Consider the following 55,668-nt stretch of genomic DNA (forward strand, 5'->3'; position numbering starts at 1 on the left):
CGCCTGAGCCAGCTTTTCCTGCGCTTCCTTTGTGGCTGTGATGTCTGTCGAGATGGATGCAAACCGCAGGCCGGTTGCCGCAGTCGCCTCAAGCGGCGAAATCCCAAGGCTGATCCAGTAAGGCCGCCCGTCTCTGTGGTAGTTGACGAGTTCGGTCTGTACCGGTTGTCTGTTCTGAATGGCTCTCCGCACCTGTGCAACGGCCTGAGGGTCCGTTTCAGGCCCGTGCAGAAACTGCCCCGGCTTCATGCCAACCACTTCTTCGCGCGCATATCCCGATATTTTGCTGAAAGCATTATTGGCCCAGATGATTTTTTGATCACCGTCGGTGACAAAAATGCTCTCATTTGCCATTTCCGCGATCTGGGCCAGCTCTCCCAGTTCCCGCTGTTTCTGCGCCAGTACCTCACGGGACTTTTCCAGTTCTTCGTGGGGACGAACGATCGCTCTCATGCCCGAGGCTGCCATCATGCTGAAAGGCAGAACCAGCGCCAGCATCGCCACCCCGATTGCTGTGACAACAAGGTTCATGCCAAGGCTTGCCAGCGTTTTCTGATCAGTATCCACAATCAGATGGAAATCCCCGCTGGGCATACGCGTTGACACAATCGAGCCGCCACGCCCGAACCAGTCCGCCCAGCGCTCCATCTGAAACGTGGTCACAATGACCGTTGCAGGCTGACCGTCAGTGGCGGTCAGAATATGCTCCAGATCGACAGTTTTTTCAAAAACAAGAAGACCTTCGACGAGACCAAGCGAGCTGACCGGAACAGAAATCAGAAAATGCGCCATGTGCTGACCACGTCCTGGGCGATACGATATCCGCGGCTGTGCCGGAGACCGTCCGCTGACCAGATCTGCAATCCCTTCCACGGCCTCAACCGGGAGAAAAGGTGAATTGTTCTGCTGATCCAGAACCGACAGTGTCACCCGCCCGCGGAAATCAATCAGACGGACATTCTGCGCATTCTGAAGCGTCAGCATCACGCTCCTGGCTTTGGCGGAACCTGTTTCGTGCCCGGTCAGAAAGTCGACAATATCCGGGGACCGGGCAAGGAATTCACCTTCGTCCACCATACTGTCCAGAATGGATGCGATGACGTTTGCTTTGGTTTCGAGGTGCGCACGTTTTGCCTCAAGCTGCATCTGTTTCAAGGTCGGTGCCGAGGCAAACCATACCGCTCCTGCCATGCAGACGATCGACAGAATATATCCAAAGAGCGTCAGCTTGAGAAAGCGGCTCATAAAGTTGATGCGCTGCATGGATGCTATCCCTGCGCAGACACTGACGGGCACACAAAAGGGCATGCCCGGCCGGTCGCCGGAACCCGGTGAGAGAGATCCGGGCAAAGTCTGACAATGGCCTGTCGCTCTCGCGCAAACTCAGGGTTCGTCAAAAAGAAACACCGGCCCACGCCAGACATCCACATCTCCTCTGCCCGTGCGAAGATGTCTCTGAAGGTTTGAGGAACAGTTTAAACCGGGCGGCACTCCCCGGTTCCGAAAGGGAATTTCGTTTAAAATACAGATAAAAGCCCACCATTTCCGGCCATAAACCGGGCAGATATCAGAAGCTTTCCTTCTGATCAGACAGCGCGCGCAGGAACCAGCGCTGGAAGATGATGACAAGCAGCAGTGGTGGCAGAATGGTGAGCACGACCAGCGCCATGCCCGGGCCGCTTTCCTGACCGATCAGGCGGATGCCGCGCACAAGCGTGTAATGGCTTTCGTCGGTACTGATCAGCAGTGGCCACAGATACTGGTTCCAGCCGATCATGAATGAGACAACAAAAATCGCGCCGCCCCTTTCGCGTGACAGTGGAAGGATGAAGTCGGAAAAGAAACGCCAGGGGCCGGCACCGTCCAGACGCGCAGCTTCCAGGTATTCACCTGGAAAGCTCAGAAACAGCTGCCGGAAGAAAAGTGTGCCCACAGCAACCATGACCGCCGGCAGAATCATACCGGTATACGTATTGATCAGACCCAGCGCCGAGGTCACCTGAAACGTCGTGATGAACCGGCTCTCCAGTGGCAGCAGAAGAGTCGCCAGTGTGATCCAGAGAAATGCACCAGCCAGCCGCAACCGAAACCAGACAAGTCCGTAAGCTGCCAGCAGCGACAGAAGCGTTGTGGCCCCGGCAATTCCCGATGCAACAATCAGCGAATTGCGCAGCATGTCCGCAGCGGTGATCTGATCCGTGAACCCCGCCTGCAGGGTCAGAACAGTTCTGAAATTCTCAGGACCGTGACGGCCGGGCCAGAATTTCAGTCCCTCGGTTACCAGGTCTGAGGTGGGTTGGGTTGATGACGACATCATCAGCAACACCGGCCCAACAAGAAAGACGATCCCGGCCAGGAGGATCGCATGCGTGCAGACACGGCGTAAGGCGGGCCGGGTCACAGGTCTGATGGTTGAGCTGCCGGACGCCTGCAGAACTTCACAGCCTGCGGGGCCACGCTCATTTCAGGCGCTCACCCGTATCCGCACGGAATACAAAGCTTTCATCGGGATTAAACCCGAGCGTCAGCCGGTCATCCATATCGGGCAGCAGCTCCTGCCCCGCTTTCAGACAGATTTCCTGCGACTCGCCGGTATCGGAATGTGCACCCGCGAGAGATCCGTAGATCAGGTTCTCGCCGCCGTGTTGTTCCACCAGATCCACACTGACGGGAAACTGCCCGTCGTCCCGCAGCGACAGGACATCCGGACGCACCCCCAGCACAAGCGGTGCATCCGTCGGTAACCGACTGTATCCGGCAAGCTTTATATCGCCATTTACAAGATGCGTGCCGTCAAATGTCACCGGGATCAGGTTGATCTGGGGCGCGCCGATAAACGACGCAACAAAGAGTGTGCGCGGATTGGAATAAAGCTCCATCGGCGCACCCATCTGCTCCACCTGGCCCTCGTTGATCACCGCCAGACGGTCGGCAAGTGTCATGGCCTCTGTCTGGTCGTGGGTCACATAGATAGAGGTCACATTCATGCTTCGCTGGAGCTTTTTGATCTCGATCCGCATCTGCACGCGCAGCTTTGCGTCAAGATTGGACAGCGGCTCATCAAACAGGAAAACCTGCGGGTTGCGGACAATCGCGCGCCCCATGGCCACACGCTGGCGCTGACCACCCGACAGCTGGTTGGGCTGGCGGTCCAGAAACTGGTCGATCTTCAGCATTTTGGCCGCATCAACAATGCGCCGCTCGATCTCGTCAGCAGGCATTTTGCGGTTTTTCAGTCCGTAGGACATGTTCCCCCGCACAGTCATATGCGGGTAAAGCGCGTAGTTCTGGAACACCATCGCAACGTCACGCTGGGACGGCGACACATCATTGATCACCCTGTCCCCGATGGAAATCTCGCCCGACGTGACCGATTCAAGCCCGGCGACCATCCGCAGCAACGTAGATTTGCCACAGCCTGACGGCCCCACGAATACGATCAGTTCTCCGTCCGCGATCTGCATGTCCACGCCAAAGATAGCCTCGGCACCGTTAGGGTACGTTTTGCGGACCTGTCTGAGTTCAACCTGAGCCATTACTTCTCACTCTCCACGAGGCCCTTCACGAACCATTTCTGAAATATCAGCACGACCAGAACCGGCGGCAGGGTCGCCAGAATGGTCAGCGCAAAAGCTTTCTGGAACTGGGGCAGTTCGCCGCCTTCGTTCAGCACCTGATAGATCTGCTTGATGCCGATCACCAAGGTGTAATTGTCTTCCTGTGTCGTCATGATCAGGGGCCACAGATACTGGTTCCAGCCGACGACGAACATGATGATCAGGATCGCCGCGATCATCGTTTTGCTGATCGGTACAAGGATGTCTTTGAAGAACCCCCAGGCCGAGGCGCCGTCGAGGCGGGCGGCCTCCAGCAATTCATCCGGCACGGATTTGAAAAACTGCCGGAAAAAGAATGTGCCCGTTGCCGAGGCAATCAGCGGCACAATCAGTCCGGTGTGCGTATCCAGCAGCCCCATGTTGGCCACCACCTCATAAGACGGAATGATCCGCACCTCGAGCGGCAGCAGAAGGGTCATGAAGATGATCCAGAAAAGCGGCACGCCCAGCCGGAACCGGAAATAAACGATCGCATAGGCGGCCAGCATCGAGATGACAACCTTGCCGATGGCAAAGCCAATTCCGAGGATCATCGAGTTCTTGAGCATGGTCACAGCAGTGACCTTCTTCATCACGCCGCCTTCGACAAAAAGCACCTCGTTGTAGGTCTCGAAGAAATGGCCACCGGGCCAGAACTGCAGACCCTCGCGCAGGATCGTCTCGGGCGCGTGGGTCGAGGTGGCAAAGGCGACCCAGACCGGCAGCGTCATGAAGATCGCACCGATGATCAGGATGATATGTGTAGAGATCGAAGGCCGTTCCATCAGTAATGCACCTTCTTCTCAATGAAGCGGAACTGGATGACCGTCAGCAGCAGAACCATGATCATGAGAACCACCGACTGCGCCGATGAACCGCCGATATCTGCACCGCGGAAACCGTCCTGAAACACCTTGAACACCAGCGTCGTGGTGGCACCACCCGGAGCACCCTGCGTGGTGGTATCGATGATCCCGAAGGTCTCAAAAAAGGCGTAGGTGATGTTAATCACCATCAGGAAGAATGTGGTGGGCGCAAGAAGCGGAAACGTTATGGTCCAGAAGCGCCGGAAGGAGCTGTCACAATCCATGGTTGCAGCCTCCTGAACGGATTTCGGGATGCCCTGCAGTCCGGACAGGAAGAAAATGAAGTTCACACTGACCTGTTTCCAGACAGAGATCAGGATGACAACAAAGCTCGCGTCAACCGGATCCAGTTTGTGGTCGAAATCGAAACCGATGGCATTCATGCCCTGGTACAGATCCCCGATCAGCGGATTAAACATCAGGTTGCCCATGAGCCCCGCCACCGGCGGCGCGATTGCATAGGCCCACATCAGCAGCGTTTTGTAGGTGCTCGCACCGTGGATAACCTCATTGGCTTTGACCGCCAGCAGCAGCGCGATTGACAGTGACAGGAAGGTCACCAGTGACGAGAAAATGATGGTGAACCACGCGGCCTGCAGCCACGAAGGGTTGAAAATTGTGTCTGAGTAGTTGCGGAACCAGACAAACTGCGAGGACAGCCCAAAGGCGTCTTCAAGCAGGAAAGACTGGTAAATCGCCTGGGCTGCGGGCCACAGAAAAAAAATCACGATGATGATGATCTGTGGTGCAATGAACAGGTACGGAACAGCGCTGTGCTCGAACTGGACGCGCTTCATGTATTGTGACCCCCCCGGCCGGTCGAAAAGGAGCCGGCGGAGATCTTCCCCCGCCGGCCATTCTTTTAGTTGTACGTTGCGTTGAAACGCTCAAGCAGATCATTTGCTTCGGATTCGATCGCCGCAAAGGCCTCATCGACCGTCGCTTCACCCGAGAAGATGTCCTCGTAGTGCTTGTACATCACATCGCGGATCTGCACGTAGAAACCGAGCCGATAGCCCTTGGTCCACTCACCGCCGGGCTGCGTCAGCTGAAGAATGCCCACTTCGGCATCCGGTGTGGATTCGTAGTAACCATCCGCCTTGGCAACGTCATACGCCGCATTTGTGATCGGCACATAGCCGGTTTCTTTGTGCCAGAAGTACTGCACATCCGGGCTGGACAGGAAGCTCAGGAAATCTGCGGTTGCAGCGTTCTGCTCGGCACTCTTGCCGGCCATCGCAAAGAGAGCGGCGCCACCAATAAAGGTACCCTTGGGTTCTTCGATGATGGACTCCCAGTATGGCAGATATGCCGTGCCGAATTCGAAGTCAGCGCTGGCTTTCAGACCACCGAATGATCCAGAAGACCCAAGCCACATGGCCGTTTTCTTCTGAACAAAGGCGTCCTGGTTGTCGCCCCAGCCGCGGCCATAAAAGCCGTAATAGCCTGCGTCCAGCCATTCTTTGACTTTTGTCCAGTGCATCTTCATTTCCGGGTTGTTGTACAGAATTTTCACATCTGTGCTGTCATACCCGTTGTTGCCCGTCGCCATCTGAAGGTTGTGACGGCTGTGGAAGTTCTCCGAGAAAATCCAGGGGCTGTGGCTCTGTGCAAGCGCCTGATAGCCGGCTTCTTTCAGCTTGGGCGCCATCGCTTCGAACTCTTCCCAGGTGCTGGGCGGCGCGTCGATGCCCACTTCGGCAAAGATGTCTTTGTTGTAATACAGCAGCGGCGTGGAGGAATTGAACGGCATGCCGATCATCTTGCCATCGCTGTCAGCATAGAAATAGCGCACGCCCTCGATGAAATCACCGCTGTCAAAACCGCCCGCGTGTTCAGCCATGAGGTCAGCCACCGGAACAGTCGCGCCTTTTGCGTTGATGATGGTCGCCGCGCCGGCGTCAAAAATCTGGATCAGATCAGGCTGCTGCTTGGCACGGAACGCAGCGATACCTGCCGTCATCGTGTCCTCGTAGCCGCCCTTGTATGTCGGAACCAGGACATAGTCGCTCTGGCTGGCATTGTACTTCTCGGCAATTTCTTCAACCACTTCACCAAGCCGTCCACCCATTGCATGCCAGAACTGAATTTCAGTCTGCGCAATTGCGGATGTGGCAAAAGTAGCAAAGCCTGCCGCGAGCAGGGTTGTAAGTTTCATTGGGATCTCCCTTTCAATGGAACAGCTTATTTGCGTTTTTGTTTTTACGGGAAGGTCAGTGACAACTGCATGACAACTCAGCAGTTTATCTCCCCCCTGGCTATACCATCAGTTCTTCAACTCTCGGTGTCAAGTTTCGCGATGGCACCCTTTGAGGTTTCAGTCGGACGACTTACCAAGCCGGAAGCGGCATATATCCTTCCAGGCGGATGCAGGCACCGATACCGAAGATCGGGAAACGACGACTGCGCCGATCGATATCGTCCGGTCGAGGTAAAGCTCGCTCAGACGGCGCTGTTCTGCAGTTTTTCCGGCCCCGTTGGGCATACCATAAGCGACACTGATATGGGGCTGCCATGGCCTTGTTCCGGGCACTGCCAGCTTTCTGATCAGCTTTTCGCGGGCGGCCAGGACGCTGTCGGGAACCGAAAGGCAAAGAAAAAGAGACATGAAGTATGAAGGGCCGGTTGCGACTGCAGAGACTTTTGCCGGGAAAGGCTCCTGATTGCTGAAAATCTCCTGGCACAGCGCAGCGGTGCATAACGGCGCACCCTTCAGGTCACCGGCAACCGTGACATGAGGGCTGAAGGGCGGCTGACCGGCGGCGCGCGCCAGCGCCGCGGTTTCTGTTGCGAGCTCTGCCTGCATTTCCCCATCTGGCATGAGCCAGACAGAATGTTCGTAATGTTGCTCACCCGTCATGCGGATGAAATACCGGATAAGCCGAGCTGCGCCAAACAAAACCGGGAAGTCGGGCAGCGCCGTCCGGCACGCCGCCTTGGAAACGCCGCGCAGATCGGGATGAACGAGACGGCTCAAGTGTCAGGATTGCTTTCAGGCATGCAGGGCAGACAACGGGCTGGTCCGGAAACGCGTCTCAGAATTCCTCCCAGCCCGTACCGCCGTAGGTTCCATCGGCCTGCTCATCGTCAAATCCGCCGGGCGACACTTCGCGCTGTACCGGTGAGGGCGCCGCTGCAGCCGCGCGCTGAGCCGGGCGCACAGGCGACTGCCCTTCAGGGATCGTGAAACGCGCTGTGGACTGTTTCAGTTCTTTTGCCTCCTGTGCCAGCAGATGGCTGGACGCCGTTACTTCTTCAAACGCCGCTGCCTGTTTCTGGGTGTTGCCGTCAATCTGCGACACCGCCGCGTTAATCTCGTTGATACCCGAAGACTGCTCGGAGATGGCAGTCGTCACCTCGTCCACACTTTCGGAAATACTGACAACACGCGCGGAGATGTCTTCCAGCGACGTCTTCGCACTGGCAACATTTTCGACACCTTCCGAAACGGCGGCGTCACTCTGTGCAATGACCTCACCGATCTCCCGGGCGGCGTCACTCGCACGCTGGGCCAGTTGCCGTACTTCGGATGCGACCACCGAAAACCCACGTCCGGCCTCGCCTGCCCGGGCAGCTTCGACACCGGCGTTAAGCGCCAGCAGGTTGATCTGGAAAGCGATGTCGTTGATGACAGCTGTAACTCGCGCAATTTCTCTGGATCCGTCGGCGATCCGGTCCATGGACGCTGCGGCCTCACCGGCAATCTTTTCGCTGGTTTCCGCAGTGTCACGAGCCTCCCGGGCGTTTGTGCTCACTTCGGAAATGTTGCCACTCACATGTCTGATGCTCGCAGACAGCTGCTCCAGTGCGGCTGACGTCTCCTCGACCGATGCGGCATTCTGTTCCGCCTGTCGCGACAGTAGATCGGCAGTCTGCTGCAGTTCACCAGAGGATTCGGCAAGCGTACTGCCACTTGAAGAAATATCACCGATCAGCGTGTTCAGAGACGTGATCATGTCATTCACGTTAGTCTGAAGCTCAGCAAAGGAGCCTTTGAACTCGCCCTCGAGTCGCTGAGACAGATCACCTCTGGCAACTTTTTCCAGAACGCCCCCCGTCCGGCTCAGACCATCATCCACGGCTTCCATGAGCTTGTTGATGTTTTCGGCAAGCTCGATCAGGATTTCATCATCAAAGTCCGCATCCACGCGGTTTATGAAGCGCCCGTCGATCGCATCATGCACGACTTCACCAAAGGAGCTGCCCAGTTTGCGCATCATCTCTTCACGCTCCTCGGCAGCCGCCCGGTCTGCTTCCTCGCGCTCACGCATCATCTCGGCTTCGCGTTTGGCCGCGGCCTGTTTCTCTTCGTTGATACGCGCCATCTCAGCGCTTGCCGCTTTCTGTTCCTCGTTCATCTTCTCCATTTTCAGAGCATTCTGGCGGAATACCTCGGTGGCGCGGGCCAGTTCACCGATTTCATCACCGCGCTCTGTTTCAGGCACTTCAGCGTCAAGCTCTCCATTGGCAACGGCCGAAACCGATGCGGTCAGCCTCTGAACCGGACGCGACACCGTCCTTGAAAAGAATACGGACAAAACCAGTGTCATCGCAAAAATCGTAAGCGCCATGGCCGCGCCAACATACTTTGCGCGATACGCAGCGGCGTAGAGGTCGTCATAGTCCTGCTGCACCATGGAAACCAGGCGTGTGCCATTGAACTCAAACCCGCCGTAATAACCGGCCACCCGCTGACCGTCACGGCCAGTCGCCTCAAAAAGGCCCGAACCGCCTTCGAGGCCGCTGGTCACTGCATCATTGTCGACGATTGTCGTGAGCAGTTCGTTTTCTTCGGTCAGGGGGGAATCGGTTCGCATCAGGCGGTCTTCGCCCACGATGAAACCATCCGCTGTCCTGCCAAGGCCGTCCAGTTCACCGGCTGCGCGGTTCACAAGCCCGACCGGCATCTGATAGGCCAGAACGCCCAGCCGCGTGCCCTGTTCGTTAAAGACCGGACGCGCGATGAAGGCAGCCGGCGCGAATGCGCTCGGTTCATAAGGCTGAAAGTCCACGAAAACCGAGTCGGCATCTGCAGTGGCCTCCATGGCGCCACGGAACGCCTGGGCCAGCCCGGAATCCTTCCAGGCGCCGCTGTTCAGATTGGTCGCAAAATCATTTTCCTTGAAAACGCTGTAAACAAGGTTCCCCTCCGGACCGATCAGGAAGACGTCGTAATATGCCATCTCATCCTGCAGACGGTCGAACGTCGGATGGTAAATTGCGTGGATAAAGCCATAGCTGGACCCGGTATCTGCCTTGACCAGTTTGTCTTTTTCACCCGTCGGGAATTCATTTTCAGTGATGTAGACCCGCCGCAGCACCTCTTCGGGATTTTCCAGAGAGGAATACCCGTCTGTCAGTGCAATCAACGCCTGAGATGTGGTTGGCTCGAGTGTCTGAAGGCGCAGATCACGGTCAATGTCATCGAGGAGGTTCTGAATTCGTTTCTGCTTGAGAATACCAATGGACTGAAGCTTTTCAGAGGCACCAGCCCGTATGACGGACTGCGTGGACAAGACATTCGCGACCCCCATGACAATGACTGTGATGCCGACAAGCACAGTCATAAAAACAGGCAGGCGTTTTGCGATGGTGACGTCTTTCAGTATTTTCTGCACAGGAAACCCCCGGAAACTCAGTCTGAGCATCAATCCGGTGGCCGGTCTTCTGAACGATCAGAACACGGTCCGGATTGCGCAATTCTTCTCCGGGTAGCAGCCGTTTCTTATCAAAAAGTGAAACGCTTCCGCGCATTCAGTCCGAAATAACGACAATCAGAGCTAACTTCCCGCAGCCGCCGGACTCAGTTTATCGGGAACTGCGCAAGGCAGGTCTCTGCGTAGCGCTCAAAATCCCGCAGCGTCTCAAGCGTGTCACGACGGTCGCGGACCACGGCCAGAGCAGCTTTCTTCTGTGCCCATGTCCCGGTGACATGCCGTTCCAGGATCAGCACCGTGATGCCCAGCATCACGTCCTTTTCCGCTTCGCCCATCCGCCCGGTGTCCGACAGAGCAATCGCAGTCAGTGCAAGCGTGTTGGCACACCGCAGGGCCGCCGCCTCGCTTCCGCTGTACGTTTTCTGCGCCCAGCCCGGCCCGGCGACTGCGGGCAACCACAGCAGGGCCGCCAGAATACGGATGTTCAAAACACTTTGAACGTCATGGTCGTCAGGGACCGCTCAATCCCACTGATATCCAGCAGCTGATCGTTGATGTATTTGCCCACATCAGCATCAGCCGGGATATAGAGTTTCATCAGCAGGTCATAATCGCCGCTGGTAGAGTAGAGTTCCGAATGGATCTCGCGCAGCGCAATCTCTTCGGCCACCGTATAGGTCGTGCCCGGTTTGCAGCGGATCTGGATAAACACACAGGTGGACATAAACACTCTCCAAAGCGGATGCTGACCGCCTCAGGCTGACACATAGGGCACGCCCGCCGCAATCCCCAAGTTAACACCTTGGCGCAGAACGGCAGCCTGTTATAAGGGCGCGGAATTCAGTCCCTCCGGAGCCCGGACATGCGCAGCCAGACCATTACCCGCACAACGGCAGAAACCGATATTCAGGTCACCGTCGATCTGGACGGTACAGGCGTTTATGACAATCAGACAGGCGTTGGCTTTTTTGACCACATGCTCGACCAGTTGTCGCGTCACGCGCTGATCGACATGACGGTCCGCGCCACCGGCGACCTGCACATCGATGACCACCACACGGTCGAGGATACCGGTATCGCGCTGGGACAGGCGCTGGCGGCGGCATTGGGCGACAAGCGCGGCATCGTCCGCTATGGCGCCTGTCTGCTGCCGATGGATGACGCACTGGTGCGCGCGGCACTTGATCTGTCGGCCCGGCCGTTTCTGGTGTGGAATGTCGATTTCCCGACGGCAAAGATCGGCAGTTTCGACACCGAACTGGTGCGCGAGTTTTTCCAGGCCTTTGCCACCCACGGCGGCATCACCCTGCACGTCGACATGCTGCACGGGCTGAACAGTCACCACATCGCCGAGGCCGCCTTCAAAGCGGTTGCGCGTGCGCTTCGTGACGCGCTGGAAACCGATCCGCGCAAGGCAGACGCAATCCCCTCAACCAAGGGCGCGCTCTGAAGTGCTGACGGCCATTATCGACTATGAGAGCGGCAATCTGCATTCGGCGCTGAAGGCGTTCGAACGGATGGCAGGTGAAACCGGTGCGGGCGAGGTTGTCGTGACGGGTGACGCCGATGTTGTGGCCCGCGCCGACCGCGTTGTGCTGCCCGGTGACGGGGCGTTCCCGGCCTGCATGCAGGCGCTGAGCGGCCATTCGGGCCTGTGCGGGGCCATGAAAGAGGCCGTTGTTGTCCATGGGCGCCCGTTCATGGGCATCTGTGTTGGCATGCAGCTTATGGCCACGCGTGGGCTGGAATATCGCGAAACGCCCGGTCTGGGCTGGATCGGCGGTGATGTGACCCGGATCAGACCGGATCAGACGGGGCTGAAGGTGCCGCATATGGGCTGGAACGACCTGGTGCTGGACGCGCGCCATCCGGTGTTCGATGGCATCACCACGGGGGATCACGCCTATTTCGTGCACAGCTATCACATGCAGGTCACCGACCCTGCCCAGCGCCTCGCACATGTGGACTATGGCGGCGATGTCACCGCTGTCATCGGTCGCGACAACATGATCGGCCTGCAGTTTCACCCCGAAAAAAGCCAGGCCGCCGGTCTGCGTATGATCGCGAACTTTCTCAGCTGGCGGCCCTGATCCGGTTCGGCGGAGATTTTCGCCCGCAACCCTGAGCGCAGGCTGCCGCCTGGCTCAGGAACGAACGGTCTGCCACGCCAAAGGGTAGTTTCTCCGGTTCATCGGACAGGCTACGTGCTACCCGGAAGCCATACGGGGTCTGCACCGCGCGTCTGTTGTCTGACCTCACAAACTGGCTTAGTCAGAGTGCGGGTATAAGGACAAAGCAGATGCCGAAAAACAGCTGGAAGATTGACGTCATACCGGGCGACGGGATCGGGAAAGAGACCACACCGGAAGGCGTTCGTGTTCTGGAAGCCGCCTCAAAACGGTTCGGTCTGGGGTTTGACTTTCAGGATCACGACTTCGCCTCCGCGGACTACTATACGAGGCACGGGCAAATGCTGCCCGATGACTGGAAAAAACAGTTAAGCGGCAGTGATGCGCTGTTTTTCGGAGCCGTTGGATGGCCTGAGGTTGTGCCGGATCATGTCTCGCTCTGGGGATCGCTCATTCAGTTCCGGCGGGAATTCGATCAGTATGTCAGCCTGCGCCCTGCCCGCGCCATGCCCGGCGTTCCGCTGCCACTGGCGGGACGCGCGCCCGGCGACATCGACATGATGATCGTGCGCGAGAATACCGAAGGTGAGTATTCCTCAATCGGGGGCCGGATGTTTCCCGGCACGGATCGTGAAATTGTTCTGCAGGAAACCGTCATGAGCCGGGTCGGCGTTGACCGTATTCTGAAGTATGCCTTTGATCTGGCGGAAAAGCGCGGCAGGCATCTGACATCTGCTACCAAATCCAACGGGATCTCGATCACGATGCCCTACTGGGATGAACGCGTCGCGGAGATGGCGACAAATTATCCCGACATCAGGGTCGATAAGTACCACATCGATATTCTGACGGCGCAGTTTGTGCTGCATCCGGACTGGTTCGATGTCGTCGTGGCGTCCAACCTGTTTGGCGACATCCTGTCCGACCTTGGCCCTGCCTGCACCGGCACTATCGGCATTGCACCTTCCGGCAACATCAATCCGGAGGGGACGTTCCCGTCCCTTTTCGAGCCGGTCCATGGCTCTGCGCCTGATATCGCGGGACAGGGTATTGCCAACCCCGTTGGGCAGATCTGGGCGGCGGCAATGATGCTGGAACATCTGGGGGCACAGGAGGCCAGCAACTCGATTATCGCGGCCATTGAACGGGTTTTGTCAGAAGAGGACCTGCGCACCCCGGATCTTGGCGGCCCAGCCGACACCAGGACATGTGGCGCGGCCATTGCGGACGCGGTGCTGGAAGGCTCATAGGTGGTCGCCTCGGCTTTCCTTGAGGGCTTTGACGTCCAGAGGGTCCGTCTGCCGGATCTCACCGTCAATTACGCCATTGCGGGGACGGGAGCGCCGGTTTTACTGCTGCACGGCCATCCACAGACCCATGTGGCCTGGCGCAGGGTTGCCCCGCGCCTGGTGAACGCCGGCTATCAGGTCATAGCCCCCGATCTCAGGGGCTATGGCGACAGCGACAAGCCAGCAAGTGACCCGTCGCACTTTCCATATTCCAAAAGGGTCATGGCGGCCGACCAGATCAACCTGATGAAACATATGGGTCACGAGACGTTTTCGGTTGTCGGCCATGATCGTGGTGGACGGGTAGCGCATCGCCTTGCGCTCGATTTTCCGGATGCGGTCGACCGGCTGGTGGTCCTCGATATTGCGCCCACGCTCACTATGTACGGGCAAACCAATCAGGAATTCGCAACGCGTTACTTCTGGTGGTTTTTCCTGATCCAGCCGGATGGGCTGCCTGAGAAAATGATTGCCTCAGACCCGGAGTATTTCCTGCGCCGACATATCGCGGGCCAGGTGAAGATCGAAGGTTCAGTAGACGAAGTTACGATTGCCGAATACCTGCGCAGCTACCGCGATCCGGGCACGCTGCATGCGATTTGCGAAGACTACAGGGCGTCAGCGGGCATTGATCTGGAGCACGACCGCGAGGATCAGACCCGTCGCGTCACGGCACCCCTGCTGGCTGTTTGGGGTGAGCAGAGCGTCGTCGGCGCGCTCTATGACGTGAAGGCGACCTGGCAGGAAAAGGCAACCGACGTGTCGGGTGTCGCTCTGCCCTGTGGCCATGCAATCCCCGAAGAAGCACCGGCAGAACTGACCGGGCATATTCTTGGGTTTCTGGCGGACTGAGGCATCACCACGTCCACCACCATTCCTGTTGCGAACAGCACGGGCTCTGATGTCCTGTACAGCGGCTGTTTCACCATGGCCTGAGCGCAGACCGGCGCGGCAGATCATGCCGGGCCAGGTCGTTGCCAGCCGCCCGGAGGCAATGGTTTACTTCACCCGCGACCATGTCTGTTTGGAGCAGATCAGACCACCGGCAACGCAGCCACGCAGCTTGATGCTGTCACCGTTCAGCGCGATCTTGCCCAGATAAATCTTATCATTGCTGGGCCGCCAGACCTGCCCCTCGTATTTACCGGTTCCCGCCGGCGCCATGTCGATCACAAGGGTTTTGCCCAGGTTGGGTGATTTGTACTCTCCCCCGTCCTTGAAAGTCCGCGCGATTGTGCCGCAGAAATTTGCACCGCAGGGGGCGATGTCGATATGTGCAAAGGCACCCTCGTCCGCTTCGGTCTGCCATGTGCCTTCCAGCGGATCGGCGGCTGCCATTCCGGCCGTGGCGGCAAGAGCGGTTAGTATTGTTGTCAGTCTTTTCATGTCGGTCCTCCCAGAGCCCTGGCGCACCCTGACAAAGCGCAGGAAGCGGGCAAGCATGTCGTTACGTCGCGGATCAGGCTGACCTTACGTCGCGTTGCATTTCTCCCGCAGCTCGTGCATGTACCGGCCTGCGTACACCTGCGTGATACAGACGTCGCCGTGGCGCATTGCTGACAGGACACCGACGATGATTCTCTACCCCGCCATTGACCTCAAGGACGGCCAGGCCGTGCGTCTTGTGCACGGCGACATGGAACAGGCAACCGTCTTCAGCGACGACCCGGCAGCTCAGGCCCGGAGCTTTGTCGGGGCGGGCTGTGAATGGCTGCACCTCGTGGATCTGAACGGTGCTTTTGCGGGCACGCCCGTCAACGCCGCCCCGGTCGAGGCGATCCTGAAATCCTGCAGCGTTCCCGCACAGTTAGGCGGCGGCATCCGCGATATGGCCACCATAGAGACCTGGCTGGACAAGGGGCTCGCGCGGGTGATCCTGGGAACTGTGGCCGTGGAAAACCCGGACCTTGTGCGGCAGGCCGCGCGCGCCTTTCCGGGACAGGTCGCGGTGGGCATAGATGCGCGAAACGGCTTTGTTGCCACCAAAGGCTGGGCCAAGGAAACCGATGTGCGGGTTACGGAGCTCGCACAATCGTTTGAGGACGCTGGCGTGGCTGCGATCATCTATACCGATATTCTGCGCGACGGGGCGATGGGCGGCCCGAACATTGCCGCCACGGCCGACCTTGCGCGCGCAGTGTCGATCCCGGTAATTGCCTCCGGTGGCGTATCATCACTGGATGACCTGCTTGCATTACGCGACTGTGGAGCGCCCCTGAACGGCGCGATTTCAGGACGCGCGCTTTATGACGGCGCAATCGACCTGCGACAGGCGCTCGCAGCGCTCAGGGACTGATATTCAATGACCCACACCTCTGTTCAGAAAACCGGTCTGCCCGCACAGAGCCTTCTGCATACCCGTTTCCAAGTCGGCGACTTTCTGGATTGTTACCGGGTTGCCTCGACCCTGCCGCCGCGCGAAGCGGCAGGGATCATTGTGGATTTTCCCGGCTGGGCCCGCTGGCTTGTCGCCTTGCGCAACCTGATTACCGCGCCTTTCGGTCTGATGGCAGACGGACCTGACAGCGCGGACAAACTGGGACTGTTCCCGGTAGAGCTCGAAACCGACAGCGAAGTCATTGCGGGCTTCAACGACCGCCACCTTGATTTCCGTGTCAGTGTTCTGAGTACCGGAGGGCATGTTCACCTCGCCACCTGGGTTCACCCCAACAAAATCGGTGGCCGGCTCTATCTTGCAGCGATCATGCCTTTCCATATTATGATCGCCAGAAACGCACTGGCGCGTGTCGCGGGCCACACCGCGCCCCCGCCGGATGGCCTGGCTGAGAAGTAATCACCATGCTCAAAACCCGCATCATTCCCTGCCTTGATGTCGCCGAGGGCCGCGTCGTCAAAGGCGTCAATTTCGTCAATCTGCGTGACGCAGGAGACCCGGTTGATGCCGCCATCGCCTATGATGCGGCCGGCGCGGATGAACTGTGCTTTCTGGACATTACGGCGACCCACGAAAACCGCGGCACCATGTTTGACGTGGTCACACGCACGGCAGAACACTGCTATATTCCGCTAACAGTAGGTGGTGGCGTGCGCACCCCCGCTGATGTGCGTGCGCTGCTGCTCGCGGGCGCGGACAAAGTCTCGTTCAATTCAGCTGCTGTCGCAAACCCGGACGTCGTCGCGCAGGCCGCAGATCAGTTCGGAAGTCAGTGCATTGTCGTCGCCATTGATGCCAAAACCGTCAGCCCCGGAAAGTGGGAAATCTTCACCCATGGCGGGCGCAAACCGACAGGGATCGACGCGGTGGAATTTGCCCGCACGGTCGAGGCAAAGGGCGCGGGGGAAATCCTGCTGACCAGTATGGACCGTGACGGCACACGCGCCGGCTTCAACCTGCCGCTGACACGCGCGATATCAGATGCAGTCAGCGTGCCGGTCATTGCGTCGGGTGGTGTGGGGACACTGGACCATCTGGTTGAAGGCGTGACGGAAGGTGGCGCTTCTGCGGTGCTGGCTGCCTCCATCTTTCACTTTGGCGACTATACTATTGCTGAAGCCAAGGCGCATATGGCCGCCGCCGGCATTCCCATGAGGCTGACATGACCCTGCAGGACCTGTTTGAGACGATAGAAGCGCGCAGGTCTGCTGACCCGGAAAGCTCATGGACGGCACAGCTGCTGGCAAAGGGCCCGGAGAAATGCGCGGAGAAATTCGGAGAAGAGGCCGTTGAGGCGATCATCGAAGCGGTAAAGGGCGACAGAGACGCCCTGACCTCAGAAGCGGCGGATGTGCTCTACCACCTGATGGTGATGCTTGCGGCCCGGGATGTGACGCTGGATGCGGTTCTTGCTGAACTTGCAGCACGCCAGAAACAATCGGGGCTGGAGGAAAAAGCGACACGCGGCTGACCTCAGAGTTTTGAGGAAATCACACCAGTCGCAAAACCGCCCATGCGCAACTCGCCGAAAAGGCGCTGGTACTCGATTTTCGGGCACCTGTTCATCACCACGTCGACACCCCGTGCGCGCGCCGCAGCCGCGGCTTCTTCGTGTTCAACCCCGATCTGCATCCAGATGGTCTCGAGCGCAGGAAAAGTTTTGAGCGCCTCGTCAACAATCGGGGGAACGGCATCGGAGCGACGGAAAATATCAACCATATCGACCGGTTCGGTTATGTCAGAAAGGCTGGCAACGACCGGCTGGCCAAACAGCTGTTCGCCGGTATGCATCGGATTGACGGGCAGCACAGTGTAACCTTTGAGGCCCAGATAGCGGGCCACGTAGTAGCTCGGTCGCACGGGGTTCATCGACACACCGACAACGGCAATCCGCCGCGTGCGTTGCAGGATGTCTCTGAGATCTCGGTCTGTCCATGTCATACCGGCACCCTAGCCTGCTGCCGGCAGGATAAAAAGAGCGCCCGGAGCCAGAAGGCCACGGGCGCTGCAAGGTACGGAACGAGGGACAGTAACGCAATCGATCGGCGTTCCGGGCCAACCAATTCACAGAATACTTAGGGGCCTTTCGGCGCCTGCCCAGACCCTCTCTCAATTCTGTGAACGAAGCGTTAAATTAATCGACGGAATTCAGTCGAAAATATCCTCAACCACGTCAACAATCTCTTCCAGAGCGTAGCGCAGGAAACTTTTGCGCCGCTTGCGTGGTTTTGGCCGGCGATAGTCAGACCGGTACTCGGGCGGCGGCATCTGTTTTTTGCGTTGCGACCCGGACGAACGCTGTTCCGGGCCTGGATCTGAGGCAGAAACAGGCATCCTTTTGAGGTCGTGCAACGGCGCACCACACCCTGAACAGGTCAGCTCATGCCGGACTTTGTCCAGGCGCAGCGCCGCCCGCGCGCCGCAGTAACAACAGGTTGCGATCTTCGGGTGCATGCCCGTCTCCCTCATTCGGTCCCGCGCGGACCACGACTTGCATATAAGGCTATCGCCGCCGCATTCGACACGTTCAGCGAACCGAAACCACCTGCCGCGTCAATCCGCACCAGGTGGTCGACTGTCTCTCGTGTTTTTTCACGCAGCCCGGGCCCTTCAGCGCCGAGAACCAGCGCCACCGGTCTGTCCGTGCGCCCCGACACAGCGCTTTCAATGGTCAGCTCCGCCTCACCATCAAGACCCAGGGTCACATATCCCATGTCCTGCAGCGCACGGATCGCATCCGCGAGGTTGCGTACCCGAAGATAGGGCTGGCGTTCCAGCGCACCGCTGGCGGTTTTTGCCAGAGCACCGGTTTCGGGGGCCGAGTGATGCCGCGTTCCGATCACCGCGGACGCGCCCAGCACCTCGGCAGAGCGCAGAATTGCCCCGACGTTGTGCGGATCTGTGACACGGTCCAGCAGGATAACGCGCGGCGCCTCGTCGCCGATACAGACGTCTTCAAGACGCCCCCACTCCAGCGGTTTCACCTCAAGTGCCGCGCCCTGGTGCACAGACCCGGGATCAAGCGGTACGCTGAACCTGCGCGGCTCGACCACTTCAGGTGTCATCCCGCTTTGGGCAATTGCGTCAGCCAGTTTCAGCTCAGCATTCGGTGTCACAACCAGACGCTCGCGCACCCGCGCAGGGTTCATGAGAGCATCCCGCACGGCATGCAGTCCGAAGAGCCAGACCGTCTCGCGCGACCGGGCCCTTTTGTCCTGTTCTTTCTGAACGACCCACTTCGGTTTTTTCATTCGATGGCCCTGCCTGACTGCGGCGGCGAAAAGGTTCGCATTTCGTCTTGACGCCTGTAGGGTCCGCTTGTAATCACGCGCCACTGTCGATGCAATGCATGGGCAGAGTGGGCGACAGGCCGCAAGGTGTGGCAGGGGACTGTAACTCCCTCGCGGAGACGCACGCCTGGTTCGATTCCAGGGTCGCCCACCACTTTCAGCACATCTGAAACTGCAGTAGCCGCATCGTTCTGCCTCGGGGAAATACTGTTCAGAAAACCGAGAGGCCCGCGTTCTTGTCCAGCAGAAGCTGTGACGAGATAGGTCCGCTTGCTGCGCCGATGCCCCGCGCATTGGCCCCCACGCTGCCCGCCGCGACGACCGGAGCGATCAGCCCTCGGGTATCCTGGCTGGCAAGATAGCGGTTGACCCTTTCGACCAGTTCAAGCCGGACCGGTTCCGGGAAGGCGCCGTCTATTACGACACCCTGAAAATCGATTACGGCACACACCGACAGTGCAGCTTTTGAAAGCTCCTGAGCCGTCTGACCGAGCCATGGATCAACATATCGCGCCAGTGGAGCCCAGTCCTGCGGCTCATCCCACAGAGCGCCCTGGCGCACGCCCGCGTCGGCCAGGCGCGACTCCAGAAGATGAATAGATGCCACGTCGATCAGTTGCCGGCTTTCGCCCAGCGGGCCGGTGCTGCGCATGGCGCCCAGCGCTCCTGCATTTCCCTGACTGCCCTGAAATACGGTGTCGTTCAGAACAATACCCCCACCGACAAAGGACCCGACGAAAAAGTAAGCGTAATCCCGCAACCCTTTATCGCTGCCGTAAAGATGTTCCGCCCGGCAGGCCGCCGTCGCATCATTGCCCACATAGACCGGCAGCGGAGAGAATTCGGCTACAGATTTGCGGAAATCAACATCCTTCCAGGACCGGAAGCTTTCGGCCGGCGTTCCCGCCAGTTTATGCCACTTCCACAACTCGAAAGGGGTCGCAATACCGATGCCGCACAGCCGTTTGCGCTGATCAGGACTGAGTCTGCGCGCCAGTTTTTGCGTCCCGCTGCGCAGGAATTCGAAAATCTCCTCGGGCAGTGGATAATCATAGGTCTTTTTCAGCTGATCACGGACATTGCCGACAAAATCCAGCACCAGCAGATCAGCGCTGCGGCGTCCGATCTTGAGCCCGAAGGCAAATATGCCATCAGGGTTGAGCTGCATCGGGATCGACGGCTTGCCCACCCTGCCCCGCACCGGTTCACCACGTTGCAGCAGGCCGTCTTTTTCCAGCTTGCGCAGAATGACCGAGACCGTTTGCGGCGACAGACCAGCCCGCCTGGCCATATCACTGCCGGCCATGCCACCAGACCGCTGAAGCATCGACATAAGAAGACGTTCGTTGTGATCACGCACACCGCTCTGGTTCACGCCTCCGAGGCGTTCAGTGATCTCGCCGCCGTCCATACCTGGTCCGTAAAACCTCACTGTAGCTGCGTAAAGTAAGCGGCATCCCAATTAATAAATCAAGTTTATTTATTTATTGACACGCTGACGTGAATCGGTTTCCCTTAGCGTCAACCTGAGCGGTAAGGGCTGCCAGGTCCGGGTGGCTGTGCCACCTCTGACGATCAAAAATTTATCCCTGGGAGGAAACTATGAAAAAGCTTATTGCCGGCACTGCCATGGCTCTGGTCGCAACTGCAGGCGCCGCGTTTGCGGACGGCCACGGTGTGTCTGCCTGCCTGATCACCAAGACCGACACCAACCCGTTCTTTGTCAAGATGCGCGAAGGTGCGGCGGCGAAGGCTGAAGAACTGGGTATCAATCTCAGCTCGTTCGCAGGCAAAGTGGACGGCGACCATGAGACCCAGGTTCAGGCAATCGAAACCTGCATCGCAAATGGCGCCAAAGGCATTCTGCTGACGGCATCAGATACAGCAAGCATCGTACCAGTGGTGCAGCAGGCGCGCGACGCAGGTCTGCTCGTTATTGCGCTGGACACACCGCTTGAGCCGATTGATGCGGCTGACATGACCTTTGCGACAGACAACTTCCTCGCGGGTGAACTGATCGGCGCCTGGGCCGCAGCCACACTGGGTGATGCAGCCGCAGATGCCAAAATCGGGATGCTCGACCTCGCAATCAGCCAGCCCACTGTTGGCGTTCTGCGCGATCAGGGTTTCCTGACCGGATTTGGCATCGACGTGAAAGACCCCAACAAATGGGGTGACGAAGACGATCCGCGCATTGTCGGTAACGACGTGACTGCCGGTAACGAAGAAGGCGGTCGCCGTGCCATGGAGAACCTCCTGGCCAAAGACCCGTCCATCAATGTCGTCTACACGATCAACGAACCTGCTGCGGCGGGCGCATATGAAGCGCTCAAAGCCATCGGCCGTGAAAACGACGTGCTGATTGTTTCGGTGGACGGTGGCTGCCCCGGCGTGCAGAACGTTGCAGAGGGTGTCATCGGCGCTACGTCACAGCAGTATCCGCTGTTGATGGCGTCGCTGGGCATCGAAGCGATCGCCCAGTGGGCCAAAGACGGCACCAAGCCGGCGGCCACAGAAGGTAAGGCGTTCTTCGACACCGGCGTTGCGCTTGTCACCGACAAACCCGCTGATGGTGTGGACAGCATCTCGGTCGCAGAAGGCAAAGACCTCTGCTGGGGCTGACCTGCTGACGCCGAAAACCAGACGGAGGGCGGCGCATTACCCGCCCTCCTGCAACCACACAAAACAGGCAGCGAAGGCCAGCATCCGGCACTTCCCTGCCCTGAGGATGGGATCCCATGACCCAATCGGACAACTACGAAGCCGCTGTCTCCTCTGCTGACGCCCGCGTCGCAGAGTTTGAAGACCACCGCCGCGGGCTGGTCGGCCGTATTCAGCACACCTTGCACCAGACACCTTCTCTCGTGCCTCTCATCGTTCTGATCTTCTCTATCGCGCTTTTTGGCATTCTGCTGGGGTCGCGGTTTTTCTCGCCTTTCGCCCTGACGCTGATCCTCCAGCAGGTCCAGATCGTGGGCGTGCTTGCAGCGGCCCAGACGCTGATCATCCTGACAGCAGGGATCGACCTGAGCGTGGGCGCGATTGCGGTGCTCTGCACCGTTGTGATGGGCAAGGCAACCTTCAGCTATGGCGTCCCGCCCGCAGTATCAGTGGCCATCGGCCTGACGGTCGGCACCGCACTGGGTGCGATCTCCGGCTGGCTGGTCAGCCGCATGAAGCTGCCGCCCTTTATTGTCACACTTGGCATGTGGCAGATCGTACTGGCGGCCAATTATCTTTATTCCGCAAACGAAACCATCCGCTCACAGGACATCGAGGCGGAGGCCTCCTTCCTCCAGTTCCTCGGGACAAAAATACAATTCGGCGGCGCGACCTTTACGCTGGGCGTGCTGGGGATGATCGGGCTCTTTGTGGTCCTTGCATATGCGCTGCGCGCCACGGCATGGGGGCGTCACGTTTACGCCGTCGGAGATGACCCCGAAGCTGCAGAACTGTCAGGCGTCAATGTGCACCGGACCTATATGTCGGTCTATATGGCTGCCGGGTTTATCTGCGCACTTGCAGGCTGGGTAATGATCGGGCGCTTTGGCTCCATCTCCCCCTCTGCCACCACGGGCGTCATCGGCAATATCCAGTCAATTACTGCCGTGGTGATCGGGGGCATCTCGCTCTTCGGCGGACGCGGATCCATCGCAGGCGCGCTGTTCGGCGCTCTCATCGTCGGTGTGTTCGAACTTGGCCTGCGCATGGCGGGCGCAGACCCGCAGTGGACCTTCATGCTGATCGGCATGCTCATTATCGCAGCTGTCGCAGTGGACCAGTGGATCAGAAAGGTAGCAGCATGACCGAGCCAATTCTCAAAGCACGCAACCTGGTCAAACGATACGGCAAGGTCACCGCGCTCGACCACGCAGATTTTGACCTTATGCCGGGCGAAATCCTTGCGGTCATCGGCGACAACGGTGCGGGTAAATCCTCGATGATCAAGGCGGTATCGGGTGCTGTGGTACCCGACGAAGGCCAGGTCTGGCTTGACGGCAAGGAAGTGACCTTCCGCTCTCCGATCGAGGCACGCGCGCATGGTATCGAAACCGTATACCAGACGCTCGCCATGTCCCCCGCCCTGTCGATTGCGGACAATATGTTCATGGGGCGCGAACTCCGAAAACCGGGCATCATGGGCAAGGTGTTCCGTAAGCTCGATAAACAGGCGATGGAGAAATTCGCCCGCGACAAGCTCAGCGAACTGGGTCTTGCCACGATCCAGAACATCAACCAGGCGGTTGAGAGCCTGTCGGGTGGTCAGCGTCAGGGGGTTGCTGTGGCGCGTGCTGCGGCCTTTGGCTCCCGGGTCGTGATCCTTGATGAACCGACAGCTGCCCTGGGGGTCAAGGAAAGCCGCAAGGTTCTGGAACTCATCCAGGACGTGAAGTCACGTGGCATTCCGATCATTCTGATCAGTCACAACATGCCGCATGTCTTCGAGGTCGCCGACCGCATTCATGTCCACAGACTGGGGAAACGCCTGTGCGTCATTGACCCCAAGGACTACACAATGTCGGACGCCGTGGCCTTTATGACAGGTGCCAAGGAAGCACCGGCCCAGGCAGCATGACACCCCCCGGCGACATCGCCGCCCGGATATGTCCGCGCGTTCTTGAGGCGCCGCGCCAGGGTCGTCGCAGGCTCGTTGCGCTGGCCGGGCAGCCCGCCAGTGGTAAAACCACACTTGCCGAATGCCTGGCCCGGGCGTTGTGCGAGGCCGGCTGTGTGGCGAGCGTCGTACCGATGGACGGATTTCACCTCCACAACCAGATATTGCTGGACCGTGACAGCCTCAACCGCAAGGGCGCGCCTCATACCTTTGACGCCGCAGGATTTCTCAGCCTGGTCAGCCGGCTGCACAATGAAGAAGAAGTGTTCTATCCGCTCTTTGAGCGCGACCGGGACATTTCGGTTGCCTGCGCGGGCCGGGTAGGACCGGAATGCGATACGGTTGTGATTGAGGGCAACTATCTGCTCTTTGACGCCCCGGTCTGGCGCGAGCTTGCCCCCCACTGGGATCTTTCGATCCGGCTGGATGTGCCGCTTGCAACGCTCGAAGAGCGCCTTGTCCAGCGCTGGCTGGATCACGGGCTCTCACCCGAACAGGCCGCCGAACGCGCGGCTGGCAACGATCTGGCAAACGCCCGGGCAGTGGCCCGTCATACCCTGGAGGCCGATATTCTGCTCTCGGCGTGAGTCGCGCAATTTCCTTTTGATGCTGTCTTCTGCGGCCTATAGTGGCGCAAACTCCCATCAGAGGACGTCGGGCGCAGATGCCATCAGGGCCACGAGCGGCAATCAGAGATTTCAATATCGTCGTCGTTGGACAGCGTGGACGCATCTCTTACGAGGCGCTTTTGTTCGTAGCCTCGCTGCGGCAGGCCAGTCCGGATTTCGCGGGCCGGATATTTGTGGCAGAACCACAGCCCGGCGCCCTGTGGCGCGACGATCCGCGTATAGCCGACCAGGGCATTCGCGACCGTCTGCAGGAACTGGGAGCGGAACTGCTGCCATTCGCCTCGCGGCACTTTGGTGCCAGCTATCCCATCGGCAACAAAATCGAACTATTGCGCGAACTGCCGCGCGACACACCGTTCGTCTTTTTCGACAGTGACACTCTGATAACCGGCGAAATCACATCGGTCCCGTTTGACTTTGACCGGCCTGCGGCATCACTTGCATGCGAGGGTACGTGGCCACAGCCCCCGCTGTACGGCCCGGGATACGCCGGGATCTGGAAGTCGCTGTACGACCGTTTCCGGCTCGATTTTGAAAGCTCGCTGGATACGTCCCACCCTTCTGATTACTGGCGCCGGTACCTTTATTTTAATGCCGGCTGGTTCAGTTACAGATGCCCGCACCGCTTTGGTGAGCTCTTTGAGCGTTTCGCGCTGGATATCCGCGACACGCCCCCAACCGAGCTCAGCGCACAAAAGCTGACCCCATGGCTGGACCAGATCGCCCTGCCCCTTGTGGTGCATGCCCTCGGTGGCGGCCGCGACGGGCTGGCGCCAGGGTATCTGGATGGCGAAACCAGCTGCCACTACCGCCATTTCCCCCTGCTGTATGCGCAGGCCTCCGACGCGGTTGTAAAACATCTCGAGACCGTGGCCGCCCCCAACCGCCTCAAGAAAGTGCTCAAGGGCCATGAACCCATCAAACGGATGGTGTACCAGGGTCGCGGTGCGAAAGTCCGGGCGCTTTTCGACCGGGACCGCCTGCCCCGGCGCGAGGCGATCATCCGCAACCGCATCCGCAAGGCAGGCTTCTGGATGCGCTGACCTGCCCGCTCTTGTGGTCACCCGGGGCTTCCCATATCCATACGCGCAAACAACTTTGGGAGATTTCCAGATGCAAGACGGCCCCGACTATGGATTTGACACGCTGCAGATTCACGCAGGCGCCCGCCCGGACCCGGCCACCGGCGCCCGGCAGACACCGATTTACCAGTCCACGGCCTATGTCTTCCGGGACGCGGATCACGCCGCGGCTCTGTTCAACCTGCAGGAAGTGGGCTTCATCTATTCGCGCCTGACCAATCCCACAGTTGCAGTCCTGCAGGAACGCATTGCCACGCTCGAAGGCGGCGTAGGTGCCGTCTGCTGCTCCTCCGGCCACGCAGCCCAGATCATGGCGCTCTTTCCACTTATGGGTCCGGGCAAAAACATCGTGGCTTCGACACGCCTTTATGGCGGCACGGTCACGCAGTTTTCGCACACCATCAAACGGTTCGGGTGGGAATGCACTTTCGTTGATTTTGATGATCTCGATGCCGTCAAAGCCGCGATCAACGATGATACACGCGCTGTTTTCTGCGAGGCCATTGCAAACCCGGGCGGCTATATCACCGACCTGGATGCAATCTCTGCCATCTCTGACGATGCAGGTATCCCGCTGATCGTCGACAACACATCGGCGACACCCTACCTGTGCCGCCCGATCGAACACGGCGCCACACTGGTGGTGCACTCCACCACCAAATACCTGACCGGCAACGGCACCGTCACAGGCGGCTGCGTTGTGGACTCGGGAAAATTCGACTGGTCCGCAAATGACAAGTTTCCGTCGCTGAGCCAGCCGGAACCTGCCTATCACGGCCTGAAATTCCACGAGACGTTCGGGCCTCTTGCCTTCACGTTCCACGGTATCGCCATCGGCCTGCGTGATCTCGGCATGACCATGAACCCTCAGGCGGCGCATTATACGCTGATGGGGACAGAGACCCTGTCACTGCGCATGGACCGCCATGTCGAGAACGCCGTGACCGTGGCGTCCTGGCTGGAGAAAGACGACCGCGTCGATTATGTGACATATGCCGGTCTGAAGTCCTCACCCTACTTCAAACGCGTCAAAAAGATCTGCCCCAAAGGCGCGGGCGGTCTGTTCACTTTCGCGATCAAAGGCGGCTATGACTCCTGCGTTAAGTTTGTGAATGCGCTGGAAATTTTCAGCCATGTCGCGAACCTTGGGGACACCCGCTCGCTGGTGATCCACTCGGCATCCACCACGCACCGCCAGCTGACAGTCGAACAGCAGGAAGCAGCAGGTGCCGGCCCCGGTGTGGTGCGGATCTCCATCGGGACCGAGAATGCAGACGATCTGATCGCCGATCTCGATCAGGCACTGTCCAAAGCAACCAGCTGACACCGAAGACGACCAGGTAAAAAGGGCGCCCCGGCGCTCTTTTTCCATGCGCCGGCCTCAGGGATCAGCGATACCGAATACCATATCGACAATCACACTCACGCTGAGTTCTCCGGCAGCGACCGGGACATCCGCCACCCGGGCGGCCGACATTTCCATCATCGGCGAGGGCCGCCCCGCCCCACGCTCGCTGATTGAAATCACATCACCCAACCCCACACCGGCAGCATCAGCCAGCAGCCTTGCGCGGCGGATCGCGTCCCGAACCGCAGCCGCACGGGCGGCATCATGTATCGGGTCGGGATCCTGAAACGCGAAACGTACACCATTAAACCTGTTTGCCCCGTCCGCGACGGCCAGCTCCATCACATCGCCCAGAATGCTGAGGTTCCGGACACGCACGGACAGTGTGTTGGACGCGGTGAATCCGATCGTGCGCGGCTGGTCATCTTCTCCGGGGCCCCTGTTATTCCACACCGGCTGAAGCGATATGTTGCTAGTCGCAACATCGCGCTGCGCAATACCAAGTGCATCAAGGCCGGCCAGAACTCCGCGTACAGCATCGGATGTGCCGTCCAGCGCATCTGCGGCCTGCAACGCTTCGAGAGTGACACCAATGTTAATCACTGCCATGTCCGGTGCCTGCTCCACCGTACCTGTGCCGGAAGTTGTGATCGTCCGGTCGGTATCTGCGGCGACGGCGGATACCGCCATCAGCCACAGGGATAAAATAAGTGCTGCCGTACGCATTGGCTTCTCCATTCTGACTATGCACCTCTGCCCCTGCGCGTGGACAGGGCTCAGCACAGCGCAAACCCTTTTTCTTTCCCTCGGCAAAGACCTGCTGTATCCTCGCAGGGTGATCGCGCTGTCTGTTGATTGCAACCATCTGCTGCTAAAGAAGGCATATGACGCCGGAACTCGCTCTCTCCCTGTCCCACGAGGGAATTATCCTGTTGCGCCAGACGGCAACAGGATGGGAGCGTGTGGACAGTGCGGATCCGACAGACCCGGCGCTGGAACTCCGCCTGAATGAACTGCGCGCGCGCGCCACAGAGATAAGCCCGGATGGTCTGCACTGCAGAATCATTCTGCCGGAAAACCAGATCCGCTATCTGGATATCCCATTTCTGCCGGGAGAAGTTCCCGAACAGGACGCGGCCTGTGCGGCACTGGAAGGTCAGACCCCCTATGCCGTTGACGACCTGACGCTGGCGACAGCGATTTCCGGAGACCGGCTGTTTATCGCAGCCGTCGCCCGGGAGACGCTCGAAGAGGCTGAAACCTTTGCACGGGACCATGGCTTTGAACCTGTAGAGTTCAGCGCGTCCCCCACCGGTGATCTGTTTCCCGGCACGCCGTTTTTTGGCAGCAGAGCCACGAGCCCGGCAGAGCAGACAGCGCCGACAGGCAGTCTCGCCCGCGAAATACCGGCACCACGGCACAGCGGGTTTGCCGAAGAACCCGAGGTCTTTGTGCATCAGGCCGATCCTCCGGCCCGGGTTCAGCGTCCGCCGGCACAGGTCCGGTCACTGGAAGCCCACCAGGCCAGTAAAATCGAGGCCTTTGGGGACAAGCATCGCGGAGAACAGAAAGCCAGCCTGTTGCTGCGTCCTGCGACGCTTGGGTTTCTCACGGTTATTCTGGCTGTCGGAACCGGCATATGGGCATCAGGTCTGATCGGTACCGGCGGCGTGACGGCGTTTCTCGGCACCCTCGACCCGGATGAACCCGAAGCACAGTTTGCAGCCCCCTTGCAGCCCGAAGACCCCGCGCCGGTACGCAGCGGAACGGCCCCTCAAAGCACCGCTGAGGAATGGCAGCCCGCCGCCGCGAACGGTACGGATGCTGCAATCCGCGAGGCACTCAGTGTGCCGGTCGCGCCTGAAGTCCCTGAGACGCCACAGGAGCCCGTTGATGACCTGGCGCGCTATGCGGCTACAGGAATATGGTCATCCGCCCCGGATGTCCCGTCGCCTCCCGCGCTTGTCGACCTTGAAAACCTTTATGTCACAAGCATCGACCCCATTCAGGTTGCCTTTGACGCCGTGGCCCTGCCAGACACGGTTGCGGTTTCCGACGACATTGTTCTGCTTGCACCTGCGTCTCCGGCCCCGGCCGGAACTGCTTTTGTGCTCGACGACCGTGGATTTGTGGTCCCCACTGCCACAGGTGCGATGAACCCGGACGGTATCCTGATTTTTGCCGGAACGCCTCCTGTCAGGCCGCCCCAGGGCCGCGTTCAGGTCATCGGTGAAGCATCCGTAGCCGATCCGGTTTTGCAGGCGCTTCTGGCAGGTTTCCGCCCCAGACTGCGGCCCGGTGATCTGGTGGAACAGTCAGAACGCGCCTCCTTTTCCGGCCTTACACGCGCGGAGCTTGCCGCTTTCCGCCCCGCAGCCCGTCCACAATCGCTTCAGGAGCAGGCGGCAGCTCTGACCGCAGCGGCCAGCGCAACAGCTGCCGCACCGCGCTCAGGCACCGCCGGGTCGCTGTTTTCGGACACCGGGGCTGCTGGCGTTCCGGATAATGCGGTGGCGGTTTCACTCCGGCCTGAAACCCGCCCTTCTGACTTCAGTATAACCGTCGCCCGCACCCTGCAGAACGCTCCGGCAGCGGCGCCGCCGGCGACTGTTACTACTGCAAGCGCAGCGCCCAGAGCCGTTGCGCCGAGAATTCCGTCCAGTGCATCGGCCGCGCGCGAGGCTACGGAGAAAAACGCAATCAACCTGCGCCGGGTTAATCTGATCGGCGTCTACGGTAAACCGTCCGACAGAAGAGCCCTGATCCGCCTTGGTAACGGGCGCTACAAGAAGGTACAGGTCGGGGATCGCCTGGACGGCGGACGCGTATCGGCGATTGGTGATGCTGAACTGCGGTATCAGAAAAGTGGCCGCAACATCGTCCTCAAGATGCCCAGCAGCTGACGCCCTGCGCCAGCCGCGGTTTTATCCAGCCTTGATCTCACCGGTCCGGATCTGCTCCTGCTCGATACTTTCGAACAGGGCTTTGAAATTTCCCTCGCCGAATCCGTCATCACCCTTGCGCTGAATGAATTCAAAGAAAATTGGTCCGATCACGGTTTTCGAGAATATCTGCAGCAGAATTTTTGTCTCGCCACCATCCACGACGCCTTCGCCGTCAATCAGAATGCCATGCTTTTTCATGCGATCCAGCGGTTCCTGATGCCCGGACACGCGATCATGGCTGAGGTCATAATAGGTTTCCGGTGGCCCCGGCATAAACTTCAGACCCCGCTCGGCAATTTCATCGGTACTGTCATAGATGTCGTGCGAGCCGACCGCGATATGCTGAATGCCTTCGCCATTGTACTTTTTCAGATAGGACACGATCTGGCCTGTCTCGCCCCGGTCTTCGTTGATCGGAATACGGATGCGCCCACAGGGTGAGGTCAGGGCGCGACTGAGCAGGCCTGTGAATTTTCCTTCAATATCGAAAAACCGGATTTCACGAAAATTGAACAGATCGCCATAGAAACGGAACCATTTGTCCATATTGCCCCTGTGCACGTTATGCGTCAGGTGATCGAGGTAGTAGAACCCGACGCCTGCAGGTTTCGACGTGGCAATCCAGTCGAATTCTGCGTTGTAAGGGCTGGTGTCGTAGTACTGGTCCACAAAATAGAGCAGCGAACCACCAATCCCATAGATGGCGGGCACATCCAGCGCCTTGCCCTGCCCCTCATACCTGACCGCACCTTTTTCAACGGCCTGGCGGCACGCCTGTTCAGCGTCGGCAACCCGCCAGCCCATTGACGGCGCACAGGGGCCGTGTTCGGCGACAAACCCGGCTGCGAAACTGTCCGGGTCAGCATTCAGGATGTAGGTGATATCCCCCTGCTGCCAGAGCTCTGTGGCGCGCGTGCGGTGGTTGGCAACATGTGTATACCCCATCCGCCCGAAAAGGTCGCGCAACTCCTGTGGATCCGGATGCGCAAATTCCACGAATTCAAAACCGTCCGTGCCGGCCGGATTATCGTCGGAGATAACCGAACGGGGAGAATTATGTGGAAACGGGCCCATAGCAGTGCTCCTTGCAGGCGGGACAGCGCGCAAATGCGCGTTCTTTCATCATTCTGAGCAAAAAACGCTGCATAGTCTGCGCAAATACGATCACAATTGTGGAATTATTCGCACATTTCTCGCATCATATCCGGGAATTATGACCGGAGGCCGCACAGAAATGCTGGATCATATTGATACACGGATTCTCACTGAGCTGCAGAAGAACGCGCAGCTTACGGCCCAGCAACTGGCGGATGTGCTGCACCTCTCGCCCAGCCAGGCCGGACGCCGCAGGCAACGGCTGGAATCAGACGGCTATATCCGGGCTTATGTGGCCCGTCTCGACCCGGACAGCCTGGGCTTGCATGTGCAGGGGTTTATCCAGGTACATCTGGGCACCCATGGCGCAGAGCAGTCACGTGATTTTGCCCGGCTGGTGAATACCCGCCCCGAGATAACCGGCGCATGGACAATGACCGGCGATGCAGACTATCTTTTGCGGGTATACTGTGCCGATCTTCCCGCACTGAATGCATTGATTCACGAGGTCCTTCTGGCCCACCCTTCTGTAGCCCGGGTGCACAGTCAGATTGTGATGGACCAGCTCAAGCAGGATGGCCCACTGCCCACCTGAAATCCGCTTTTTCCGGAGAAACGACGATATGGACGGTTTCCTCTATCAGGCTTCGATCTACCTCGCGGCGGCGGTGATCGCAGTGCCCTTTGCGGCACGCCTGGGACTTGGATCCGTTCTGGGGTACCTTGCGGCCGGGATTATCATCGGTCCGGTCCTCGGCCTTGTCGGATCCGAGACACAGGACCTCCAGCATTTTGCTGAATTCGGCGTCGTTATGATGCTCTTTCTCATCGGGCTCGAGCTGGAACCCCGCGCGCTCTGGGATATGCGACACCGCCTTCTGGGTCTTGGCGGGCTGCAGGTGTCTGTCAGTGCGCTGGCGCTGATGGCCATTGCAGTCGCATACAACCAACCCTGGGGGGTCGGCCTCGCGATCGGTCTGGCGCTGTCTCTGAGTTCCACGGCCATCGTGCTGCAGACGCTCTCTGAAAAGGGCCTGATGCAGACCAGTGGCGGGCGCAACATCTTCTCTGTGCTTCTGACACAGGACATTGCGGTTATTCCCATTCTCGCCTTTCTGCCGCTGCTGGTGGTCACGCTGCCAGCCCAGTACATTGCGGCGGACGGATCTATCCACATCGGAAAAGCGGACGCACACCATGGTGACGGGCATCATTCGCTGTCCCTGGTCGAAGGTTTGCCCGCCTGGGGCGTTACGCTCGTCACCATCGCCGCAATCGGCGCGGTAATCATTGCCGGTGTGTTTTTTACCCGGCCGCTTTTTCGCTACATCCACGCTTCGCGTCTGCGCGAGATGTACACGGCACTTGCGCTGCTTATCGTCGTCGGTATTTCGTTTCTGATGACCCTTGTGGGCCTCTCGCCGGCGCTTGGCGCCTTTCTTGCGGGCGTGGTTCTGGCAAACTCCGAGTTCCGCCACGAACTGGAGACCGACCTTGAACCGTTCAAAGGGCTTCTGCTCGGTCTGTTTTTCATCACGGTCGGCGCAGGCATCAACTTCACACTGCTCTTCGGCAATATGCCGGCCATTATTTCTATGGCATTGCTGGTTATCATCGTAAAAGGCCTGATCCTCTTTGTCCTCGGCCGCGCCTTCGGTCTGCGGGGCCGTGACCAGTGGCTTTTTGCTCTGGGCCTTGCACAGGCTGGCGAGTTCGGCTTTGTGCTGGTCTCATTCTCGGTGCAGCAAAACGTCATCCCTATTGATGTCGCTGAAACGCTTCTGCTTGTGATCGCCCTGTCCATGTTGATCACACCGCTGCTGTTTATCCTCTACGATGTTCTGTCCCGCAGAATGGAAGAGAGCACTGTCGATCACCCTGATGATGAAATTGATGAGGCGGGCCCTGTGATCATCGCCGGTATCGGCAGATTTGGTCAGATCGTGAACCGCCTCGTGCAGGCCAGTGGCTTCAATACCGTCGTGCTGGATCACGACATGGAAACGATTGCCGTGATGCGCCGCTTTGGGTTCAAGGGCTTTCTCGGGGACCCGACGCGGCCCGATATCCTGCGCGCCGCCGGTATTGCAGAGGCACGCGTCCTGGTGGTTGCGCTTGATGATCCCGAAGCAGCAATCAAACTGGTCACTTACGCGCGCAGAAACTATCCCGATCTGCACATCGTTGCGCGGGCGCGCGACCGCACGCATGTATACCGGCTTTATCAGGCCGGGGCCGATGACATCGTCCGCGAACTGTTCGACAGCTCGCTGCGCGCGGGGCGCTATGTGCTCGAGAACATGGGGCTGAGTGACTACGAGGCGAGTGAGGCGGAAAAGATTTTCTATCACCACGACCGGCATTCGGTGCGCCAGCTGGCCGAACTCTGGCAACCGGGCGTACCGGCCAGTAAGAACCAGGCCTATATCGACAAGGCGCGGGAACTGCAGAAGGAGCTGGAAACGGCCTTCCTCACCCGTGAAAGCGAAGAGAAAAAGATCGCCGCATCCGCAGGCAGCTCCTAGGCGTCAGAGACACCCGCCTCTGCAAAGGTGGCCATACCGCTGAGGCAGGCCACAGACGCCCTGAGCACGCCCAACGACAAGGCACCGCCCGACGCTTCACCAAGGCGAAGTCCCAGCGACAGAAGAGGTTCTTTTCCAAGCGCTTCGAGAATATCACTGTGGGCGCCTTCGGCACTCAAATGGCCTGCAACGCAGTGATCCAGCGCGCCTGGCTCGGATTTTTCCAGCGCCAGAGCCGCAGCTGTGCAGATGAATCCGTCCAGCATAACAGGAATGCGCAGCGCGCGGGCGCGCGCGATGGCACCGGCCATAGCGGCCAGTTCCCGCCCCCCGACCCGCCGCAGTGCGTCAAGGCCATCCGTGGCATCCGCATGCAGTGCAACTGCTTCGGCAACGACCTGCGTTTTCAGCGCCAGGCCTGCGTCATCCACACCTGTGCCGCGCCCGGTCCACCCGGACGCATCCCCGCCCAGCAACAGCGCGGCGACAGCAGCAGCCGACGTGGTATTACCGATTCCCATTTCCCCGACGACCAGAACATCCGCGTCTGTATTCACCGCGTCCCAGCCCGCGCGTAACGCTTCGGTCAGTTCTGTTTCACTCATCGCCGGGGCCGCTGTGAAATCCGCTGTGGGCGTATCAAGTGACAGTGCAATCACATCAAGGCGGGCTCCAAAAGTCCGTGCCAGCTGATTGATGGCCGCCCCGCCATGCTCGAAATTCAGCACCATCTGCGCAGTCACCTCTGCCGGGAAGGCCGAAACGCCCCGCGCTGCCACACCGTGATTACCCGCAAAAACAATGATCTGCGGCGTCTCGACCGTTGGGCGATCGGTCCCACGCCAGCCCGCATACCAGATCGCCAGATCCTCAAGCCGCCCCAGCGCACCAGGTGGCTTGGTCAGCTGACCATTCCGCGCAGTGGCCGCCCCGACCGCGCTGACATCAGCTGCGGGCTGTGCTGCAAGAAGCGCACGAAAACCGTCCAGATCTGAAAAAGCTGTGGTCATGCGGGATCCTCCGGGTTGCATGGGTTCTCCCCCCTCTTTAACCATTGCGGAACCCCCAGCAAGGCGGGATGAGGCCCCAGAGGGATGAAAACCGACACATACCCCCCCGTTCTGACAGAGCTGGTTCTGGCGTTTACGCTGCTGAGCCGCATTCCGACCCCGCATCTGCCGGACCATGCGTTTGAAAACAGTGCACGCGCCGTATGGGCCTATCCCCTGGTGGGTCTGGTTGCCGGCGCTGTTGCAACCGGTACGGCGTATATTCTGTTGTCGCTTGGCCTGCCTGCTCTGCTGGCCGGTGGGCTCGGCCTCGCCCTCCTGACCATGATAACAGGGGCCCTGCACGAGGACGGGCTGGCGGATGTTGCGGATGGCTTCTGGGGCGGGCATGACCCGGAGCGCCGCCTGCAGATCATGAAAGACAGCCAGATCGGCTCTTATGGCACGCTGGCGCTGGTGTTTGTCACCGGATTGCGCTGGCTCGCATGGGCAACGCTTCTGGCAGTGGCGCCTGCAGCACTTGTGGCTGCCGCCGTCCTGTCACGCGCGACGATGCCGCTGCTGATGGTGGCACTGCCCCATGCCCGCGCCAGCGGATTGTCGCATGCTGTAGGTCGCCCTGATGCCCGGCGCGCGATGACAGGCACCGCAATCGCTCTGATACTGTCTGCTTTGCTGATTGGGGTATACGCGATGGGCGCGGCAATTGCCGTGGGCGTGGCAGCGATCGGTACAGCAGTGCTGGCACGTCGCAGAATTGCAGGGCAGACAGGCGACGTTCTGGGCGCCTGCCAGCAACTCGCCGAACTGTCAGCGCTCTGCCTGCTTGCGACATTGATCGCATAAAAAGACCGCCCCGGGCGTACCGGAACGGTCCTGTCTGATCCGGCTGTCAGGCTCAGGCCGCGACGCGGCTTTCCAGCACGTCACCAACCTGTTTTGCCGCTGCGAGGTCATCGCCGCCGCTGACCGCTGCCACTTCACGCGTCAGTCGCTCCAGCGCCGCTTCATAAAGCTGACGTTCGGAATAGCTCTGCTCGCGCTGATCGTCTGTGCGGTGCAGGTCGCGAACCACCTCTGCGATGGCAATCAGATCACCGGAATTGATCTTCTGCTCGTATTCCTGCGCCCGGCGGGACCACATTGCCCGCTTGACCTTGGCCTTACCCTTGAGCGTCTTCATCGCATGGGTAATGACATCAGGAGAGCTCAGCGCGCGCATCCCGATTTCCGTTGCCTTGTGCGTCGGCACCCGCAGCGTCATCTTGTCCTTTTCAAAGGAAATAACGAAAAGCTCCAGGGTGATGCCGGCAACTTCCTGCTCTTCGATAGACAGAATCTGACCCACGCCGTGGGCCGGATAGACGACGAATTCATTCGGGCGGAAATCAAGTTTCTTCGATTTTGACATTCAGTGTTCCTCATCAAACAGACGCCCGTCAGGCAATTCGTTACAGTCAAAAACACACCAGGCAGGGGAGCAGTGCCCTTGCATGACGATGAGACAAGACAGATTTTCAGTTGTCCGCTGTCTGGTGAGAGCGCGGAATGACGGCGTCCGTTATTTGGTTTGTATCAATTGTATAACACAGAATCGGCGCAAACAAAAGCTGCCGCTGCGTAACGCACCGGAAACCCGTCTGTTACCCGCCACTTAGCGGTTGGGCGGCCCTCAAACGACCTTACGAATCGAAGCGGCTGGCCTGCTCAGCCGCCTTCGCCCGGTGCTTCCGAGAAATACTTCTCAAGCTTACCCGGCTCGCCGTCGCGCTCTTCCGCCTCTGGCAGCGGGTCTTTCTTGGTGATGATCACCGGCCAGAGCTCGGAATACTTTCTGTTAAACTCTACCCACTTCTCCATGTCCGGCTCTGTATCCGGGCGGATCGCGTCCGCGGGACATTCAGGCTCGCAGACACCACAATCGATACACTCGTCGGGGTGAATGACCAGCATGTTTTCGCCTTCGTAAAAGCAGTCCACGGGGCAGACTTCGACACAGTCGGTATATTTGCAGGCGATGCAGCTGTCGTTGACGATATAGGTCATGTGGTGCGGTTCCGGATCAGATATGCAGGTTAGCTAAATCAGCAGCCAGGATCATTCAAGAGACCGGGACCGGGAAAGATCAAGAATGCGGCGATCGCGCTTGGTCGGACGACCTTTTCCCTCGTAAGCCGGGTTATCCGGGGCACTTTTCCGTGAACGGGGCTCTGGAGGGGACATATCGGTATAAAGCGCCTGCGCTTCGGGCGCCGGTCCGCGCCGGACACCCAGCCCCTCGATCCGGATCACCCGGATCGCATCCCCCTGTGCAAATGTCAGAACATCGCCCGGGCTGACCATCGTACTGCGTTTCTCGACGCGGGAACCATTCACCCGCACATCACCGGCGGCCACGCGGGTCGCGGCAACCGAGCGGGTTTTGAAAAAGCGCCCGTGCCAGAGCCATTTGTCGAGTCGCAGCTTTTCAGCCACTCACTTATTGTCCTTCAGCCCCATCAGCGCTGCGGCAAAAGGATTGTCAGGGTCAATTTTCTTTTCCTGCTTCGGCGGTCGGGCCGAAAACTTCTGCGCGCGCTGTCCCTTGCCGGCATCCTGCGGACCACCGCGCCGGCCCTTGCCTTTTGGCTTGCCTTTGCCGGGGGCCCGGTCTCCACCGCGACGCTGGTTCTGTTGCCCGCCGCGGTTCTGGCGCCCCCAGGTAAAGGTATAAAACACTTCTTTTTCAGCGGGTTCTGACGCGTCTTTTGTGTTTTCAGCGGCCGCATCCGGATCGGCGACATCCTCTGCCGGCGCTTCGGTATCAGGGACCGGCGTTTCAGCAACAGCCGCGTCTGCAGGCGGTTTCTCCGCCGCCTGCGCTTCGCCGCCTGCATCTTCGCCGGTTGCATCTTCGCCGGTCTCATTCGCAGCTTCAGGTGCCGTTTGCGCGTCCGGCGCAGCCGGCGCTTCCGGTTTTACGCGATCGCGCTCGCCTTTTTCTGCCTTGTACCCAAGCCCCTGCATCAGATCCGCGAACTGCTCGAGCGTCATGCCGGTAATCGACAGCATGTCTGCGGATGCTTCAAAGCCTGAACGGGTGTTTTCCGAGCGCAGCATATCCGCCAGCCGTTCCAGCATATCAATGCGGATCGCGCGTTCACCAGCGATGCGGTATCCCGACATCGTGTCTGCGCCTGCAGGTGCAGTCGGGTCAGACGGTATCGTCACCAGGCCCGGCGGCGGCGCTTCGGGAAACTCTTCCAGGCCCCGGGTGAGCGACCAGAGCACCAGACGCAGACGCGTCGGCGCAGGTTTCAGCAGCAGCGGCAGGAAGATCGTGAACTGCCCAAACCGGATCCCGTGCTTGCGCAGCGCGCCCCGAGCATCCTGATCCAGCGCTTTGACCTCGTCGGCCACCTCTGAACGGGGCAGCACACCCAGTGCTTCGACCATGCGGAACGCAAAACCGCGGGCAAGGCCGGTCAGTGTCTCATCCCGGCTGAGGTTCATCAGCGGCTCAAAAAGAGCGGCGACCTTGCGATCTATGAAATGCTGCAGCCGGCGCTGAACTTTCTGCGCGACTTCCGGGCCTGCCACGTCGTCCACAAAAACCTCGACCTGCGGGCGCAACGGGTCCGGACCGGCGACAAGTTTGCCAACGGCATCCGTCCCCCACATCAGACCACCCTGCTCGGTGAAATCGATCTCAGTGTCCGGCGCATTGTAAAACCGGTCAGCGCGCAGATGAAACTGCGGTGCCAGCGCCTGAAGCGCCACCGTCTTGATGGTTTTCGCCTCAGCGCCGCCGGCGCCCTTGTCCTGGCTGAACCGGAATCCTTCCAGCCGCCCTACAAATTCACCTTCGACGGTCACTTCGCCGGTATTCGATACTTCTGCCACCATGGCTTCCTTCTGGCCGAGCCGGCGCAATAGCACGGATGTGCGCCGGTCTACGAATCTCTGGGTCAGACGCTCGTGCAGCGCATCTGACAATCGGTCTTCTACAGAACGTGTCTCATTACGCCAATGGCTTTCGTCACCTGTCCATCCCCTGCGTTGCGCAACGTAAGTCCATGTGCGGATAAACGCGAGCCGTTTGGACAGCGCATCAATATCCCCGTCGGTGCGGTCAATCCGCCGGATCTGCCGCGCCAGCCAGTCCTGGGGCACCTGCCCGTCCTCATGCAGGTAACAGAAAATCTGCTCCAGCAGTGCGGCATGTTCTGCGTGGCTGATCCCGCGAAAATCGGGAATGCGGCACACGTCCCACAACAGGCGCACCGATGGCCCATCGGTGCAGCGTGCGAAAACTTCCGCCACCTGACCAAGAGCGCGAAGAGCACCCAGATCATCAGATTCCCGCGCCCGGACAAGTATTTCGTCCTGAGGCGGCGCCTCCAGTGAGGCGATCAACCGGTCAATACTGCCGAACTGCAGCGCATGATTGCGCCAGTTGAGCTTTTTCAGCGGCGTGAAACGGTGGTCAGTGATCGCGCGGGCCACGTCGTCGTCCAGCGGGCGCGCCTCTCCCGTTACCCCGAATGTGCCGTTCTTCATGCCCCGGCCGGCGCGCCCCGCGATTTGCGCCAGCTCGTTGGGGGCCAGAACGCGCATGCGGCGACCATCAAATTTGCTGAGCGCAGAAAACGCCACGTGATCCACATCGAGGTTCAGCCCCATACCGATAGCATCTGTCGCCACCAGATAGTCAACCTCGCCGTTTTGGTACATTTCGACCTGCGCATTGCGCGTGCGTGGGCTGAGGGCGCCCATAACCACCGCCGCACCGCCCTTCTGACGCCGGATCAGTTCGGCAATAGCATATACATTTTCAACAGAAAATCCGACTATTGCACTGCGCGGACGCATTCTGCTTATCTTTTTCTGACCAATATAGGTCAGATCCGACATCCGTTCGCGCTGTACGAACTGAACGCCCGGGACAAGCTCGCGGATCGGGCCGCGCATGGTGTCCGCGCCCAGAAAAACCGTCTCGTGCAGACCGCGCGCCCGCAACAGGCGGTCTGTAAAAACGTGTCCCCGTTCAGGGTCGGCGCACAGCTGTATCTCATCCACCGCCAGAAAATCACAGCCCATGCCATCCGGCATCGCCTCGACCGTACAGACCCAGTATTGAGTGCGCGGCGGCACAATGCGCTCCTCTCCCGTGACAAGGGCCACAACAGACGGACCACGCAGTGCAACGATACGATCATATACCTCGCGGGCGAGCAGGCGCAGCGGCAAACCAATGACACCTGTCCTGTGCCCCAGCATCCGCTCGATTGCATAGGTGGTTTTACCTGTATTGGTCGGGCCCAGGACGGCCACGACCCGCTCTTCACCTGCCACGGCAGTTTCCTCAGTCAGGGATGATCAGAGCGTGAAGCCGATGCCTTCGCGTCTGAGCTGTTCCAGTGCCGTTGTGGCGTTCTCATGGTGGGGATGCAAGTCCAGCACCTGCGCAAATGCCTTTGCTGCACGCTCATAGTCGCCAAACTCACGGAACATCACTCCGAGGCCGAAAATGGCGTTGTAGTTGTTCGGATTCAGGGCGAGTGCGCGCTGCAGGTCCTCCAGCGCCGGTCCGTAGAGATCCGCCTCGAAATAGGCCGTCGCCCGTGCATGCCAACCTTCTGCAAAGTCTGGTGCGTGATCGGTGAGGGCGGTAAAGTGCTCAATGGCCACGCGCACATTGTCTGACTGCATTGCTTCGCGCCCGCGGCTGAGGAGCAGATCCATCGCCGGCGACCCGGAACGATCCCAGATCAGACCAAGCTCGCGGTCCAGACGTGCCGCATCCGATTCGGAGGCCTGAGCCAGTTCTGCGAGCAGTTCTGCTTCGCGGTCCTGAGCCAGCAGCGGCACAGAAAACACAATAAAAACAAAAAATGCCGCAACGGCAGATTTGAGGTTGAGAAGAATGGTGCGCATAACACTGTTGAATGTAACAGGCGCGGCCGGCAAATCCAGACCCCGGCGTGCGCCACAGGGCAAAAGGGCCTCACAAATGAGCGATATCGTAGACCAAGCCGTTGCAGCACTGAACGAAAAGATGAGCGGCGCCGATTTCGGCGGCACCGCCAAGTTCGATATCACCGGCGAAGGGGCCGTGATGATCGATGCATCCGGCGCCCGCGCCGCTGACGAACCTGCCGATGTCACACTGAGTGCTGACGCAGATACCTTCCGCTCGATCCTCGAGGGTGACACCAACCCGACCTCTGCTTTTATGTCCGGCAAACTCAAGGTCGACGGTGACATGGGCATGGCAATGCAACTGGCGTCGGCACTGGCCTGATGGAACTCAGCGCCGCCCCGTTTTTTACGGACATCAGTCATGGTCCTGCTGATGGGGTGGCACACTGGGTATCCGCGGGCGACGGACGACGGATACGGGTGGGGCACTGGCCGTTGTCCAGTGCCCGTGGCACTGTCCTGATATTCCCCGGGCGCACTGAATTCATCGAAAAGTATGGCCAGGTGGCCAGCGCTTTCGCTGACCGTGGCCTCGCCTCTGCCGCGATCGACTGGCGCGGCCAGGGCCTGTCAGACAGGTTGCTGGACGATCCGCTGATCGGGCATGTCGAAAGCTTTACAGACTACCAGAAAGACGTGGCTGCACTGATACGTGTTGTCCGCCAGCTGGGCCTGCCCCGTCCACTCTATCTGCTTGCGCACTCCATGGGTGGTGCCATCGGGCTGCGTGCAGCAATGGAAGGGCTCGGTGTGCGCGCCGTCACGTTCTCCGGTCCTATGTGGGGCATCTACATGAAGCCACACATCCGGCCTTTTGCGAAAGCTCTGGGCCATGTCATGCCGGCCATCGGCCAGGGGCACCGCCTGCCGCCGGGCACAAAGACTGAGCACCACGTTCTTGTGGACGGCTTTGACAACAACCTGCTGACCCGCGATCCGGATCAGTTTGAGATCATGCGCCAGCAGCTGGTGGCGCATCCTGAACTGGCACTGGGTGGTCCCAGTTATGTCTGGCTGCGCGAGGCCCTGCACGAAACCAGCCACCTCGCGGGCAGACCCTCGCCGGGAATCCCCTGTCTGACGTTCGTGGGCAGTAACGAACGCATTGTTGATGTTCCCGCGATCCACAACCGGATGGCCGCCTGGCCACGCGGCGAAACTGAAACCGTCGATCCGGGCGAGCATGAGGTACTGATGGAAAGCGCCGAGGTCACCGGCCCTCTGTTTGACCGCATTGCGGCGCATTTCAGTACAGGCGCCGGCCCCTGAGGTCTGGGAAATTCCGTTCCGGTTGCTAGGTTAGCCTGTATGGCGCGGGAACCGGTTCTCACTTTTACTGACAAGGGCATCTACTGTGCTGCCGGGAACTTTTATATCGATCCCTGGCGGCCCGTAGACCGTGCGCTGATAACCCATGGTCACGCTGACCACGCGCGCCCGGGTCACGGAAGCTATCTCGCAACCCACGCCGCCCTGCCCGTCATGCGGCACAGGCTCGGCAGCATAAGCGCCCAGGGAACAGCCTTTGGCGAACAGATCATCATCAATGACGCCAGGGTTTCCTTTCATCCCGCGGGCCACGTGCCCGGGTCCGCGCAGATACGTGTCGAGGCTGGCGGAGAGGTATGGGTCGCCTCGGGCGACTACAAAACCGAAGCAGATGGCCTGTCCGAGGCTTTCGAACCCGTGCGCTGTCAGCATTTTATCACCGAATCCACTTTTGGCCTGCCGGTGTTTAACTGGCAGCCACAAAAGAACGTGGCACAACAGATCAACGACTGGTGGGCCGGCTGCGCCCGGGCCGGCAAGACCGCTTTTCTGGGGGCCTATGCGCTTGGCAAGGCACAGCGCCTGCTGACCCTGCTCGACGCCGGTATTGGTCCCATTCTGACCCACGGCGCGGTCGAAGCAACCAACCGGGTCCTGCGCGAACAGGGCATAGTGCTGCCTGAAACAGTTCAGGCAACCGCCGACATCAGGCCAAAAGACCATCCCGGGGCAATAGTGCTCGCTCCACCTTCGGCGCTTGGCAGTGCCTGGGCGCGCCGCTTCGGGCCACAGGAAAGCGCTTTTGCCAGCGGCTGGATGCAGTTGCGCGGTGTACGCCGCCGGCGAGCAGGAGACCGTGGTTTTGTCATTTCAGACCACGCAGACTGGACGGGACTGCTCGGCGCGATCCGGGAGACCGGCGCGGAAAATATCTATGTAACCCATGGCTATACCGAGATTTTCAGCCGATACCTGAACGAAAACGGCTGGAACGCGCAGATCGTGCCAACGGAATTTGGTGACGATGCTGCGGACCCGGAGGACGAGGCATGAAGCGCTTTGCAGACCTCTTCAGTGCCATCGATCAGAGCACAAAGACAACGGTCAAGGTCGATGCGCTGGCGCGCTATTTTGCCGAAGCCCCGGAACAGGATCGTCTGTGGACGATTGCCCTGTTTTCAGGCCGGCGCCCCAGGCGTGCCGTCACCACCACACGGCTGCGAGAATGGGGGGCGGAAATGGCAGGCATCCCCCTCTGGCTCTTTGAGGAATGCTATCCGATTGTGGGCGACCTTGCCGAAACCATCGCGCTTGTTCTGCCCCCTGCCGAAACACGCGACGACCGGCCACTTGCGGCGTGGATCACCGATCTGCGGGCCCTGTCCGATGCCGATGAGGACGCGCGCCGTACTTTTGTCGAAGAGGCCTGGACCACACTGGGCGGCACAGAACGCTTTCTTTTCAACAAGCTGATCACCGGTGGATTTCGGATGGGCGTCAGTCAGAAGCTTATGACCCGCGCCCTCGCGCGTGCTACCGGCCGGTCAGAGGCCGAACTTGCGCACCGGCTGATGGGAAACTGGCAGCCCGACACAACATCCTGGGACGCTCTCATTGAAGCGGACGACCCCGGCGCAGATGCTTCACGGCCCTATCCCTTTTATCTCGCCTATGCGCTCGAAGGCACGCCGGAGGATCTGGGCGCGACCGATGACTGGCGCGCCGAATGGAAATGGGACGGGATCCGTGGCCAGCTCATCCTGCGTGACGGGCAGTATTTTGTCTGGTCGCGCGGCGAAGAACTGATGACCGACCGCTTTCCCGAACTTGCGCGGGCCTGCGACTACCTCCCCGACGGCACGGTGCTTGATGGCGAGCTGCTGGTCTGGAAAGCAGCCTCTGACAGCCCGGCCAGCTTTAACGCCCTGCAAAAGCGGATCGGACGCAAAACCGTGCCGAAAAAACTGCTGGCGGAGGCCCCGGTGGTCCTGCACGCCTATGACCTTCTTGAGTGGGGGGGCCAGGACCTGCGCGAGACACCTTTTGCCACGCGCCGCGCGCTGCTGGAAAACGCCTGCAGTGACCTGCCCCCCGAGGCCCCGGTGCGCCTGTCACCGCAACTGGATTTCGACAGCTGGGACGTGCTGGCCGATCTGCGCGCCGACGCCCGCGCGGAACAGGCCGAAGGCCTGATGCTCAAACGCGCGGACAGTCCCTATCTCGCGGGCCGGAAAAAAGGCGACTGGTGGAAATGGAAACTGGACCCGCTGACCATCGACGCGGTGATGATCTATGCACAGTCAGGGCATGGCAGGCGCGCCAATCTGTTCACGGATTTCACCTTTGCGGTGCGCAGCGGCAACGATCTGGTGCCCTTCACCAAGGCATACTCTGGCCTGACAGACGCCGAATTCCGCGAAATTACCGCGTGGGTGCGTAAAAACACCTTGCAACGCTTTGGTCCCGTGCGTCAGGTGACACCGCACCACGTGTTTGAAATTGCGTTTGAGGGCATCCAGGAAAGCCCGCGCCACAAATCAGGCGTGGCGCTGCGGTTCCCGCGCATGTCGCGATGGCGCAAGGACAAACCGCTGCAGGAAGCGAACACTCTGGACGATCTGAAGGACATGCTGCGTATCTATGGCTGAACCCCGGAAACCCATGGCTGGTATGCCGCCCGCCGCCCGCGCACCACGCAAAACGGCACCCCCGGGTGCCTGCGACACCCATGTGCACATTGTCACCGCCTCCGGCGAGTACCCCCTTTGGGACGGGCGCGTGGAGGATCCGGTGCATGGCATCACTTTTGACGAATGGCTGGGTATCTACCGCACGCACCTCGACACCCTTGGGTTCACGCGCGGCGTGATCGTTCATTCGATCCTGCACGGCACAGAAAACGACGTCACCTTCGAGGCTGTGCGTCGCATGGGCCCCGGATTTCGCGGCGTGGGCCTGCTGCCGGACGGGGCGACACAGGCGCAGATGGACGATTTTGCCGACCGGAATATGTCGGCTGTGCGTCTCAACTATGTGCACGGTGGTGTGCTGACGTGGGATGGCGCGCGCAGAATGGCACCCGCGCTGGCGGACAGAGGGTTGCATATCCAGATGCTGGCCCACGCCGACCGTCATCTTGCCGAAATCGCGGATGATGTCAGACAACTGCCGACGGACGTGGTTTTTGACCACATCGGCTGGCCGGCGGACGGGCTGACCGTTGCCTCCGAGGGTTTTCAGGCGCTCTGTGCGCTGCTTGCCGACGGGCAGGTCTGGGTGAAACTGTCGGCTGTCTACCGCATGTGCGATGCGCCCTACGCGGCGACTGACGCGCTGGTCGCAGCGTTGATTGCCGCCAACCCGGAACGTTGCCTCTGGGGCTCTGACTGGCCGCACCTGATGCTGGCCGGTGCCGGCATGCCCGAAGGGGCAGACCTGCTCGACGCCTTTGACCGGGTGGTGCCGGACGATGCCACACGCCAGCGCATTCTGGTGGAAAACCCCGCACGGCTTTTCGGTTTTGACACCTGATCCTGGCCTGGCTGCTTGCCCCGCGCGGAGCAGCACCTTACCTAAGACGAAACACTGATGAGGACCGCCCATGTTTCACCTGCCCTTCCCTGTCCGCGACGCAAATGCATCCGGCGCTGCCGCTCCGCTGGGCGACCTGCCCGAATGGAACCTCGACGACCTTTATGCCGGCGAGGACGCACCGGAGCTGAAGCGGGACCTGGACTGGCTGGAGCAGGCCTGCAGCAGTTTTGCAGCGGATTACGAGGGTAAGCTCGCTGATCTGGACGCTCCCGGATTTCTGGACTGTGTGCTGCGACAGGAAAAGATCAACCAGGTCGCCGGACGGATCATGTCCTACGCCGGCCTGCGGTACTATCAGCTGACCACCGATGCCGGACGCGCCAAATTCATGTCCGACCATCAGGAAAAGATCACCAATTTCACCACGCCGCTGGTATTTTTCACGCTCGAGATCAACCGCCTCGACGATGACCATCTGGACGGGCTCTATGCGCAGAATGCGGACCTGGCCCGCTACAAACCGGTGTTTGACCGCATCCGCGCGATGAAACCGTATCAGCTCAGTGACGAAATGGAGAAATTCCTGCACGATCTCGGTGTCGTCGGGGATGCCTGGGAAAGGCTTTTTGACGAAACCATCGCCGGGCTGGAATTCGAGGTGGACGGCGAGCCCCTGAATATCGAAGGCACGCTTAACCTGCTGACGGACACGGACCGCGCAAAGCGCGAAGCCGCAGCACGCGAACTGGCGGATGTTTTCGGCAGCAATATCAAAACCTTTGCCCGCGTGCACAACACGCAGGCCAAAGAGAAAGAGATCATGGACCGCTGGCGCGGCATGGAGACGCCCCAGACCGGGCGCCACCTGAGCAACCAGGTCGAACCCGAAGTGGTCGAGGCACTGCGCAACGCGGTTGTCAGCGCCTACCCCAGGCTCGGTCACCGCTATTATGAGCTCAAACGCAAATGGCTCGGGCTCGATGTGATGCAGGTCTGGGACCGCAACGCGCCGCTGCCGATGGAAGACAACGCGATTGTCGGCTGGGATCAGGCCGAAAAGACCGTGATGGATGCCTATAACGCTTTTGACCCGCGTATGGGCGAAATCGCCGCGCCGTTTTTCTCAGACGGCTGGATCGACGCAGGCGTGAAGCCGGGCAAGGCACCGGGTGCTTTCGCGCATCCGACAGTGACGGACGTGCATCCCTATGTGATGCTGAACTACCTCGGCAAACCGCGCGATGTGATGACACTGGCGCACGAACTGGGCCACGGTGTGCACCAGGTTCTGGCCGCAGAACAGGGCGAAATGCTCTCTTCCACGCCCCTGACCCTCGCGGAAACAGCAAGCGTCTTTGGCGAAATGCTGACCTTCCGCAAAATGCTGGATGGTGCGGAGAGCGATGCGCAGCGCAAAGTGATGCTGGCGGGCAAGGTCGAGGATATGATCAATACCGTGGTCCGGCAGATCGCATTCTACGACTTTGAGTGCAAACTGCACGAGGCGCGGCGCGGTGGCGAACTGACACCCGATGACATCAACGCGCTGTGGATGAGCGTTCAGGCCGAAAGCCTCGGCCCGGCATTTGAATTCATGGACGGCTATGAGACCTTCTGGGCCTATATCCCGCACTTCGTGCACTCGCCGTTTTACGTCTACGCCTATGCGTTTGGCGATGGTCTCGTGAACGCGCTCTATGCGGTCTATGCCGAGGGCGATGACGGCTTTGAAGACAAATACTTCGAGATGCTCAAAGCGGGAGGGTCAAAGCACCACAAGGAACTGCTGGCACCCTTCGGGCTTGATGCCTCAGACCCCGCGTTCTGGGACAAGGGTCTGAGCATGATCTCGGGCTTTATCGACGAGCTGGAAGCGATGGAGGGCTAACGCCCCGCCTTCGCGGCCGCAAACGTCATATCCATCATTGCCTGCGTGCCCTTTGAGAATTCAAGCGGGCACGCATAGGGCGCGCCGGTCTGTACGGACCGGCAAAAAGCCTCGACCTGCAGCACGTACTGATTGACGCCTGGGAACCGCTCGATACGGCGCGCCTGCCCGCCTGTTTCCACAGATATCTCCGCCTGATCGAACACGCCGGCATTGAACGGGCATGTGACCCGCAGAACGCCCTTGTCCCCGTGAAATACGACTTCCTGGCGGTTAAAGAGCCGCATCGAGACCAGCGCAGAATAGGTAAACGACGGAAACCGCGCGGCCATCTGCACGAAGGTGTCAACGCCGTTTTCGTAGTCAATATGCGCAAAGGGCACCTCTTCCGGCTCCTCGCCCATCACAAAACGCGCAGCACCAAACGTATAAACACCGATATCCGGCAGTCCGCCGCCGCCTGCCGCTGCCTGGTTGCGGATATTTCCGGTATCCGCGTTATAATATGAAAAGACCGCATCAACGTGCCGGACTGCGCCAATAGCACCCTCAGCCACAAGCTCTTTCGCGCGCACAAACTGGGGGTGATGCACGATCATAAAGGCCTCGGCGGCAAGCAGACCGCTCTTGTCGCGTGCCTCAGTCAGCTCATCGAACTGATCCGCCTGCAAGGTCATCGGCTTTTCGCAAAGCACATGTTTTCCGGCGTCAAGCGCCCTGAGCGACCATTCCACGTGCAGATGGTTGGGAAGCGGAATATAGACCGCGTCGATGCCCGGATCTGCCAGCACCGCATCATAGCTGTCATGTACGGTCAGCCCGGGGGCAAACTCCGAAAACGGTGCGGCCTTTGCAGGATCAGACGTGCCAAGGGCGGCCAGATGCGCGCCGCGCGCTGCGTGGATCGCCGGCCCCATATGATTTGCGGCAAAGTTGGCCGCGCCCAGAATGCCCCAGTTAACGGTTTCCATGTGTGATCTCCCGGAGTGTTTGCGCTCACACTAACGGGTCGCACGGGCCTGTGCGAACGGAAAACCGCAGCGACGTCTGATCTTATCTGAGCTGGCTGTCTTTGGAGCCACGACGGTTGATACCGCCCCGGACTTTATACCTGCTGTCCTTTTCCTGCATACAGTCGATGCAGAGTTTGACACCCGGCAATGCCGCACGGCGGGCCTCGGGGATTGGCTCATCGCATTCGGCACAATGGGTGAGGCTTTCGCCGACAGGCACGCGGCGCGCCTTCATCCGCGCCAGCTCATCGCTTACGGACGCCTCGATCTGTTCGTTTACGGCGCCATCACGCGCCCAGCCACCAGCCATAATGCCCCCGGCAAAGAAAAACCTGCCTGCAAGGATGCAGGCAGGTGTCATATTTCGTCAAGTCCGGCCGGTCAGGCGGTCGACAGCATACCCTTTTCGCGCGCGAGATCCCGCATTTTCTTCTGCAGTTTCTCAAATGCACGCACCTCGATCTGACGGATGCGTTCACGGCTTACATTATATTCGGCGCTGAGGTCTTCGAGTGTGATGGTCTCGTCTGACAGACGCCGCTGGGTCAGAATGTCCTTTTCGCGGTCATTCAGCACGCCCATGGCCTCGGCCAGCAGTTCACGCCGCGCGATCAGCTCATCTTTTTCCTCATAGTCCGTGGCCTGATCTGCGTCCTCGTCTTCCAGCCAGTCCTGCCATTGCATGGCACCCTCGCCTTCGGTTCCGACGGTCGCGTTCAGCGATGCGTCCCCACCGGACATCCGGCGGTTCATCGAAATCACTTCGGCTTCGGTCACGCCCAGATCGGTCGCGATGCGTTTGACGTTGTCGGGGTGCAGATCACCCTCTTCCAGCGCGCCGATCTTACTCTTGGCCTTGCGCAGGTTGAAAAACAGTTTCTTCTGGCCCGAGGTTGTGCCCAGCTTTACCAGACTCCACGAACGCAGGATGTATTCCTGGATCGACGCACGGATCCACCACATCGCATAGGTCGCAAGGCGGAAACCCTTTTCAGGATCGAACCGTTTCACGGCCTGCATGAGCCCCACATTGGCTTCAGAAATCACCTCGGCCTGCGGCAGACCATAGCCGCGGTATCCCATCGCAATTTTGGCCGCCAGACGCAGGTGCGACGTGACCATGCGGTGTGCCGCTTCGGTATCCTGCTCCTCGACCCAGCGCTTGGCCAGCATGTATTCCTCCTCAGGCTCCAGCAGAGGGAACTTGCGGATTTCCTGCATATAGCGGTTGAGACCGCCTTCGGGTGTCGGTGCGGGCAGATTTGCGTAATTTGCCATGGGAGCCTCCCAATGTTTACCAGCTTAACATCTATATGGTGTCTGAACCGATCAGTTCAAGAAGAGATGCGAACAAAATGTTAACGGGAACACTATGTGCATCCGGTTAAGAAAACACTGACACAGAGCGCACCTGTTAACACCTCACGTGGCCGTGCGTTCACGCAGGTTTGCGCTTTATTTCAGGGGCAGACGTGCAGTTTCGATCAGATCAGCCATGTCTGGCGGTGTGTCAGCCTCAAACCGGACGTTTTCACCGCTGACCGGGTGCTCAAAGCCCAGAACCGCAGCATGCAGTGCCTGTCGCGGAAACTGACGGATTGCCTCTGTCGCAGCTTCCGAAAGCGCCTTGGCGGGCAGTTTCCGGCGCCCGCCATAGGTCGGATCACCAACAAGCGCATGACCGGCATGGGCCATGTGAACGCGGATCTGATGGGTGCGCCCGGTTTCCAGCCAGCACTCCATAAGGGCCAGACAAGGCGGCGTGCCAAACCGTTCGACCGTTCTGGCACGGGTCACAGCGTGACGACCGGTATCAAACAGCACTGCCTGGCGCTGGCGGTCGGTTTTGTGCCGCGCCAGACGTGTTGTCAGCTTCAGAATGTTCCCTGGCTCAAAACTGGTTCCCCTTATGCCGCGAAGGCGCGGGTCACTGGCATCCGGCACACCGTATACCAGCGCCCGGTAATAACGCTCCACAGTGTGGGCCTCGAACTGAGCGGCAAGGCTCTGGTGGGCCAGATCCGTTTTGGCAACGACCAGCAGCCCTGACGTATCCTTGTCAATCCTGTGCACGATACCCGGGCGTTTCATGCCCCCCACCCCGGAAAGGTCCGCGCCGCAATGCGCCAGAAGCGCATTGACAAGCGTACCATCCGGCGAACCGGGCGCGGGATGCACGACCATCCCCGCCGGCTTGTTGATCACAATCAGATCGCCGTCCTCATATACGACATCCAGCGGAATATCCTGTGGCAGGATATGGCTCTCCTGCGCCTCCTCGACACTGATCTCAATGGCAGCACCCGCGGTTGCACGGGCCCTGGCGTCCTGAACCACAACGCCGTCCACACGCACAGCGCCCTCTGCCAGCAGCTTTGCCAGCCGCGAACGGGACAGATGCGCCTCCTCTGGCACATCCCGCGCCAGCGCTTTATCAAGACGCGGCGGCGGCATATCGTCGATGGTGAAACGGATCTGACGAAGCGGCATGGAAAATCCTGAGACACAACCGGGCGGGAATACCGCAGAACCTGCGAACCTCCGGTTTCTGAGACGTTTGGTGACGGTGCTGACTGCCACGATGATCGGAGGAGTTCTACTGATCATTGCGCTGATTGTCATCCGCTTCTATGACCACCCGCCACCTTTGCCTGAAACGATCACACTGCCGGACGGCGCGACAGCCCGGGCCTTTACCCGGGGCGACAGCTGGTTTGCGGTCGTGACGACGGATAACCGCATTCTGATTTACGACCGTGTGACAGGCAGCCTGCGCCAGAGCATCGCAATCACTGACTGAAGCTGCAGCCCGGGAACAGTCCGGTCCAAACCGAATCAAATTTTACTAAAGACGGTTTCCTGCCACGTTTCCGCCCCGATTGGGTGGATTTCCGGCGATTCAACCGGTTTTCAGACAGGCAACAGATACGCTGAAGCAAACGGTTTGTCCCGTTCAGGCGCATACTTAACCATGTCTGTTTCAACAGTCACGACAGCCTCGCGCCATTGGTTACCTGCCAGAGACAATGGCTGAAATGGAATGAAATCTGGGCGGCAATGTGGCACAAACATGGCACGGTCGCTGACTTTCCTCGTGTTTGTGAGGGAGCAGCGGCCGGTTTTCCGGGGTGGGGGCGCACTCTGGGAGTAAGTCATGTCTGGTAAAAGGTTCATTGTTGTACCCGCCGCACTCACAGCTGCAGTGTTACTGTCGGCCTGTGCGCAAACCAATTCTTCGGTCATAACGCGGGACGCGCAGCTACAGAACGTCCTCGATCTGACACGGGACGAAGACTGCTGGTTTGACCGCATTGACTATACCTACACCGCCTACCTCCTCGATCGTAAGAACGGCGAAGAGCTGATCGACCGGCTGGTAGAAGCCTGTCCGGGTATTGAGGTAAGCTTTGTTGCTGCAGCTGGCCGGTCCGGCACAACCTTCCCAACACCGGACGATGGTCTTCAGCTGGCCAGCGAAGAGCGCGGCAACGAAAGCGAAGAGCGTGGCCGGCCGGAGCCTGAAAAAACACCTGCAGACACCGGTGGTCCCGAAGGTGGTGCACCTGAGAGCGGTCCATCCGGAGAGACGCCGGGCGATAATGGCCCCGAGAGCCCCGAGGGTGACGGCGGCGAGCCCGGCACCGGAGGGGGCTTTGGCGGCGGTAACGGCGGCGGCTCGTCCGGCGACGATGACGGCAGCGGCGGCGGTAACGGTGGGTCCGGCTCTTCTGGCGGTGGTCAGTCGGGCGGCTTCTCGGGCTGACGACCGGCGTTTGGTAACCAGTATCTTGTTGGGAAAGGTCCGTTGCTCCGGCAGCGGACCTTTTCGTGCGGGCAGCACCAGAGCTGCCGGTCCGAAGAGGGCGATTTACAACAGGGTGCAGTGAGGGGTGGTACCACCTCCCCGGCTTGAACGGGGGACCTCCTGATCCACAATCAGGCGCTCTAACCAACTGAGCTAAGGCGGCACTGCTCCGGATTTATCGCTCGCTCCCAAAGATTGCAAGAGGCTTAAAACTGATATGTCCAGCTCTGCTCGACCAGATCCTGCCCGAAAGAATGTACAGGCACGGCACTCCCGAGCTGCCAGCCGCGGTTGCGATAGAGCGCGCAGGCAGCAACATGACTTTCATGGGTCCAGAGCTGCATCCCCGCATACCCACGCGCCTGCGCAAACTCCATACATACCTCCAGAAGCCGTCGTCCCAGTCCGTGCCCTCGCGCCTCTGGAACGAGCAGGAACAGACGCAGTTTGGCGGTTGTATCGCAGAGCCTGACGCAGAACACTGACCCCAGTCTTTGATCACCATTGCAGGCAATCCAGCCACGTTCGCAAGTCTCGTCATGTCCGGCGATGAATTCATCCAGAATGCCGGCAACCAGAGCGCCAAAGCTGCTGTCGAAACCCTCATCGCGCGCATAATGCACCGCATGCTGTTCAACGAGCCAGTCACGGTCTGCTGGCGAAAAGAGTCTGATACCCGGCTGCATCATGGCAGCAGAAGACAGCAATCTGTCTTGCGTTTCAAGAACCTGCGGGGTAGCGATGCTGCCACGCTGAAAAGGAGTGCACCGATGGGTATCGACACAGAACGCGACATTGAGGCAAACCTCCAGATCGGGCCTACAGACAAGGGCATGGTGCGGATTTACGTCGAAGCGGACGGCGTTGAAATTCCTATGGATTTTGCCCCCGACGACGCCGAGGAGATTGCCGAGGAAATTTCAGCTGCTGCGGCCCGCGCACGGCGCGCGTCCGGCGGACGCAATTAACCGCGCTGGCTTTCCATGTCCGGGTCACGAAGGGCGTGCAGCCGCCGTGCTGCTGTTGTGGCGATTTTGTGGGTCAGCACCTTGCGGCGCGGCGCTTTGAGCCGTGTTTCGGGTCCCATGCGGATCACTTCCGCCCCATAGGCGTCACCGATGATAAGACCGGTTTCCTCTGGCAGCAGATCGGTCGGAAAATTCTCGTCGACCGCCCAGAAGAACCGGTCGCACCATTCGAGGTAGCCTGACCACTTTCTGTCGGAACAAAAATCTGCCCGGGATGACTTGCATTCAACAATCCAGATTTCGCCCGACGGGCCAAGGCCGATGACATCCACACGCAGCCCGCGCGCAGGCACAAGCTCCTCAACACTGACGAAACCATAGCTGGACAAAAGGCGCGCCGTACCACGCGCCAGTAATTGTCCGGGTTGAAAGATTTTCAGATCGTCGTGCACCATCAGGGAAATATGAACATTACGTGAACATCACGCAAGAATATTCTTGTCACCGGTGGTCTGTGGCTATTGCCCCGGGGGCAGATGCTGCCTAAGTACTCTTCAGACGGGTGCTGCTTCTCTCGTGACTGGTTACGTTCCAGTGGCCTTAAGCAAATCCGAGGGAGTTGGCTCTGTCCTGGCCCTGGTCAGGTTACCTGGCGCCCACCTGTATATACAGGTCCTCGGGAACAAAGAACCAAACGGTTACAGCGGGCCCGTCGCTTCCGCCAGACCCGTATACTGGATAACCGGACGCTTCAGCGTCTGTTAAGCGGATGTCTTTTCTGTTCGACGCGCACCGGTATCAGCAGTTCGTCGTGCTGTGGGCGGGCAAAGAGCCGGTCGATCATACGCGCAAGAAATTCAAACATTACCCATCTCCTTTGCAAATAAGATGGCATCTGGACCTGGATTGTCCAGTGCATACCTTTCCAAATTGTGAATTCCGCGACACTTTGCGCAGGTGGCAGGCTTCATTACACCAGAAGTTGCGATAAAAAGGACAGGTTCCCCCTCAGGTGTCGTCACTGGCAGCCGCGGCGGCCGTAATACCCCAGGCAAACTGCACGCCCGAGAAAACGATTCCATTGAGTATCCAGAACACAGCGACAGCCATAAAGGCCATGTCCGAACCCGATACAAGATGCCACAGATTGCCAATGTTGAACCACAGCACGAGGGCAACGAATACACCGGCAGCCGCAAATCCCGTCAGCGCGCTGAAAAGATACAGGCGAACGACACGTGGCATGGCTGTCTCCCGGATACGGTCTGTTTCATAAAGGCAGATAGCGCGTCAGGCTGTACCGTCAAAAGCGTCAGGCTGCGCCTCACGCGCCATGTGATCCAGTACAGCGTTGACAAACCGCGGCTCCCGGCCTTCGGGAAAGAACGCGCGCGCGACATCGACATATTCGGTGATCACCACTCTGGGCGGCGCGGTTTTGCCGCGCAGTTCGGCGCCTGCAGCACGGAACAGGGCACGGAGCGTCGGGTCTATCCGTGCGATCGGCCATTTTGCCACCAGCGCCCGGTCTGTCATCTGGTCTATGGGGGCCTGGTAGTTGACGGCCTGTTCCATTACGTCGGAAAACAGGTCCATGTCGCCGTCCAGCATCTCCTCGCCCTCGTACACCGCACCAAAACGGTGGTCGAGAAACTCGCGCTGGACCGCATCCACGGTCTGTTCAGACTGCTCCATCTGGAACAGAGCCTGAACCGCATAAAGGCGCGCGGCTGATTTCATTTTGCGGCGTTGATTGCCGGATAGATTGCCGTGGGCAGATGTCATGTCGTCCGGGATCCGTCTGTATCACCGGCGACCTGATAGCTTTCGCTGCCGGGTCTGAAACCGATGCCTTTGGTCTGGGCGCCCCACTTACGGCTGAGGGCCACAAGATGCAAGGCCGCCGCAGCAGCACCGCCCCCCTTGTTTTGCCCCTCAGGGTCTGCACGCACTTCTGCCTGCGCGCGGTTCTCAACCGTCAGAATACCATTGCCGATGCACAGGCCCTGCAGTCCGAGCAGCTGAAGAGCACGCGAACTGTCATTGCAGACTGTCTCATAGTGGGTTGTCTCTCCCCGGATGACACATCCCAGCGCAACGTAGCCGTCAAAATTGCTGCGCCGGTCAGAAATGCCAATGGCTGTCGGGACCTCAAGCGCACCGGGCATCTCAACGATTTCCCATGTCCCGCCCGCTGCCTCGATCTCTGCTTTGGCGCCTGCAACGAGGTTATCCGCGATGTCCCTGTAATAGGGGGCCACCACGATAAGCAGTTTCACAGGCTTGTCGAAAGCCGGCAGGTCGGGCGTGTAATGTTGTTCACTCGCAGCCATTGATCAGTCCTCGGAAATCGGGCGCGTGCCCACGATGCTCAGGTTATAGGCCTCAAGGCCTGTGTATCTGGTTTGCGGGCTGTCGGTCAGCAGCACCAGATCCGTCAGCCCCATGGTTGACATGATCTGCGCGCCAACGCCGGTACGTTTGATTGTACGGGGTCCGTCTTCATCATCGTCATCCAGCCGCAGACGGGGGTGCGGTTCACGGAACAGAAGCACAGCACCCCTGCCCTCGTCTGCAATAATCTGCATGGCGCGGGGCAGCTCATCCGAAGGCCCCGGGCCCAGGCCCAGCACATCCTCCAGCGCGTTCAGCGCATGCGTGCGCACCAGCACCGGCTCATCGGTTGTGATATCCCCCTTGGAGAGCATCACATGGTCGGTGCCGGTGATCTTGTCCGCAAAAACCCGCATGTGCCATTC

General features: G+C 59.6%; 60 protein-coding genes and 2 tRNA genes (2 of these 62 running past the window's edge). 28 read left to right on the forward strand and 34 right to left on the reverse strand.

Going from position 1 to position 55,668, the window contains the following annotated elements; all coding sequences use genetic code 11:
- The 10 genes from Q0792_RS14980 to Q0792_RS15025 all read right to left on the reverse strand — a co-directional run.
- Nucleotides 1-1,263 carry the beginning of an EAL domain-containing protein gene (locus tag Q0792_RS14980; protein WP_298842445.1) on the reverse strand. Its footprint begins 1,344 nt before the window's first position, so the window shows 1,263 of its 2,607 coding nt (coding positions 1-1,263); the start codon lies at nt 1,261-1,263; the stop codon falls past the left edge of the window.
- A 304-nt stretch (nt 1,264-1,567) separates the two neighbouring features.
- Complete coding sequence (locus Q0792_RS14985) at nt 1,568-2,317, reverse strand: carbohydrate ABC transporter permease (RefSeq protein ID WP_298842449.1); 750 nt, start codon at nt 2,315-2,317, stop codon at nt 1,568-1,570.
- A gap of 142 nt (nt 2,318-2,459) precedes the next feature.
- The gene (gene ugpC / locus Q0792_RS14990) at nt 2,460-3,536 is read right to left on the reverse strand and encodes a sn-glycerol-3-phosphate ABC transporter ATP-binding protein UgpC (RefSeq protein WP_298842452.1); all 1,077 of its coding nucleotides are present in this window, start codon (nt 3,534-3,536) and stop codon (nt 2,460-2,462) included.
- The gene (locus tag Q0792_RS14995; RefSeq protein ID WP_298842455.1) at nt 3,536-4,381 is read right to left on the reverse strand and encodes an ABC transporter permease subunit; all 846 of its coding nucleotides are present in this window, start codon (nt 4,379-4,381) and stop codon (nt 3,536-3,538) included. The genes ugpC and Q0792_RS14995 overlap by 1 nt, the downstream gene beginning before the upstream one ends.
- Entirely contained in the window at nt 4,381-5,259 is an 879-nt protein-coding gene (locus tag Q0792_RS15000) for an ABC transporter permease subunit (protein ID WP_298842458.1), read from the reverse strand. Before Q0792_RS15000 ends, Q0792_RS14995 begins: the two co-directional genes overlap by 1 nt.
- 65 nt (nt 5,260-5,324) lie before the next feature.
- The gene (locus Q0792_RS15005; RefSeq protein ID WP_298842461.1) at nt 5,325-6,620 is read right to left on the reverse strand and encodes an extracellular solute-binding protein; all 1,296 of its coding nucleotides are present in this window, start codon (nt 6,618-6,620) and stop codon (nt 5,325-5,327) included.
- Between the two features lie 159 nt (nt 6,621-6,779).
- The gene (locus tag Q0792_RS15010) at nt 6,780-7,439 is read right to left on the reverse strand and encodes a hypothetical protein (protein WP_298842464.1); all 660 of its coding nucleotides are present in this window, start codon (nt 7,437-7,439) and stop codon (nt 6,780-6,782) included.
- A 58-nt stretch (nt 7,440-7,497) separates the two neighbouring features.
- A complete protein-coding gene (locus Q0792_RS15015; RefSeq protein WP_298842467.1) occupies nt 7,498-10,080 on the reverse strand; it encodes a methyl-accepting chemotaxis protein in 2,583 nt (860 codons plus the stop codon).
- Nucleotides 10,081-10,265: 185 nt separating this feature from the next.
- Complete coding sequence (locus Q0792_RS15020) at nt 10,266-10,607, reverse strand: hypothetical protein (protein ID WP_298842470.1); 342 nt, start codon at nt 10,605-10,607, stop codon at nt 10,266-10,268.
- Nucleotides 10,604-10,843 (reverse strand): Lrp/AsnC ligand binding domain-containing protein, encoded by a 240-nt coding sequence (locus tag Q0792_RS15025; protein WP_298842473.1) that lies wholly within the window; start codon nt 10,841-10,843, stop codon nt 10,604-10,606. The genes Q0792_RS15020 and Q0792_RS15025 overlap by 4 nt, the downstream gene beginning before the upstream one ends.
- 138 nt (nt 10,844-10,981) lie before the next feature.
- Here Q0792_RS15025 and hisB point away from each other — a divergent pair, with 138 nt between their 5' ends.
- From hisB to Q0792_RS15045, 4 genes are all read left to right on the forward strand, one after another.
- Entirely contained in the window at nt 10,982-11,569 is a 588-nt protein-coding gene (hisB, locus tag Q0792_RS15030) for an imidazoleglycerol-phosphate dehydratase HisB (protein WP_298842476.1), read from the forward strand.
- A 1-nt stretch (nt 11,570) separates the two neighbouring features.
- The gene (hisH, locus tag Q0792_RS15035; protein ID WP_298842479.1) at nt 11,571-12,209 is read left to right on the forward strand and encodes an imidazole glycerol phosphate synthase subunit HisH; all 639 of its coding nucleotides are present in this window, start codon (nt 11,571-11,573) and stop codon (nt 12,207-12,209) included.
- A gap of 209 nt (nt 12,210-12,418) precedes the next feature.
- Nucleotides 12,419-13,498 carry a tartrate dehydrogenase gene (locus Q0792_RS15040; RefSeq protein ID WP_298842482.1) on the forward strand — a complete coding sequence of 360 codons (1,080 nt, stop codon included), beginning with the start codon at nt 12,419-12,421 and terminating at the stop codon, nt 13,496-13,498.
- Nucleotides 13,499-14,389: an alpha/beta hydrolase gene (locus tag Q0792_RS15045; protein ID WP_298842484.1), complete on the forward strand. Its 891-nt coding sequence runs from the start codon at nt 13,499-13,501 to the stop codon at nt 14,387-14,389.
- Nucleotides 14,390-14,536: 147 nt separating this feature from the next.
- Here Q0792_RS15045 and Q0792_RS15050 read toward each other — a convergent pair whose 3' ends face one another.
- Nucleotides 14,537-14,923, reverse strand: a complete 387-nt coding sequence (locus Q0792_RS15050; RefSeq protein WP_298842487.1) for a DUF2147 domain-containing protein — start codon at nt 14,921-14,923, stop codon at nt 14,537-14,539.
- A 187-nt stretch (nt 14,924-15,110) separates the two neighbouring features.
- Between Q0792_RS15050 and hisA the strand changes: the two genes are divergently transcribed.
- The 4 genes from hisA to Q0792_RS15070 are packed head-to-tail and all read left to right on the forward strand — an operon-like array spanning nt 15,111 to nt 17,403.
- On the forward strand, nt 15,111-15,833 hold the full coding sequence (gene hisA, locus Q0792_RS15055; protein ID WP_298842489.1) for a 1-(5-phosphoribosyl)-5-[(5-phosphoribosylamino)methylideneamino]imidazole-4-carboxamide isomerase: 723 nt from the start codon (nt 15,111-15,113) through the stop codon (nt 15,831-15,833).
- 6 nt (nt 15,834-15,839) lie between these two features.
- On the forward strand, nt 15,840-16,331 hold the full coding sequence (locus tag Q0792_RS15060) for a DUF2867 domain-containing protein (RefSeq protein ID WP_298842491.1): 492 nt from the start codon (nt 15,840-15,842) through the stop codon (nt 16,329-16,331).
- Nucleotides 16,332-16,336: 5 nt separating this feature from the next.
- The gene (gene hisF / locus Q0792_RS15065) at nt 16,337-17,098 is read left to right on the forward strand and encodes an imidazole glycerol phosphate synthase subunit HisF (protein ID WP_298842493.1); all 762 of its coding nucleotides are present in this window, start codon (nt 16,337-16,339) and stop codon (nt 17,096-17,098) included.
- Nucleotides 17,095-17,403 (forward strand): phosphoribosyl-ATP diphosphatase, encoded by a 309-nt coding sequence (locus Q0792_RS15070; protein ID WP_298842496.1) that lies wholly within the window; start codon nt 17,095-17,097, stop codon nt 17,401-17,403. Before hisF ends, Q0792_RS15070 begins: the two co-directional genes overlap by 4 nt.
- Before the next feature lie 2 nt (nt 17,404-17,405).
- Here the strand turns inward: Q0792_RS15070 and Q0792_RS15075 are convergent, their stop codons facing one another.
- The 3 genes from Q0792_RS15075 to rlmB form a co-directional block, all read right to left on the reverse strand.
- Entirely contained in the window at nt 17,406-17,873 is a 468-nt protein-coding gene (locus Q0792_RS15075; protein WP_298842499.1) for a CoA-binding protein, read from the reverse strand.
- A 207-nt stretch (nt 17,874-18,080) separates the two neighbouring features.
- Nucleotides 18,081-18,386, reverse strand: a complete 306-nt coding sequence (locus Q0792_RS15080; protein WP_298842503.1) for a hypothetical protein — start codon at nt 18,384-18,386, stop codon at nt 18,081-18,083.
- A gap of 11 nt (nt 18,387-18,397) precedes the next feature.
- Nucleotides 18,398-19,183 carry a 23S rRNA (guanosine(2251)-2'-O)-methyltransferase RlmB gene (gene rlmB, locus Q0792_RS15085; protein WP_298842506.1) on the reverse strand — a complete coding sequence of 262 codons (786 nt, stop codon included), beginning with the start codon at nt 19,181-19,183 and terminating at the stop codon, nt 18,398-18,400.
- Nucleotides 19,184-19,292: 109 nt separating this feature from the next.
- Here rlmB and Q0792_RS15090 point away from each other — a divergent pair.
- A tRNA-Tyr gene (locus Q0792_RS15090) sits at nt 19,293-19,376 on the forward strand.
- Nucleotides 19,377-19,433: 57 nt separating this feature from the next.
- Here the strand turns inward: Q0792_RS15090 and Q0792_RS15095 are convergent.
- Entirely contained in the window at nt 19,434-20,633 is a 1,200-nt protein-coding gene (locus tag Q0792_RS15095) for an ROK family transcriptional regulator (protein WP_298842509.1), read from the reverse strand.
- Nucleotides 20,634-20,824: 191 nt separating this feature from the next.
- Here Q0792_RS15095 and Q0792_RS15100 point away from each other — a divergent pair, with 191 nt between their 5' ends.
- The 6 genes from Q0792_RS15100 (at nt 20,825) to Q0792_RS15125 (ending at nt 26,872) form a co-directional block, all read left to right on the forward strand.
- The gene (locus tag Q0792_RS15100; RefSeq protein ID WP_298842512.1) at nt 20,825-21,844 is read left to right on the forward strand and encodes a sugar ABC transporter substrate-binding protein; all 1,020 of its coding nucleotides are present in this window, start codon (nt 20,825-20,827) and stop codon (nt 21,842-21,844) included.
- Between the two features lie 116 nt (nt 21,845-21,960).
- Entirely contained in the window at nt 21,961-23,028 is a 1,068-nt protein-coding gene (locus tag Q0792_RS15105) for an ABC transporter permease (RefSeq protein ID WP_298842515.1), read from the forward strand.
- The gene (locus Q0792_RS15110; RefSeq protein WP_298842518.1) at nt 23,025-23,798 is read left to right on the forward strand and encodes an ATP-binding cassette domain-containing protein; all 774 of its coding nucleotides are present in this window, start codon (nt 23,025-23,027) and stop codon (nt 23,796-23,798) included. Before Q0792_RS15105 ends, Q0792_RS15110 begins: the two co-directional genes overlap by 4 nt.
- Entirely contained in the window at nt 23,795-24,424 is a 630-nt protein-coding gene (locus Q0792_RS15115; RefSeq protein WP_298842521.1) for a nucleoside/nucleotide kinase family protein, read from the forward strand. The genes Q0792_RS15110 and Q0792_RS15115 overlap by 4 nt, the downstream gene beginning before the upstream one ends.
- A gap of 77 nt (nt 24,425-24,501) precedes the next feature.
- Nucleotides 24,502-25,509, forward strand: a complete 1,008-nt coding sequence (locus tag Q0792_RS15120) for a hypothetical protein (protein WP_298842525.1) — start codon at nt 24,502-24,504, stop codon at nt 25,507-25,509.
- Nucleotides 25,510-25,579: 70 nt separating this feature from the next.
- On the forward strand, nt 25,580-26,872 hold the full coding sequence (locus Q0792_RS15125; protein ID WP_298842528.1) for an O-acetylhomoserine aminocarboxypropyltransferase/cysteine synthase family protein: 1,293 nt from the start codon (nt 25,580-25,582) through the stop codon (nt 26,870-26,872).
- A 57-nt stretch (nt 26,873-26,929) separates the two neighbouring features.
- Here Q0792_RS15125 and Q0792_RS15130 read toward each other — a convergent pair whose 3' ends face one another.
- A complete protein-coding gene (locus Q0792_RS15130) occupies nt 26,930-27,622 on the reverse strand; it encodes an SIMPL domain-containing protein (protein ID WP_298842531.1) in 693 nt (230 codons plus the stop codon).
- A 158-nt stretch (nt 27,623-27,780) separates the two neighbouring features.
- On the opposite strand from Q0792_RS15130, the gene Q0792_RS15135 reads away from it, so the two are divergent.
- On the forward strand, nt 27,781-29,799 hold the full coding sequence (locus Q0792_RS15135; protein WP_298842534.1) for a hypothetical protein: 2,019 nt from the start codon (nt 27,781-27,783) through the stop codon (nt 29,797-29,799).
- A 21-nt stretch (nt 29,800-29,820) separates the two neighbouring features.
- Here the strand turns inward: Q0792_RS15135 and hppD are convergent, their stop codons facing one another.
- Entirely contained in the window at nt 29,821-30,915 is a 1,095-nt protein-coding gene (hppD, locus tag Q0792_RS15140) for a 4-hydroxyphenylpyruvate dioxygenase (protein WP_298842538.1), read from the reverse strand.
- A 160-nt stretch (nt 30,916-31,075) separates the two neighbouring features.
- On the opposite strand from hppD, the gene Q0792_RS15145 reads away from it, so the two are divergent.
- Nucleotides 31,076-31,531, forward strand: coding sequence for an Lrp/AsnC family transcriptional regulator (locus Q0792_RS15145; RefSeq protein WP_298842541.1), 456 nt, complete (start codon nt 31,076-31,078; stop codon nt 31,529-31,531).
- 28 nt (nt 31,532-31,559) lie between these two features.
- Complete coding sequence (locus tag Q0792_RS15150) at nt 31,560-33,461, forward strand: cation:proton antiporter (RefSeq protein WP_298842544.1); 1,902 nt, start codon at nt 31,560-31,562, stop codon at nt 33,459-33,461.
- Here the strand turns inward: Q0792_RS15150 and cobT are convergent.
- The gene (gene cobT / locus Q0792_RS15155; RefSeq protein WP_298842547.1) at nt 33,458-34,471 is read right to left on the reverse strand and encodes a nicotinate-nucleotide--dimethylbenzimidazole phosphoribosyltransferase; all 1,014 of its coding nucleotides are present in this window, start codon (nt 34,469-34,471) and stop codon (nt 33,458-33,460) included. The genes Q0792_RS15150 and cobT overlap by 4 nt on opposite strands.
- An 84-nt stretch (nt 34,472-34,555) precedes the next feature.
- On the opposite strand from cobT, the gene cobS reads away from it, so the two are divergent.
- Nucleotides 34,556-35,317, forward strand: coding sequence for an adenosylcobinamide-GDP ribazoletransferase (gene cobS / locus Q0792_RS15160; RefSeq protein WP_298842548.1), 762 nt, complete (start codon nt 34,556-34,558; stop codon nt 35,315-35,317).
- A gap of 52 nt (nt 35,318-35,369) precedes the next feature.
- Here the strand turns inward: cobS and Q0792_RS15165 are convergent, their stop codons facing one another.
- From Q0792_RS15165 to Q0792_RS15185, 5 genes are all read right to left on the reverse strand, one after another.
- The gene (locus Q0792_RS15165) at nt 35,370-35,882 is read right to left on the reverse strand and encodes a CarD family transcriptional regulator (RefSeq protein WP_298842551.1); all 513 of its coding nucleotides are present in this window, start codon (nt 35,880-35,882) and stop codon (nt 35,370-35,372) included.
- 296 nt (nt 35,883-36,178) lie between these two features.
- The gene (gene fdxA / locus Q0792_RS15170) at nt 36,179-36,517 is read right to left on the reverse strand and encodes a ferredoxin FdxA (RefSeq protein ID WP_298842554.1); all 339 of its coding nucleotides are present in this window, start codon (nt 36,515-36,517) and stop codon (nt 36,179-36,181) included.
- A gap of 51 nt (nt 36,518-36,568) precedes the next feature.
- The gene (locus Q0792_RS15175; RefSeq protein WP_298842557.1) at nt 36,569-36,946 is read right to left on the reverse strand and encodes an RNA-binding S4 domain-containing protein; all 378 of its coding nucleotides are present in this window, start codon (nt 36,944-36,946) and stop codon (nt 36,569-36,571) included.
- Entirely contained in the window at nt 36,947-39,805 is a 2,859-nt protein-coding gene (locus tag Q0792_RS15180) for a helicase-related protein (protein WP_298842558.1), read from the reverse strand.
- 24 nt (nt 39,806-39,829) lie between these two features.
- Nucleotides 39,830-40,387: a tetratricopeptide repeat protein gene (locus tag Q0792_RS15185; RefSeq protein WP_298842561.1), complete on the reverse strand. Its 558-nt coding sequence runs from the start codon at nt 40,385-40,387 to the stop codon at nt 39,830-39,832.
- Between the two features lie 76 nt (nt 40,388-40,463).
- Here Q0792_RS15185 and Q0792_RS15190 point away from each other — a divergent pair, with 76 nt between their 5' ends.
- The 6 genes from Q0792_RS15190 to Q0792_RS15215 all read left to right on the forward strand — a co-directional run bounded on the left by Q0792_RS15190 (nt 40,464) and on the right by Q0792_RS15215 (nt 47,123).
- The gene (locus tag Q0792_RS15190; RefSeq protein ID WP_298842564.1) at nt 40,464-40,754 is read left to right on the forward strand and encodes an SCP2 sterol-binding domain-containing protein; all 291 of its coding nucleotides are present in this window, start codon (nt 40,464-40,466) and stop codon (nt 40,752-40,754) included.
- Nucleotides 40,754-41,701 (forward strand): alpha/beta fold hydrolase, encoded by a 948-nt coding sequence (locus tag Q0792_RS15195; protein ID WP_298842566.1) that lies wholly within the window; start codon nt 40,754-40,756, stop codon nt 41,699-41,701. Before Q0792_RS15190 ends, Q0792_RS15195 begins: the two co-directional genes overlap by 1 nt.
- 39 nt (nt 41,702-41,740) lie before the next feature.
- Nucleotides 41,741-42,754 (forward strand): ligase-associated DNA damage response exonuclease, encoded by a 1,014-nt coding sequence (locus Q0792_RS15200; RefSeq protein WP_298842569.1) that lies wholly within the window; start codon nt 41,741-41,743, stop codon nt 42,752-42,754.
- Nucleotides 42,751-44,349, forward strand: a complete 1,599-nt coding sequence (locus Q0792_RS15205) for an ATP-dependent DNA ligase (protein ID WP_298842572.1) — start codon at nt 42,751-42,753, stop codon at nt 44,347-44,349. The genes Q0792_RS15200 and Q0792_RS15205 overlap by 4 nt, the downstream gene beginning before the upstream one ends.
- Nucleotides 44,342-45,232 (forward strand): amidohydrolase, encoded by an 891-nt coding sequence (locus tag Q0792_RS15210; RefSeq protein ID WP_298842575.1) that lies wholly within the window; start codon nt 44,342-44,344, stop codon nt 45,230-45,232. Before Q0792_RS15205 ends, Q0792_RS15210 begins: the two co-directional genes overlap by 8 nt.
- Before the next feature lie 70 nt (nt 45,233-45,302).
- Nucleotides 45,303-47,123, forward strand: a complete 1,821-nt coding sequence (locus Q0792_RS15215; RefSeq protein WP_298842577.1) for a M3 family oligoendopeptidase — start codon at nt 45,303-45,305, stop codon at nt 47,121-47,123.
- Here the strand turns inward: Q0792_RS15215 and Q0792_RS15220 are convergent.
- From Q0792_RS15220 to Q0792_RS15235, 4 genes are all read right to left on the reverse strand, one after another.
- Complete coding sequence (locus Q0792_RS15220) at nt 47,120-48,094, reverse strand: Gfo/Idh/MocA family oxidoreductase (RefSeq protein ID WP_298842580.1); 975 nt, start codon at nt 48,092-48,094, stop codon at nt 47,120-47,122. The genes Q0792_RS15215 and Q0792_RS15220 overlap by 4 nt on opposite strands.
- An 82-nt stretch (nt 48,095-48,176) precedes the next feature.
- Nucleotides 48,177-48,446: a DksA/TraR family C4-type zinc finger protein gene (locus Q0792_RS15225; protein ID WP_298843817.1), complete on the reverse strand. Its 270-nt coding sequence runs from the start codon at nt 48,444-48,446 to the stop codon at nt 48,177-48,179.
- A 71-nt stretch (nt 48,447-48,517) separates the two neighbouring features.
- A complete protein-coding gene (rpoH, locus tag Q0792_RS15230; RefSeq protein ID WP_298842583.1) occupies nt 48,518-49,414 on the reverse strand; it encodes an RNA polymerase sigma factor RpoH in 897 nt (298 codons plus the stop codon).
- Between the two features lie 177 nt (nt 49,415-49,591).
- Entirely contained in the window at nt 49,592-50,626 is a 1,035-nt protein-coding gene (locus tag Q0792_RS15235; RefSeq protein ID WP_298842585.1) for an RluA family pseudouridine synthase, read from the reverse strand.
- Here Q0792_RS15235 and Q0792_RS15240 point away from each other — a divergent pair.
- Entirely contained in the window at nt 50,625-50,936 is a 312-nt protein-coding gene (locus tag Q0792_RS15240) for a DUF6476 family protein (protein WP_298842587.1), read from the forward strand. The two genes, Q0792_RS15235 and Q0792_RS15240, sit on opposite strands and share 2 nt — an antisense overlap.
- Before the next feature lie 354 nt (nt 50,937-51,290).
- Nucleotides 51,291-51,899: a hypothetical protein gene (locus tag Q0792_RS15245; protein ID WP_298842590.1), complete on the forward strand. Its 609-nt coding sequence runs from the start codon at nt 51,291-51,293 to the stop codon at nt 51,897-51,899.
- Nucleotides 51,900-52,027: 128 nt separating this feature from the next.
- Here the strand turns inward: Q0792_RS15245 and Q0792_RS15250 are convergent.
- Nucleotides 52,028-52,104, reverse strand: a tRNA-His gene (locus Q0792_RS15250).
- Between the two features lie 43 nt (nt 52,105-52,147).
- On the reverse strand, nt 52,148-52,630 hold the full coding sequence (locus Q0792_RS15255; RefSeq protein ID WP_298843819.1) for a GNAT family N-acetyltransferase: 483 nt from the start codon (nt 52,628-52,630) through the stop codon (nt 52,148-52,150).
- An 81-nt stretch (nt 52,631-52,711) separates the two neighbouring features.
- On the opposite strand from Q0792_RS15255, the gene Q0792_RS15260 reads away from it, so the two are divergent.
- On the forward strand, nt 52,712-52,909 hold the full coding sequence (locus tag Q0792_RS15260) for a DUF6324 family protein (protein ID WP_298842593.1): 198 nt from the start codon (nt 52,712-52,714) through the stop codon (nt 52,907-52,909).
- Here the strand turns inward: Q0792_RS15260 and Q0792_RS15265 are convergent.
- From Q0792_RS15265 to ribB, 5 genes are all read right to left on the reverse strand, one after another.
- Entirely contained in the window at nt 52,906-53,364 is a 459-nt protein-coding gene (locus tag Q0792_RS15265) for an MmcB family DNA repair protein (RefSeq protein WP_298842596.1), read from the reverse strand. The genes Q0792_RS15260 and Q0792_RS15265 overlap by 4 nt on opposite strands.
- 553 nt (nt 53,365-53,917) lie before the next feature.
- Nucleotides 53,918-54,154, reverse strand: a complete 237-nt coding sequence (locus tag Q0792_RS15270; protein ID WP_298842598.1) for a hypothetical protein — start codon at nt 54,152-54,154, stop codon at nt 53,918-53,920.
- 45 nt (nt 54,155-54,199) lie between these two features.
- Nucleotides 54,200-54,694, reverse strand: coding sequence for a transcription antitermination factor NusB (nusB, locus tag Q0792_RS15275; RefSeq protein WP_298842602.1), 495 nt, complete (start codon nt 54,692-54,694; stop codon nt 54,200-54,202).
- Nucleotides 54,691-55,242, reverse strand: coding sequence for a 6,7-dimethyl-8-ribityllumazine synthase (locus Q0792_RS15280; protein WP_298842605.1), 552 nt, complete (start codon nt 55,240-55,242; stop codon nt 54,691-54,693). The genes nusB and Q0792_RS15280 overlap by 4 nt, the downstream gene beginning before the upstream one ends.
- A 3-nt stretch (nt 55,243-55,245) precedes the next feature.
- Nucleotides 55,246-55,668 carry the final stretch of a 3,4-dihydroxy-2-butanone-4-phosphate synthase gene (gene ribB / locus Q0792_RS15285; protein WP_298842608.1) on the reverse strand. The gene runs 702 nt beyond the window's last position, so the window shows 423 of its 1,125 coding nt (coding positions 703-1,125); the start codon falls outside the window, past its right edge — the gene reads right to left on this strand; it ends in the stop codon at nt 55,246-55,248.

The sequence above is a fragment of the uncultured Roseobacter sp. genome (assembly GCF_947495025.1).
Classification (GTDB): domain Bacteria; phylum Pseudomonadota; class Alphaproteobacteria; order Rhodobacterales; family Rhodobacteraceae; genus Roseobacter.

Coding starts and splice junctions, on each gene's coding strand:
- Q0792_RS15270 (WP_298842598.1), bottom strand. CDS start 54,154: ATGCCACGTGTCGTTCGCCTGTATCTTTTCAGCGCGCTGACGGGATTT.
- Q0792_RS15070 (WP_298842496.1), top strand. CDS start 17,095: ATGACCCTGCAGGACCTGTTTGAGACGATAGAAGCGCGCAGGTCTGCT.
- cobT (WP_298842547.1), bottom strand. CDS start 34,471: ATGACCACAGCTTTTTCAGATCTGGACGGTTTTCGTGCGCTTCTTGCA.
- Q0792_RS15105 (WP_298842515.1), top strand. CDS start 21,961: ATGACCCAATCGGACAACTACGAAGCCGCTGTCTCCTCTGCTGACGCC.
- fdxA (WP_298842554.1), bottom strand. CDS start 36,517: ATGACCTATATCGTCAACGACAGCTGCATCGCCTGCAAATATACCGAC.
- Q0792_RS15075 (WP_298842499.1), bottom strand. CDS start 17,873: ATGACATGGACAGACCGAGATCTCAGAGACATCCTGCAACGCACGCGG.
- Q0792_RS15050 (WP_298842487.1), bottom strand. CDS start 14,923: ATGAAAAGACTGACAACAATACTAACCGCTCTTGCCGCCACGGCCGGA.
- Q0792_RS15280 (WP_298842605.1), bottom strand. CDS start 55,242: ATGGCTGCGAGTGAACAACATTACACGCCCGACCTGCCGGCTTTCGAC.
- Q0792_RS15110 (WP_298842518.1), top strand. CDS start 23,025: ATGACCGAGCCAATTCTCAAAGCACGCAACCTGGTCAAACGATACGGC.
- Q0792_RS15210 (WP_298842575.1), top strand. CDS start 44,342: ATGGCTGAACCCCGGAAACCCATGGCTGGTATGCCGCCCGCCGCCCGC.
- Q0792_RS15115 (WP_298842521.1), top strand. CDS start 23,795: ATGACACCCCCCGGCGACATCGCCGCCCGGATATGTCCGCGCGTTCTT.
- Q0792_RS15125 (WP_298842528.1), top strand. CDS start 25,580: ATGCAAGACGGCCCCGACTATGGATTTGACACGCTGCAGATTCACGCA.
- Q0792_RS15145 (WP_298842541.1), top strand. CDS start 31,076: ATGCTGGATCATATTGATACACGGATTCTCACTGAGCTGCAGAAGAAC.
- Q0792_RS15245 (WP_298842590.1), top strand. CDS start 51,291: ATGTCTGGTAAAAGGTTCATTGTTGTACCCGCCGCACTCACAGCTGCA.
- Q0792_RS15215 (WP_298842577.1), top strand. CDS start 45,303: ATGTTTCACCTGCCCTTCCCTGTCCGCGACGCAAATGCATCCGGCGCT.
- hisA (WP_298842489.1), top strand. CDS start 15,111: ATGATTCTCTACCCCGCCATTGACCTCAAGGACGGCCAGGCCGTGCGT.
- ugpC (WP_298842452.1), bottom strand. CDS start 3,536: ATGGCTCAGGTTGAACTCAGACAGGTCCGCAAAACGTACCCTAACGGT.
- Q0792_RS15195 (WP_298842566.1), top strand. CDS start 40,754: ATGGAACTCAGCGCCGCCCCGTTTTTTACGGACATCAGTCATGGTCCT.
- Q0792_RS14995 (WP_298842455.1), bottom strand. CDS start 4,381: ATGGAACGGCCTTCGATCTCTACACATATCATCCTGATCATCGGTGCG.
- Q0792_RS15060 (WP_298842491.1), top strand. CDS start 15,840: ATGACCCACACCTCTGTTCAGAAAACCGGTCTGCCCGCACAGAGCCTT.
- Q0792_RS15130 (WP_298842531.1), bottom strand. CDS start 27,622: ATGCGTACGGCAGCACTTATTTTATCCCTGTGGCTGATGGCGGTATCC.
- Q0792_RS15100 (WP_298842512.1), top strand. CDS start 20,825: ATGAAAAAGCTTATTGCCGGCACTGCCATGGCTCTGGTCGCAACTGCA.
- Q0792_RS15200 (WP_298842569.1), top strand. CDS start 41,741: ATGGCGCGGGAACCGGTTCTCACTTTTACTGACAAGGGCATCTACTGT.
- Q0792_RS15220 (WP_298842580.1), bottom strand. CDS start 48,094: ATGGAAACCGTTAACTGGGGCATTCTGGGCGCGGCCAACTTTGCCGCA.
- Q0792_RS15235 (WP_298842585.1), bottom strand. CDS start 50,626: ATGCCGCTTCGTCAGATCCGTTTCACCATCGACGATATGCCGCCGCCG.
- Q0792_RS15225 (WP_298843817.1), bottom strand. CDS start 48,446: ATGGCTGGTGGCTGGGCGCGTGATGGCGCCGTAAACGAACAGATCGAG.
- Q0792_RS15005 (WP_298842461.1), bottom strand. CDS start 6,620: ATGAAACTTACAACCCTGCTCGCGGCAGGCTTTGCTACTTTTGCCACA.
- Q0792_RS15255 (WP_298843819.1), bottom strand. CDS start 52,630: ATGATGCAGCCGGGTATCAGACTCTTTTCGCCAGCAGACCGTGACTGG.
- hisB (WP_298842476.1), top strand. CDS start 10,982: ATGCGCAGCCAGACCATTACCCGCACAACGGCAGAAACCGATATTCAG.
- Q0792_RS15190 (WP_298842564.1), top strand. CDS start 40,464: ATGAGCGATATCGTAGACCAAGCCGTTGCAGCACTGAACGAAAAGATG.
- Q0792_RS15135 (WP_298842534.1), top strand. CDS start 27,781: ATGACGCCGGAACTCGCTCTCTCCCTGTCCCACGAGGGAATTATCCTG.
- Q0792_RS14985 (WP_298842449.1), bottom strand. CDS start 2,317: ATGATGTCGTCATCAACCCAACCCACCTCAGACCTGGTAACCGAGGGA.
- Q0792_RS15260 (WP_298842593.1), top strand. CDS start 52,712: ATGGGTATCGACACAGAACGCGACATTGAGGCAAACCTCCAGATCGGG.
- Q0792_RS15080 (WP_298842503.1), bottom strand. CDS start 18,386: ATGCACCCGAAGATCGCAACCTGTTGTTACTGCGGCGCGCGGGCGGCG.
- Q0792_RS15240 (WP_298842587.1), top strand. CDS start 50,625: ATGGAAAATCCTGAGACACAACCGGGCGGGAATACCGCAGAACCTGCG.
- Q0792_RS15025 (WP_298842473.1), bottom strand. CDS start 10,843: ATGTCCACCTGTGTGTTTATCCAGATCCGCTGCAAACCGGGCACGACC.
- Q0792_RS15265 (WP_298842596.1), bottom strand. CDS start 53,364: ATGGTGCACGACGATCTGAAAATCTTTCAACCCGGACAATTACTGGCG.
- hppD (WP_298842538.1), bottom strand. CDS start 30,915: ATGGGCCCGTTTCCACATAATTCTCCCCGTTCGGTTATCTCCGACGAT.
- Q0792_RS15040 (WP_298842482.1), top strand. CDS start 12,419: ATGCCGAAAAACAGCTGGAAGATTGACGTCATACCGGGCGACGGGATC.
- rlmB (WP_298842506.1), bottom strand. CDS start 19,183: ATGAAAAAACCGAAGTGGGTCGTTCAGAAAGAACAGGACAAAAGGGCC.
- Q0792_RS15120 (WP_298842525.1), top strand. CDS start 24,502: ATGCCATCAGGGCCACGAGCGGCAATCAGAGATTTCAATATCGTCGTC.
- Q0792_RS15205 (WP_298842572.1), top strand. CDS start 42,751: ATGAAGCGCTTTGCAGACCTCTTCAGTGCCATCGATCAGAGCACAAAG.
- cobS (WP_298842548.1), top strand. CDS start 34,556: ATGAAAACCGACACATACCCCCCCGTTCTGACAGAGCTGGTTCTGGCG.
- Q0792_RS15185 (WP_298842561.1), bottom strand. CDS start 40,387: ATGCGCACCATTCTTCTCAACCTCAAATCTGCCGTTGCGGCATTTTTT.
- Q0792_RS15165 (WP_298842551.1), bottom strand. CDS start 35,882: ATGTCAAAATCGAAGAAACTTGATTTCCGCCCGAATGAATTCGTCGTC.
- nusB (WP_298842602.1), bottom strand. CDS start 54,694: ATGACATCTGCCCACGGCAATCTATCCGGCAATCAACGCCGCAAAATG.
- Q0792_RS15095 (WP_298842509.1), bottom strand. CDS start 20,633: ATGGACGGCGGCGAGATCACTGAACGCCTCGGAGGCGTGAACCAGAGC.
- rpoH (WP_298842583.1), bottom strand. CDS start 49,414: ATGGCAAATTACGCAAATCTGCCCGCACCGACACCCGAAGGCGGTCTC.
- Q0792_RS15000 (WP_298842458.1), bottom strand. CDS start 5,259: ATGAAGCGCGTCCAGTTCGAGCACAGCGCTGTTCCGTACCTGTTCATT.
- Q0792_RS15150 (WP_298842544.1), top strand. CDS start 31,560: ATGGACGGTTTCCTCTATCAGGCTTCGATCTACCTCGCGGCGGCGGTG.
- hisF (WP_298842493.1), top strand. CDS start 16,337: ATGCTCAAAACCCGCATCATTCCCTGCCTTGATGTCGCCGAGGGCCGC.